Annotated in this window: 56 protein-coding genes (2 of these 56 only partly in view); 24 read left to right on the top strand and 32 right to left on the bottom strand. The window is 74.2% G+C overall.

The features are described 5' to 3' along the window. From ASG41_RS13805 to ASG41_RS13815, 3 genes are all read left to right on the top strand, one after another. Positions 1-626, top strand: the final stretch of a protein-coding gene (locus ASG41_RS13805) for an ATP-dependent DNA helicase RecQ (RefSeq protein ID WP_235564792.1). 1,108 nt of this gene lie to the left of the window's left edge; 626 of the gene's 1,734 nt are visible here — the last part of the coding sequence; its start codon lies off the left edge, out of view; the stop codon is at positions 624-626. 80 nt (positions 627-706) lie between these two features. Continuing rightward, positions 707-1,174 carry a DUF4383 domain-containing protein gene (locus tag ASG41_RS13810; RefSeq protein ID WP_056295720.1) on the top strand — a complete coding sequence of 156 codons (468 nt, stop codon included), beginning with the start codon at positions 707-709 and terminating at the stop codon, positions 1,172-1,174. A gap of 50 nt (positions 1,175-1,224) precedes the next feature. Continuing rightward, complete coding sequence (locus ASG41_RS13815) at positions 1,225-2,436, top strand: acyl-CoA dehydrogenase family protein (protein WP_056295723.1); 1,212 nt, start codon at positions 1,225-1,227, stop codon at positions 2,434-2,436. 123 nt (positions 2,437-2,559) lie between these two features. On the opposite strand, the gene ASG41_RS13820 is transcribed toward ASG41_RS13815, so the two are convergent. The 4 genes from ASG41_RS13820 to ASG41_RS13835 all read right to left on the bottom strand — a co-directional run bounded on the left by ASG41_RS13820 (position 2,560) and on the right by ASG41_RS13835 (position 5,484). After that, the gene (locus ASG41_RS13820; RefSeq protein WP_056295725.1) at positions 2,560-2,763 is read right to left on the bottom strand and encodes a hypothetical protein; all 204 of its coding nucleotides are present in this window, start codon (positions 2,761-2,763) and stop codon (positions 2,560-2,562) included. Positions 2,764-2,854: 91 nt separating this feature from the next. Beyond that, the gene (locus ASG41_RS13825) at positions 2,855-3,055 is read right to left on the bottom strand and encodes a hypothetical protein (protein WP_056295728.1); all 201 of its coding nucleotides are present in this window, start codon (positions 3,053-3,055) and stop codon (positions 2,855-2,857) included. Positions 3,056-3,157: 102 nt separating this feature from the next. Next, entirely contained in the window at positions 3,158-4,306 is a 1,149-nt protein-coding gene (xylA, locus tag ASG41_RS13830; protein ID WP_056295731.1) for a xylose isomerase, read from the bottom strand. After that, the gene (locus ASG41_RS13835; protein ID WP_082556924.1) at positions 4,303-5,484 is read right to left on the bottom strand and encodes an ROK family transcriptional regulator; all 1,182 of its coding nucleotides are present in this window, start codon (positions 5,482-5,484) and stop codon (positions 4,303-4,305) included. The genes xylA and ASG41_RS13835 overlap by 4 nt, the downstream gene beginning before the upstream one ends. Positions 5,485-5,574: 90 nt before the next feature. Here ASG41_RS13835 and xylB point away from each other — a divergent pair, with 90 nt between their 5' ends. Next, on the top strand, positions 5,575-6,960 hold the full coding sequence (xylB, locus tag ASG41_RS13840) for a xylulokinase (RefSeq protein WP_056295734.1): 1,386 nt from the start codon (positions 5,575-5,577) through the stop codon (positions 6,958-6,960). Positions 6,961-7,016: 56 nt separating this feature from the next. Here xylB and ASG41_RS13845 read toward each other — a convergent pair whose 3' ends face one another. From ASG41_RS13845 to ASG41_RS13895, 11 genes are all read right to left on the bottom strand, one after another. Then, positions 7,017-8,978, bottom strand: a complete 1,962-nt coding sequence (locus tag ASG41_RS13845) for a BNR-4 repeat-containing protein (RefSeq protein ID WP_082556925.1) — start codon at positions 8,976-8,978, stop codon at positions 7,017-7,019. 134 nt (positions 8,979-9,112) lie between these two features. Further along, entirely contained in the window at positions 9,113-9,334 is a 222-nt protein-coding gene (locus ASG41_RS25085) for a LuxR C-terminal-related transcriptional regulator (protein WP_082556926.1), read from the bottom strand. Further along, positions 9,327-10,793 (bottom strand): rhamnulokinase family protein, encoded by a 1,467-nt coding sequence (locus ASG41_RS13855; protein WP_235564793.1) that lies wholly within the window; start codon positions 10,791-10,793, stop codon positions 9,327-9,329. The genes ASG41_RS25085 and ASG41_RS13855 overlap by 8 nt, the downstream gene beginning before the upstream one ends. Continuing rightward, positions 10,790-12,241: an L-fucose/L-arabinose isomerase family protein gene (locus ASG41_RS13860; RefSeq protein WP_056295742.1), complete on the bottom strand. Its 1,452-nt coding sequence runs from the start codon at positions 12,239-12,241 to the stop codon at positions 10,790-10,792. The genes ASG41_RS13855 and ASG41_RS13860 overlap by 4 nt, the downstream gene beginning before the upstream one ends. Before the next feature lie 28 nt (positions 12,242-12,269). Next, positions 12,270-14,306 carry a bifunctional rhamnulose-1-phosphate aldolase/short-chain dehydrogenase gene (locus ASG41_RS13865; protein ID WP_056295745.1) on the bottom strand — a complete coding sequence of 679 codons (2,037 nt, stop codon included), beginning with the start codon at positions 14,304-14,306 and terminating at the stop codon, positions 12,270-12,272. A 49-nt stretch (positions 14,307-14,355) separates the two neighbouring features. Beyond that, complete coding sequence (gene rhaI, locus ASG41_RS13870) at positions 14,356-15,525, bottom strand: L-rhamnose isomerase (RefSeq protein ID WP_056295747.1); 1,170 nt, start codon at positions 15,523-15,525, stop codon at positions 14,356-14,358. Beyond that, on the bottom strand, positions 15,522-15,896 hold the full coding sequence (locus ASG41_RS13875) for an L-rhamnose mutarotase (RefSeq protein ID WP_056295750.1): 375 nt from the start codon (positions 15,894-15,896) through the stop codon (positions 15,522-15,524). The genes rhaI and ASG41_RS13875 overlap by 4 nt, the downstream gene beginning before the upstream one ends. Before the next feature lie 97 nt (positions 15,897-15,993). Further along, positions 15,994-17,049: a substrate-binding domain-containing protein gene (locus ASG41_RS13880; protein WP_200938908.1), complete on the bottom strand. Its 1,056-nt coding sequence runs from the start codon at positions 17,047-17,049 to the stop codon at positions 15,994-15,996. A gap of 190 nt (positions 17,050-17,239) precedes the next feature. Further along, positions 17,240-18,304 carry an ABC transporter permease gene (locus ASG41_RS13885; protein ID WP_082556927.1) on the bottom strand — a complete coding sequence of 355 codons (1,065 nt, stop codon included), beginning with the start codon at positions 18,302-18,304 and terminating at the stop codon, positions 17,240-17,242. After that, the gene (locus ASG41_RS13890) at positions 18,297-19,346 is read right to left on the bottom strand and encodes an ABC transporter permease (RefSeq protein WP_056295760.1); all 1,050 of its coding nucleotides are present in this window, start codon (positions 19,344-19,346) and stop codon (positions 18,297-18,299) included. Before ASG41_RS13890 ends, ASG41_RS13885 begins: the two co-directional genes overlap by 8 nt. Continuing rightward, the gene (locus ASG41_RS13895) at positions 19,343-20,863 is read right to left on the bottom strand and encodes a sugar ABC transporter ATP-binding protein (protein WP_056295763.1); all 1,521 of its coding nucleotides are present in this window, start codon (positions 20,861-20,863) and stop codon (positions 19,343-19,345) included. The genes ASG41_RS13890 and ASG41_RS13895 overlap by 4 nt, the downstream gene beginning before the upstream one ends. 227 nt (positions 20,864-21,090) lie before the next feature. Between ASG41_RS13895 and ASG41_RS13900 the strand changes: the two genes are divergently transcribed. From ASG41_RS13900 to ASG41_RS13930, 7 genes are read left to right on the top strand one after another with little or no spacing between them, the layout of a single operon-like run. After that, the gene (locus ASG41_RS13900) at positions 21,091-22,218 is read left to right on the top strand and encodes a LacI family DNA-binding transcriptional regulator (protein WP_235564794.1); all 1,128 of its coding nucleotides are present in this window, start codon (positions 21,091-21,093) and stop codon (positions 22,216-22,218) included. Continuing rightward, positions 22,215-22,988, top strand: a complete 774-nt coding sequence (locus ASG41_RS13905) for a (Fe-S)-binding protein (RefSeq protein ID WP_056295765.1) — start codon at positions 22,215-22,217, stop codon at positions 22,986-22,988. The genes ASG41_RS13900 and ASG41_RS13905 overlap by 4 nt, the downstream gene beginning before the upstream one ends. Then, a complete protein-coding gene (locus ASG41_RS13910; protein ID WP_235564795.1) occupies positions 22,985-24,460 on the top strand; it encodes a LutB/LldF family L-lactate oxidation iron-sulfur protein in 1,476 nt (491 codons plus the stop codon). The genes ASG41_RS13905 and ASG41_RS13910 overlap by 4 nt, the downstream gene beginning before the upstream one ends. Beyond that, positions 24,457-25,092 carry an LUD domain-containing protein gene (locus ASG41_RS13915; RefSeq protein ID WP_056295768.1) on the top strand — a complete coding sequence of 212 codons (636 nt, stop codon included), beginning with the start codon at positions 24,457-24,459 and terminating at the stop codon, positions 25,090-25,092. The genes ASG41_RS13910 and ASG41_RS13915 overlap by 4 nt, the downstream gene beginning before the upstream one ends. 5 nt (positions 25,093-25,097) lie before the next feature. Beyond that, on the top strand, positions 25,098-26,342 hold the full coding sequence (locus ASG41_RS13920; RefSeq protein ID WP_200938910.1) for an FAD-binding protein: 1,245 nt from the start codon (positions 25,098-25,100) through the stop codon (positions 26,340-26,342). Positions 26,343-26,393: 51 nt separating this feature from the next. Then, entirely contained in the window at positions 26,394-26,699 is a 306-nt protein-coding gene (locus ASG41_RS13925) for a PTS lactose transporter subunit IIB (RefSeq protein ID WP_056295771.1), read from the top strand. A 3-nt stretch (positions 26,700-26,702) separates the two neighbouring features. Beyond that, positions 26,703-27,176 (top strand): SRPBCC family protein, encoded by a 474-nt coding sequence (locus tag ASG41_RS13930; RefSeq protein WP_056295774.1) that lies wholly within the window; start codon positions 26,703-26,705, stop codon positions 27,174-27,176. 7 nt (positions 27,177-27,183) lie between these two features. Here the strand turns inward: ASG41_RS13930 and ASG41_RS13935 are convergent, their stop codons facing one another. After that, a complete protein-coding gene (locus tag ASG41_RS13935; RefSeq protein WP_255352988.1) occupies positions 27,184-29,139 on the bottom strand; it encodes an LCP family protein in 1,956 nt (651 codons plus the stop codon). Between the two features lie 112 nt (positions 29,140-29,251). Further along, positions 29,252-29,851: a GNAT family N-acetyltransferase gene (locus ASG41_RS13940; RefSeq protein ID WP_056295777.1), complete on the bottom strand. Its 600-nt coding sequence runs from the start codon at positions 29,849-29,851 to the stop codon at positions 29,252-29,254. 107 nt (positions 29,852-29,958) lie between these two features. Between ASG41_RS13940 and ASG41_RS13945 the strand changes: the two genes are divergently transcribed. The 3 genes from ASG41_RS13945 (at position 29,959) to ASG41_RS24290 (ending at position 32,548) form a co-directional block, all read left to right on the top strand. Further along, a complete protein-coding gene (locus ASG41_RS13945; protein WP_056295782.1) occupies positions 29,959-30,921 on the top strand; it encodes an acyl-ACP desaturase in 963 nt (320 codons plus the stop codon). Between the two features lie 122 nt (positions 30,922-31,043). Next, entirely contained in the window at positions 31,044-31,841 is a 798-nt protein-coding gene (locus tag ASG41_RS13950; protein WP_056295785.1) for an exodeoxyribonuclease III, read from the top strand. Next, positions 31,838-32,548, top strand: a complete 711-nt coding sequence (locus ASG41_RS24290; RefSeq protein ID WP_082556928.1) for an HD domain-containing protein — start codon at positions 31,838-31,840, stop codon at positions 32,546-32,548. The genes ASG41_RS13950 and ASG41_RS24290 overlap by 4 nt, the downstream gene beginning before the upstream one ends. A gap of 5 nt (positions 32,549-32,553) precedes the next feature. Here the strand turns inward: ASG41_RS24290 and ASG41_RS13960 are convergent, their stop codons facing one another. After that, entirely contained in the window at positions 32,554-32,919 is a 366-nt protein-coding gene (locus tag ASG41_RS13960; RefSeq protein WP_056295788.1) for a hypothetical protein, read from the bottom strand. 111 nt (positions 32,920-33,030) lie between these two features. Between ASG41_RS13960 and ASG41_RS13965 the strand changes: the two genes are divergently transcribed. The 3 genes from ASG41_RS13965 to yaaA all read left to right on the top strand — a co-directional run bounded on the left by ASG41_RS13965 (position 33,031) and on the right by yaaA (position 36,389). Further along, positions 33,031-34,122 (top strand): spore photoproduct lyase family protein, encoded by a 1,092-nt coding sequence (locus ASG41_RS13965; RefSeq protein ID WP_056296640.1) that lies wholly within the window; start codon positions 33,031-33,033, stop codon positions 34,120-34,122. A gap of 84 nt (positions 34,123-34,206) precedes the next feature. Beyond that, on the top strand, positions 34,207-35,610 hold the full coding sequence (locus ASG41_RS13970) for an ATP-binding protein (protein ID WP_056295791.1): 1,404 nt from the start codon (positions 34,207-34,209) through the stop codon (positions 35,608-35,610). Positions 35,611-35,645: 35 nt separating this feature from the next. Then, positions 35,646-36,389 carry a peroxide stress protein YaaA gene (gene yaaA, locus ASG41_RS13975; RefSeq protein WP_056295797.1) on the top strand — a complete coding sequence of 248 codons (744 nt, stop codon included), beginning with the start codon at positions 35,646-35,648 and terminating at the stop codon, positions 36,387-36,389. A gap of 44 nt (positions 36,390-36,433) precedes the next feature. Here the strand turns inward: yaaA and ASG41_RS13980 are convergent, their stop codons facing one another. After that, positions 36,434-37,474, bottom strand: a complete 1,041-nt coding sequence (locus ASG41_RS13980) for an NAD(P)-dependent alcohol dehydrogenase (RefSeq protein ID WP_056295801.1) — start codon at positions 37,472-37,474, stop codon at positions 36,434-36,436. A 117-nt stretch (positions 37,475-37,591) separates the two neighbouring features. Beyond that, on the bottom strand, positions 37,592-38,089 hold the full coding sequence (locus tag ASG41_RS13985; protein ID WP_056295804.1) for a GNAT family N-acetyltransferase: 498 nt from the start codon (positions 38,087-38,089) through the stop codon (positions 37,592-37,594). 74 nt (positions 38,090-38,163) lie between these two features. On the opposite strand from ASG41_RS13985, the gene ASG41_RS13990 reads away from it, so the two are divergent. The 6 genes from ASG41_RS13990 (at position 38,164) to ASG41_RS14015 (ending at position 45,308) form a co-directional block, all read left to right on the top strand. After that, positions 38,164-39,597, top strand: a complete 1,434-nt coding sequence (locus tag ASG41_RS13990) for an amidase (RefSeq protein ID WP_056295808.1) — start codon at positions 38,164-38,166, stop codon at positions 39,595-39,597. A 249-nt stretch (positions 39,598-39,846) separates the two neighbouring features. Beyond that, positions 39,847-41,556: an alpha-glucosidase gene (locus tag ASG41_RS13995; RefSeq protein ID WP_235564796.1), complete on the top strand. Its 1,710-nt coding sequence runs from the start codon at positions 39,847-39,849 to the stop codon at positions 41,554-41,556. 42 nt (positions 41,557-41,598) lie between these two features. Then, the gene (locus ASG41_RS14000; RefSeq protein WP_056295813.1) at positions 41,599-42,264 is read left to right on the top strand and encodes a hypothetical protein; all 666 of its coding nucleotides are present in this window, start codon (positions 41,599-41,601) and stop codon (positions 42,262-42,264) included. A gap of 166 nt (positions 42,265-42,430) precedes the next feature. Then, entirely contained in the window at positions 42,431-42,820 is a 390-nt protein-coding gene (locus ASG41_RS14005) for a response regulator (RefSeq protein WP_056296644.1), read from the top strand. Continuing rightward, complete coding sequence (locus tag ASG41_RS14010) at positions 42,817-44,595, top strand: cell wall metabolism sensor histidine kinase WalK (RefSeq protein WP_056295816.1); 1,779 nt, start codon at positions 42,817-42,819, stop codon at positions 44,593-44,595. The genes ASG41_RS14005 and ASG41_RS14010 overlap by 4 nt, the downstream gene beginning before the upstream one ends. After that, positions 44,592-45,308, top strand: coding sequence for a response regulator transcription factor (locus ASG41_RS14015; protein ID WP_056295820.1), 717 nt, complete (start codon positions 44,592-44,594; stop codon positions 45,306-45,308). The genes ASG41_RS14010 and ASG41_RS14015 overlap by 4 nt, the downstream gene beginning before the upstream one ends. Here ASG41_RS14015 and ASG41_RS23675 read toward each other — a convergent pair. The 5 genes from ASG41_RS23675 to ASG41_RS14040 all read right to left on the bottom strand — a co-directional run bounded on the left by ASG41_RS23675 (position 45,290) and on the right by ASG41_RS14040 (position 49,275). Beyond that, on the bottom strand, positions 45,290-45,916 hold the full coding sequence (locus tag ASG41_RS23675) for a response regulator (protein WP_056295824.1): 627 nt from the start codon (positions 45,914-45,916) through the stop codon (positions 45,290-45,292). The two genes, ASG41_RS14015 and ASG41_RS23675, sit on opposite strands and share 19 nt — an antisense overlap. Continuing rightward, entirely contained in the window at positions 45,910-46,341 is a 432-nt protein-coding gene (locus tag ASG41_RS23680) for a hypothetical protein (protein ID WP_162245566.1), read from the bottom strand. The genes ASG41_RS23675 and ASG41_RS23680 overlap by 7 nt, the downstream gene beginning before the upstream one ends. Continuing rightward, entirely contained in the window at positions 46,338-46,970 is a 633-nt protein-coding gene (locus ASG41_RS14030; RefSeq protein ID WP_056295833.1) for a S26 family signal peptidase, read from the bottom strand. Before ASG41_RS14030 ends, ASG41_RS23680 begins: the two co-directional genes overlap by 4 nt. Before the next feature lie 69 nt (positions 46,971-47,039). Next, positions 47,040-47,681, bottom strand: coding sequence for a TasA family protein (locus tag ASG41_RS14035; RefSeq protein WP_056295838.1), 642 nt, complete (start codon positions 47,679-47,681; stop codon positions 47,040-47,042). Positions 47,682-47,805: 124 nt separating this feature from the next. Continuing rightward, entirely contained in the window at positions 47,806-49,275 is a 1,470-nt protein-coding gene (locus tag ASG41_RS14040; RefSeq protein ID WP_056295841.1) for a CdaR family transcriptional regulator, read from the bottom strand. Positions 49,276-49,289: 14 nt separating this feature from the next. Between ASG41_RS14040 and ASG41_RS14045 the strand changes: the two genes are divergently transcribed. Beyond that, positions 49,290-50,285 (top strand): isopenicillin N synthase family oxygenase, encoded by a 996-nt coding sequence (locus ASG41_RS14045; protein WP_056295843.1) that lies wholly within the window; start codon positions 49,290-49,292, stop codon positions 50,283-50,285. Position 50,286: 1 nt separating this feature from the next. Here the strand turns inward: ASG41_RS14045 and ASG41_RS14050 are convergent, their stop codons facing one another. The 7 genes from ASG41_RS14050 to ASG41_RS14080 form a co-directional block, all read right to left on the bottom strand. Next, entirely contained in the window at positions 50,287-50,682 is a 396-nt protein-coding gene (locus ASG41_RS14050) for a VOC family protein (RefSeq protein ID WP_056295846.1), read from the bottom strand. Beyond that, positions 50,682-51,743, bottom strand: coding sequence for a sugar ABC transporter substrate-binding protein (locus tag ASG41_RS14055; protein ID WP_235564833.1), 1,062 nt, complete (start codon positions 51,741-51,743; stop codon positions 50,682-50,684). Before ASG41_RS14055 ends, ASG41_RS14050 begins: the two co-directional genes overlap by 1 nt. A gap of 82 nt (positions 51,744-51,825) precedes the next feature. After that, the gene (locus ASG41_RS14060; protein ID WP_056295852.1) at positions 51,826-52,953 is read right to left on the bottom strand and encodes an ABC transporter permease; all 1,128 of its coding nucleotides are present in this window, start codon (positions 52,951-52,953) and stop codon (positions 51,826-51,828) included. After that, complete coding sequence (locus ASG41_RS14065; protein WP_056295855.1) at positions 52,950-54,509, bottom strand: sugar ABC transporter ATP-binding protein; 1,560 nt, start codon at positions 54,507-54,509, stop codon at positions 52,950-52,952. Before ASG41_RS14065 ends, ASG41_RS14060 begins: the two co-directional genes overlap by 4 nt. Continuing rightward, positions 54,506-54,805 (bottom strand): 2Fe-2S iron-sulfur cluster-binding protein, encoded by a 300-nt coding sequence (locus ASG41_RS14070; RefSeq protein WP_200938912.1) that lies wholly within the window; start codon positions 54,803-54,805, stop codon positions 54,506-54,508. The genes ASG41_RS14065 and ASG41_RS14070 overlap by 4 nt, the downstream gene beginning before the upstream one ends. A 2-nt stretch (positions 54,806-54,807) precedes the next feature. Further along, positions 54,808-55,794 (bottom strand): isopenicillin N synthase family oxygenase, encoded by a 987-nt coding sequence (locus tag ASG41_RS14075; protein WP_056295859.1) that lies wholly within the window; start codon positions 55,792-55,794, stop codon positions 54,808-54,810. 197 nt (positions 55,795-55,991) lie between these two features. Then, on the bottom strand, positions 55,992-57,549 hold the final stretch of the coding sequence (locus tag ASG41_RS14080; protein WP_082556932.1) for an NAD-glutamate dehydrogenase. It continues 3,425 nt past the right edge of the window; the window shows 1,558 of its 4,983 coding nt (coding positions 3,426-4,983); the start codon falls outside the window, past its right edge; the stop codon is at positions 55,992-55,994.

Raw genomic sequence — 57,549 nt, forward strand, 5'->3', positions numbered from 1 at the left:
GCCGCTTCTTCGCCGCCGGGGTGCCCGCCGAGGAGGACCTGCAGCACGTCGCCGGGCTGGTCCGGGCCGGGGACGCCGCGGGCGCGGAGGTCGACGTCCGGGCGCTGCGGGAGGAGACGCACCGCGGCGCCACCCCGCTGACCCGTGACCTCAACCTGCTCGAGCAGGTCGGCGCCGTCACCCTCGCCGACGACGGCACCGTGCTCCCCTCCCCCGACGCCCCCGCGCCCGGCGAGGCGGCCACCGCGGCCCGGCAGCTGGCCGAGCACCACCAGCGCGTCGACGAGAGCCGGGTGGAGATGATGCGGGCCTTCGCCGACACCACCGGGTGCCGCCGGCAGTTCCTGCTCGGCTACTTCGGCGAGGAACTGGACGGCCCGTGCGGCAACTGCGACACCTGCACGGCGGGCAGCGCCCAGCAGGCCGCCGAGCAGCGCGCGCACGACCCGGCCGCCGGCACCTTCCCGGTGGACACCCCGGTCGAGCACGCCGAGTGGGGACCGGGTGTGGTCATGCGGGACGAGGGCGACCGGATCGTCGTCCTGTTCGAGCGGGCCGGGTACCGGACGCTGGCCACCCGCGCCGTCACCGAGCACCACCTGCTGCGGCCACGCTCGGCGGCCTGACCGTTTCCCGCTCCGGCCAGGACGGGTAGACCCCCGGGACGCCCAGCCCCCGGCGTCGGCACCACCCCCGGGAGAGCCCCGTGACCACACCCCGCACTACCGGCACCCGACCCACCAGCGGCTGGCCCCGCACCCTCGCGCTCGTCGTCGGCGTCGTCTACACCCTGGTCGGCATCGCCGGCTTCTTCGTCACCGGGTTCGACGACTTCTTCGGCATGAGCGGTGACACCCTGCTCGGCTTCATGGTCAACCCGTTCCACAACGTGGTGCACCTGGTCATCGGGCTGGCCGGCATCGCGTTGTCCCGCACCCTGAGCGGGGCCCGGACCTACGGCTGGTTGCTCGGCCTGGGCTACGGCGCCGTCTTCGTGTACGGCCTCTTCACCGTCGGCGAGAGCTGGGACCCGCTGAACCTGAACTGGGCCGACAACTGGCTGCACCTGGCCAGTGCCCTGATCGGCTTCGTGATCGCCCTGGGCCCGGTCCGCCGGGTCGACACGGTCGACCACGGCCGGACCGAGTCCCTCGGCCCGGACCGCCGCCGCTGAGCCCCCGACCCGGGGCGGGACACCCGCGACAGCGGGTTACCGTCCCGGGCATGGACTTCGCACTCTCCGCCGCAGCCGAGGACGTCAGTGGCCGGATGTGGGACTTCATGCGCGAGCGTGTGTTCCCCGCCGAGGCCGTCTACCACGCATGGCGACGGGAGCGTGGCCACGACGACCACTCCCTGCCGCCGGTCATCGAGGAGCTCAAGGCCGAGGCCCGCTCCCGGGGCCTGTGGAACCTGTTCCACCACGAGCTGGCCGGGCTCTCCAACCTCGAGTACGCCTCCATCGCCGAGATCACCGGCTGGTCGCCGGTCATCGCCCCCGAGGTCGTGAACTGCGGGGCGCCGGACACCGGCAACATGGAGACCCTGATGCTGTTCGGCACCCCCGAGCAGAAGCAGCAGTGGCTCGAGCCGCTGCTGGCAGGGGAGATCCGCTCCGGGTTCGCGATGACCGAGCCCGACGTCGCGTCCTCCGACGCCCGCAACATCCAGACCTCGATCGTCCGCGACGGCGACGAGTACGTCATCAACGGCCGCAAGTGGTGGATCACCGGCTCGGCCGACGAGCGCTGCGCCGTGTTCATCGTGATGGGCAAGACCGACCCCGACGGCCCCGCGCACCAGCAGCAGTCGATGGTGCTGGTCCCCCGCGACACCCCCGGCCTGGAGATCGTCCGACACCTGCCGGTCTTCGGCTACCAGGACCAGCACGGGCACTCCGAGCTGCGCTTCACCGACGTCCGGGTGCCGGTCAGCAACATCCTGGCCGGGGAGGGCGAGGGCTTCATGATCGCCCAGGCCCGCCTGGGCCCGGGCCGGATCCACCACTGCATGCGGGCCATCGGCATGGCCGAGCGCGCCCTGGGCCTGATGGTCGCCCGCGCCCAGGACCGGGTCGCCTTCGGCCGCCCGCTGGCCGAGCAGGGCACCGTCCGGGAGGACATCGCCCGCTCCCGCATCGAGATCGACCAGGCCCGGCTGCTGGTGCTCAAGACCGCCGACCTGATCGACAAGTACGGGGCCAAGGGCGCCCGCACCGAGATCGCCGCCATCAAGGTCGCCGCCCCGCGGGTGTGCCTGGACGTCATCGACCGGGCCATCCAGCTGCACGGCGGCGCCGGCGTCAGCGACGACACCCCGCTGGCCGAGTTCTACGCCCACGCCCGCACGCTGCGGATCGTGGACGGGCCGGACGCCGTCCACATCAGGTCGGTGGCCCGGGAGGAGCTGGCGCGCGAGCGCCCCTACGTCGGCTGACCCCGGCCCGCGCGCCGAGCGTGGATCAGGGGCGTTCACCGGAGTCCGTCCTCCCACACCACATCTCGTGGGGGAGGACGGACTCTGATCAGGGACCCTGATCCACGCTCAGGCGCGCGGGGGTCACATGGCCAGGTTGCCGCCGATGGCGCCGCCGGCGAGGTGGCCGAGCAGGGTCTGCTGGTCCAGGCCGACCGCGGTGAGGGCGTCGGCGTCGCGAGCTGTGTCGATCGTGTCCGGCAGGTCCGCGGCCTCGACCCGCTCGGCGGTGTCGTTGTCGCCCTGCCCGTGCAGCAGCTGGACCAGGTCCTTCTTGGCGAGCTCCACGCGTGTTCTCCCGTCGTCCCCGGGAGCGCCGTCGGCCCCCGCCCGTGCCGACGCGGTGCCCGTCACACCGCGGGGTAAACGGCGTTTCCGCTCAGGCGGTTGAGGACCGCTTCACCAGGAACCCGCCGACGCCGGCGAGCAGCAGCCCCACGACGACCTGCGCGATGCCCACCGTGCCGCGGTCGCTGGAGAACCAGGTGGGGCTGGACAGCAGCAGCACGACGGCGACGCCGAGCACGAACAGCCCGACCAGACGCTCGCGGCGGGCGTTGCGGGTGCGGGGCTCAGCCATGCCTCCCACCCTAGGGACGCCCTCCCCGCCTCGGCATGGGATCCCCCGCATACCGCCTGACGCGTTGGCAGTATGCGAGGGATCCCATGCCAGGGCGAGGGGTCAGCGGACGCCGAGGAGGTGGTCCATGGCGAGCTGGTCCAGGCGCTCGAAGGCCATGCCGCGCTCGGCCATCGCCTGGACGTCGAAGGACTGCTCCCGCACGGTCGCCAGGGTCTCGCCGGCGGCCAGGGTCGGGGTGCGCAGCTCGGCGACGCGGGAGGCGGCCAGCGCCTCCTGCACCTCGGGGTCGGCCCGGAACGCGGCGGCCTTGGCCTTCAGCGCCAGGTAGTTGGCCATGCAGCCGCGGGCGGACTCCCAGACACCGGCGGCGTCCTCGGTGCGCGGGGGCTTGAAGTCGAAGTGCAGGTAGCCGTCGTAGCCGCCCTGCTCCAGGGCGTCGACGGTCCAGAAGGCACCGCGCAGGTTGCCGGCGCCGAAGCGCAGGTCCTGGTCGTAGCGCGGGCCGTGCTGGCCGTTGAGGTCGACGTGGAAGAGCTTGCCGTGCCACATGGCCTGGCTGATGCCGGCGGCGAAGTTCAGCCCGGCCATCTCCTCGTGCCCGACCTCGGGGTTCAGGCCGACCATCTCGGAGTGCTCGAGCTCGTTGATCAGCGCCAGGGCGTGGCCGATCGTGGGGAGCAGGATGTCGCCGCGGGGCTCGTTGGGCTTGGGCTCGATCGCGAAGCGCATGTCGTAGCCCTGCTCGATCGCGTACGAGCAGAGGGTGTCCATGCCCTCCTTGTAGCGCTCCAGCGCCGCACCGATGTCCTTGGCGGCGCCGGACTCGGCGCCCTCGCGGCCACCCCAGAAGACGTAGGTGGTGGCGCCCAGCTCGGCGGCCAGGTCGATGTTGCGGGCGGCCTTGGCCAGGGCGTAGCGGCGGACGTCGCGGTCGTTGGAGGTGAACGCGCCGTCCTTGAAGACGGCGTGGCCGAAGAGGTTGGTGGTGGCCATCTCCACGCCCATGCCGGTCTCGGTCAGCGCGGTGCGGAAGCGCTCGAGGGTGGCGTCGCGGGTGGCGTCGTCGGGCACCAGGTCGTCGTCGTGGAACGTGACGGCGGCAGCACCGAGCTCGGCGAGCTGGTGGACGGCCTCGACCGGGTCCATCGGCGGGCGGACGGCGCCGCCGAACACGTCGACGCCCTGCCAGCCGACGGTCCAGAGGCCGAAGGAGAAGCGGTCGGCGGGGGTGGGCTTCAGGGTGGTCATGCGGAGGCCTCCAACGGCACGGTGGTGGGGTCGTGGAACACCGGCTGCAGCGCGACGTGCGCGCCGCCCCGGACGGCTGCGGTGAACCCGAGGGTGGACAGGACCACCCGGCGGGGGCCCTCGACCCGCGCGGCGAGCGCGCTGGTCAGGGGGTCGAGCAGGAACTCGCCGACCACGGCGAAGTACCCGCCGAGGACGACGACGGCGGGGTCCAGCAGCGACACCAGGACGGCGGCGCCGACGCCCAGGCCGGTGCCGATGTCGGTGAGCGCGGCCAGCGTGCGGGCGTCGCCGGCGCGGGCCCGGGCGACGACCTCGGCGAGCCGGTCCTCCAGGTCGCGGCCGGGGTCGCAGAGCGGGTCGCCGGGGTCGGCGGCGGCGCGCAGCAGGGCACCGAGGCCGACGACGGTCTCCCAGCAGCCCCGCCGTCCGCAGCCGCAGGGCGCGTCGCCGGGGGTGAGCGCCAGGTGGCCGACCTCGCCGCCGAGCCCGGTGCTGCCGCGCAGCAGCCGCCCGCCGCTCACGACGCCGCCGCCGACACCGACCTCGCCGGTCAGGTAGACCAGGTCGGGGGTGCGCGCGTGCGGGCCGGCCGACCACTCGGCCAGGGCGGAGAGGTCGGCGTCGTTGGCCACGGTGACCGGCAGTCCGGTGCCGGCCAGGCCGGCGGCGACGTCGAGGCCGGGCCAGCCGGGCAGGTTCGGGGCGGTGGCGACGACGGTGCCCTGCACGCTGCCGGGGACGGCGACGGTCAGGCCGACCGGGGTGGCGTCGACGTCGGCCAGCACCGCGCGGACCAGCGTCGTCACGGCGTCCAGCACCTGGCCCGCGGGGGAGCCGGCGACGTCGAGGGCCAGCCGGCGTTCGGCCCGGACCTCGCCGCGCAGGTCCAGGACGAGCACGGCCAGGTAGTCGACGTTGACCTCGACGCCGACGCCGCAGACGCCCCGGCCGCCGAGCTCGACGAGGGTGCCCGGGCGGCCGACGGAGCCGGGCCGGTGCAGGGCGCCGTCGGCGACCAGCCCACGGTCGACGAGCTCGCCGACCAGGCTGGAGACGGTGGCCTTGGTGAGCCCGGTGTCCGCGGCCAGGCGGGCCCGGCTGCGCGGGCCGTCGTCCCGGAGGCGGGCCAGGACGGCGGCCAGGTTGGCGCTGCGCACCTGTCCCTGGGTCTGCACGCGCCACCCCCCAGCCGTCTCGTCCCGCCATTCGTTTGGTCGTTGCACTATTGTCTGCGTCACGCTCGCCCGTCAACCCAGGAGGTCCCCGTGCCGCTCGTCGCCGGTGTGGACAGCTCGACCCAGGCCTGCAAGGTCGTCGTCCGGGACGCCGAGAGCGGGGAGCTGGTCCGCGAGGGCCGGGCCCCGCACCCGGCGGGCACCGAGGTCGACCCGGCCGCCTGGGAGGCCGCGCTCACCGAGGCGCTGGCCGGCGCCGGGGGTCTGGACGACGTCGCAGCGCTCGGCGTGGGCGGGCAGCAGCACGGCATGGTCTGCCTGGACGAGGCCGGGGACGTCGTCCGCCCGGCGCTGCTGTGGAACGACGTCCGCTCCGCCGGTGCCGCGGCCGACCTGGTCGCCGAGCTCGGTGGCGGACAGGCCTGGGCGGACGCTGTCGGCATCGTCCCGGTGGCGTCCTTCACCGCCTCGAAGCTGCGCTGGCTCGCCGACGCGGAGCCCGCCAACGCCGACCGGACGGCGGCCGTCTGCCTGCCGCACGACTGGCTGACCTGGCGACTGTCGGGCGCAGCCGGGCTGGACACCCTCGTGACGGACCGGTCCGACGCGAGCGGCACCGCCTACTGGTCGGCGGCCACGGGGGAGTACCGGCCCGACCTGCTGACCCTGGCGCTGCGCGGGCGCACGCCGGTGCTGCCGCGGGTCGCCGGGCCGCACGAGCTGGTCGGCGCGCACGGCTCGGTGCAACTGTCCGCCGGCGCCGGGGACAACGCGGCCGCCGCGCTCGGGCTGGGCGCCCGGCCGGGGGACGTGGTGGTCTCGATCGGCACGTCCGGGGTGGTGTCGGCGGTGTCCGAGGTGGCCGCGGTCGACCCGACCGGCACCGTCGCCGGGTTCGCCGACGCCACCGGCCGGCACCTGCCGCTGGTCTGCACGCTCAACGCCGCCCGGGTGCTGGACTCGGCCGCGGCGATGCTGCGGGTGTCCCTGGACGAGCTGGCCGAGCTGGCGCTGCAGGTCCCGGCGGGGGCCGACGGCCTGGTGCTGGTGCCCTACCTGGAGGGCGAGCGGACCCCGGACCTGCCGCACGCCACCGGCTCGGTGCACGGGCTGACCCTGCGCACCTCGACGGCGGCGCACTGGGCCCGGGCCGCGGTGGAGGGCCTGCTGTGCGGGCTCGCCGACGGCATCGAGGCCCTGGTCGCCCAGGGCGCGGCGGTGGAGCGGGTGCTGCTGGTCGGTGGGGGAGCCCGCTCCCGGGCCGTCCAGGAGATCGCCCCGGCGGTCTTCGGCCGGCCGGTGCTGGTGCCCGAGCCCGGCGAGGCGGTCGCCGACGGTGCTGCCCGGCAGGCCGCCTGGGCGCTGACCGGGAGCCTCCCCGAGTGGGCCGCCGCCGGCACCCGGCTGGTGGAGGCCGACCCGACGCCGTCGGTGCGCGAGCGTTACGCCGAGGTCCGGGACCGCACCGACCGCTGACAGCAGGAGCCCGGTGGTCCTGGGGACCACCGGGCTCCTGTCGTGCTGCCGAGGGCCTAGACGGGGGCCCTGACCGAGACCTCCGCGACCTGCACGTTGCGGGCGGCCGCGGGAGCCCGGCCGTTGTCGTAGGCAGCCGTGACGACCAACCGGAGCTGCCGGGCCAGGACGTCGGGGGTGTCGAAGGTGGCTGCGGCGTTAGGCATCTCATAGGTGCCCAGCGTGGTCCAGGCCCCGTTGACCAGGGCCTCGATCCGCAGGCTCCGGGGGCCGTACCCGACCCGCGGGGTCACCGTCACCGAACCGATCGCCTGGGCGGTGCTGGCGCTCTGGCCGTACGTCACGGTGAGCGTCTCCGGGCGGGTCGGCTGGGGACCCTGACCCTCGGTGGTCCCGCTGCTCACCCAGAAGGTCGACGCCCTGCCGTCGACGGCCAGGGACGCCGGGTAGGCCGGCTGGCTGGTCGATGCGGTGGCAGTGGGGGCCGGGACCAGGCTTCCGGTGTAGTCCACCGGGGCCGGCTGTGGTGTCGTGTCGCGCTGAGCATCGGCACCCGTGGCGCCAGGACCGGTGCGCAGGTCAGTCACCCGGAAACCGCCTCGGATGCCATCGCCGACCTGCAGGTAGGCCATGCTCAGGACGCCGTCGCGCTGCAGCCGGGTCCGGTCGACGACCAGCTCGGCCAGCGGGTCCGCGGCGGGGTCGCTGAAGGCCAGCTGCCAGTCCGACCAGGTGCTGGCGGCCGTCGCGGTGACGACCCGCCCGTCGGGCAGGACCACCCACGCCGTGTCCTGGGCGTCGAAGAGCAGCTTCGTCCGACCGGCGCTGTTGCTGTAGAAGGGCAGCTCCATCGACCGCCACGTTCCCTGGGCGTCCCGCCAGTGGTGGAAGGGCTTCGCGTACTGCGCCCGCTGGGAGTAGGTGGAGGTGTGACAGCCGCCGATGGCGGCCAGGTCGGCGTCGTTGAACTGGGAGGTCATCACGTGGACCCGACCCTGACTGTCGAAGGTCTGCGCCTCCTGGTTGATCAGCCCGCGGTTGATCGAGATCGGGACGACGACGTGTGGGTCACGCACGGAGATCCGGTCGCTGGTCCCGGTCCGGCCGGTGACCCGACCGCTGTCGTCCGTCCAGGTGAGGCCGCCGTCCGAGCTGCGGGCGTACCCCAGGTCGTGGTTGCCCAGGCCGCCGCTGTTGCACCAACCGGCGCGCTCGCGCCACGAGAAGCTGATCTCGAGGTCCCCGGTCACCGGGTTGGTGCCGAAGCCGTGCAGGTAGCTGTACCGGGACGAGCTGCTCCCGTAGGGACCGGTCCACGTCCCGGTGGAGTCGGTGAAGCGTCCCAGGTAGGTCCAGGTCCCGGCCGCGTCGCCGTTGTAGCGGACCAGCGTCTGCTCGCCGGCGTGGGTGATGCCCTCGCGGTAGGTCAGCAACAGCTGCCCGCGGTTGACCTCGAACTGCGGGTAGGTCCACAGGCCGGTGTTGCCCGTCCCACCCGGGTTGGTGAACGGCAGGACCCGGACGACCGCCTCGAACGATCGGGACGTCCAGGCGGCCGTGGCGATGTCCGGCACGGACTTGACGTAGAGCTGGGCGCCCGTGTGGGTGCCCAGGGCGAGGTGGAGTCGCCCGTCGGACGGGGAGACGGCCATCGAGATCGTGTTGTGCGAGTCGTTGGCGGCGAGCCGGCCGTCGAGCTCGAGGCTCTGCCAGGTCCCCCCGGGCAGGGTCCGCCGGGACACCACGACGGTGCCGTCCTCGCGGTACCACGACGTGTACTGCAGGTTGTCGACGGTGAGCAGGACGTCCTGCTGGAAGCTCCCGATGTTGACCGAGCCCTCGTAGGTGACACGGGCGTGCGCCGCAGGGTCCAGCAGGTGGTCCGAGAGGCGCTGAGCTGGTGCCGCCTCGGCGGCGAACGCGCGGGACGGGGCGAGAGCTGTCTGACCACCGGCGAGCAGAGCCGCCAGGGTGACGAGGAGGACCACGGCGCGGGAGCGCCTCAGGGGGATCGTCATCGTTCCTCCGGTGTGTTGATACGTTTCAGTGCCAATGTGTCCCGGCACACAGCCACCTGACAAGGCGATGGCCGGAAGCGGTCAGTCCTCGCTGCCCGCTGCGCGGGGTGCAGCGCGTCGGGCCCGCACGGGCCTCAGACCAGGTCGTTCCGAACCGCCCAGACCACGGCCTCCACCGGGGTGCGCACCCCGAGGGCGCTGCACACGGACGCCGTCCGGCGCCGCACCGTCCGCGGCGAGGTCACCAGCTCCCGCGCGATCTGCTCCACCAGCAGACCCCGAGCGAGCAGGCTCAGCAGCAAAACGTCCTCGCCCGAGATCGGCCCGGCCCGACCCGGTACGGCTGCCTCAGGCACGACCGGTACGGCGCTCGGCGGCGTCCCAGGGGCCGGGGTCGCCGACGGGCTCGTACCGGACGACGTCCTGGGTCACCCGCAGCAGCGCCCGCATCTCGGCGAGACCGCCGGACACCGCGCCGCCGGCTCTGGCCTGGACCAGGACGTTGCCCAGTGCGGCTGCCTCCACCGGACCGGCCACCACCGGCAACCCGCAGGCGTCCGCCGTCAGCTGCATCAGCAGCGCGTTGCGGGCACCACCGCCCACCACGTGGACGACGTCCACGTCGCGGCCGGACAGCTCCACCGCAGCCCGGACGGTGCGCCGGTAGGCCAGCGCCAGGCTGTCCAGGATGCAGCGGACCGTCTCGGCCTGGGACTGCGGCGGCGTCTGGCCGGTCTCCCGGCACAGGTCCGCGATCCGGGACGGCACGTCGCCCGGCGGCAGGAAGCGGGGGTCGTCGCAGTCGACGACCGCGGTGAAAGCCGGCACCCGGGCTGCGGCGTGCAGCAGTTCACCCAGGTCCGCCGGCAGCCCGGCCGCCGCCCACGTGCGCAGTGACTCCGACAGCAGCCACAGGCCCATGACGTTGCGCAGGTAGCGGACCGTGCCGTCCACGCCCAACTCGTTGGTGAACCCGGCGGACCGGCTGGGCTCGGTGAGCACCGGGTCGGGCAGCTCGAGGCCGACCAGCGACCACGTCCCGCAGGAGACGTAGGCGAAGCGCTCGGACTCGGCCGGTACCCCCACCACGGCCGAGGCAGTGTCGTGGGACCCGACGGCGGTCAGCGGCACGGGACCCACCAACCCGGTCTCACCGAGCACCTGGTCGGTGAGCAGGCCGAGCCGGTCGCCCGGCGTGGTCAGCGGCGGGAGGAGGGTCCGGGGCAGGCCGAGCGAGTCGACGACGGTCCAGGACCACTGGCGACTGCGGGCGTCGAGCAGCCCCGTGGTGGAGGCGTTGGTCACCTCCGCGCCCACGGCCCCGGTGAGCCAGTGGCCCAGCAGGTCGGGGACCAGCAACGCCGTGCGGGCGGCCTCCAGCTGAGCACTGCCGCGGAGCGCGGCGAGTTGGAAGACCGTCGTGAAGGGCAGGTGCTGCAGTCCGTTGACCCGGTACAGCTCCGCCACACCGAGCGCAGCGTGCACGGCGGGCACCGCCGTCTCGTGGCGGGCGTCGCGGTAGTGCACCGGGTTGCCCAGCAGCACGCCGTCGGCATCCAGCAGGCCCACGTCGACCGCCCAGCTGTCGATGCCCACACCGTCGACCGGTCCGGTGCGCCCGGCGGCCCGGAGGCCGTCGAGCACCCCGGCGTACAGCGCCAGCACGTCCCAGTACAAGCGCTCGCCGACCGGGACGGGCCGGTTGGCGAAGCGGTTGACCTCGGTGAGCTCGAGCCGCCCGTCCCCGACCAACCCGGTCATCACCCGCCCGCTGGAGGCCCCCAGGTCGACGGCGGCCAGTCTGAGGAGGCTCACCCCAGCCGCACGTGCAGGAAGTCCAGCTCGCACAGCTGGGCCACCCGCTCGAGCTCGGCTGCGCGGTGGCCGACCCCCAGCGCCCAGTGGTGCCCGACGCCCGATGCACTCCACTCGTCGGTCCACTCGCCGGGGTCGACCCCGAAGTCGACGCGCGAGGTCGTGTTGCCGATGGCCAGCAACGGCCCGTCCACGACGGTCCCCTCGGCTGCGATCAGCCGGAACGAGCCGTCCCGCAGCTGCCCCAGCCCGCAGAGCGTCACCGGTCCGTGCTGCACGTCGAACTCGACAGAGACGCCGTAGCCGCGCTTGCCGTGGAAGACGCCCAGGCCGCGCAGCAGCGGGCGGCGGGCGCTGATCGCCAGGTGCGCCGGCCCGTCGTGGCCCATCTCGACCACGCCGGCCCGGAAGTCCAGCGCCTGCAGCTCGGTGAACGACCCACCGCCGCCGAGACGGTCCATGACCAGCATCGCGATGGAGGTGCGCAGCTCGTACTCCCCGACGAGGGGGATGCCGCGGGCGGTGAGGAGGGAGGCGCCCAGGATCATCCCGGCGGCGACCCGCTCGTGGGCCTCACCGTCCAGGCCACGGTGGTAGTAGGCCATCGAGTCCAACGCGAAGTCCTCGACGAGTCGGTCCAGGGCCACCGACACCTGCGCACCCCACCGCAGCTCGGGTTCGGCGACGGACTCGTCCAGGGTGAACACGTCCCGGGCCAGCTGCACGCGGGCGTCGACCTCGGCCTCGGTGACCTTCTCCACCCGCACCCGCAGGTCGTCGATCTCGAGCACCTCGACGTGCCCGCCGAGCTGGGTGGAGATGCTGGTCAGGTCGGTGGAGACGTCCAGCATGCCCGGGTAGAGGTGTCCCATCAGCCCGTGCCTGCCGTGGCGCAGCATCCCGCGGACCCCGGCGGCCTTCACCCAGTGGGCGATACGCCCCCAGGCCCGCTCGTCTTCCACGTAGCCCGACACGGAGCGGAACGGGATGCCGGCGCGACGGAAGGAGTTGGCCATCTCCGGCAGCGGGCAGGCCCCGCAGTAGGCGAGCCACTCCCCGGTGCCGAAGGTCGCGTGGTCCATGACCTCGGTGGGCTGCAGGTTCAGCAGCAGCACCGGCGCGCCCGCCCGCTGGGCGACCGGGACCAGCATCGACGCCGTCATGTAGGTGGTCAGGAACCCCACGATCAGGTCGCAGCCGGCGGCCCGCAGCCGCTCGGCGGCCACGGCCGCCTCCTGGGCATCGGACACGAAGCCGACGTCGACCACCTCGCAGTCCAGGTCCTGCATGCGCTCGGACACCCGGCGCGCACTCGCCTGCAGCTGAGGGAGCAGCTGCGGGAACTGCGGCCAGTAGGCGCCGAGCCCGCCGGCCACCAGGCCGACCTTGACGGGGCGGGTGCGCACCCGGGCGAGGCCGGCGTGCACCTGGTCGAGAGGGCTGCTCATCGTGGGGGCTCCAGGGGGTTCGGGACGGTCAGCGGAGGAAGGCGGCGGCGACGCCGGAGTCGACCGGGACGTGCAGGCCGGTGGTCCGGGTCAGCTCGCCCCCGGTCAGGGCGAAGACGGCGTCGGCGACGTGCTCCGGGAGCACCTCGCGCTTGAGCAGGGTGCGCTGGGCGTAGTAGGCGCCCAGCTCCTCCTCGGGGACGCCGTAGACGGCGGCTCGCTTGGCGCCCCAGCCGCCGGCGAAGATGCCCGATCCGCGGACGACGCCGTCGGGGTTGATGCCGTTGACCCGGATGCCGTGCTCGCCGAGCTCGGCAGCCAGCAGCCGGACCTGGTGGGCCTGGTCGGCCTTGACCGCGGAGTAGGCGATGTTGTTCGGCCCGGCGAAGACGGAGTTCTTGGAGGAGATGTAGACGACGTCCCCACCCAGGCCCTGCTCGATCATGACCCGGGCGGCCTCGCGGGAGACCAGGAAGCTGCCCTTGGCCATCACGTCGTGCTGCAGGTCCCAGTCCCGCTCGGTGGTCTCCAGCAGCGGCTTGGAGATCGAGAGCCCGGCGTTGTTGACCACCAGGTCGACCCCGCCGAAAGCCAGGGCCGCGGCAGCGAACGCGGCGGCCACGGCCTCACCGTCGGACACGTCCGCGGCCACCCCGACGGCGACGTCGGTCGAGCCGATCCCGGCTGCGGCCTCCTGGGCCTTGGCCAGGTCGAGGTCGGCGACGACGACGCAGGCGCCCTCGGCGGCGAGCCGCTCCGCGATGGCCTTGCCGATGCCCGACGCGGCACCGGTGACCAGGGCGACCCGGGAGGCCAGCGGCTTGGGCTCGGGCATCCGGGCGAGCTTGGCCTCCTCGAGGGACCAGTACTCGATCCGGAACTTCTCGACCTCGTCGATGGGGGCGTAGGTCGAGACGGACTCGGCGCCCCGCATCACGTTGATCGCGTTGACGTAGAACTCCCCGGCCACGCGGGCGGTCTGCTTGTTCGCACCGAAGCTGAACATGCCGACCCCGGGCACCAGCACGACTGCCGGGTCGGCTCCGCGCATGGCCGGGCTGTCGGCCGAGGCGTTGCGCTCGTAGTAGGCGGCGTAGTCGGCGCGGTAGGCCTCGTGCAGCTCCCGCAGCCTGGTGGTGACCTGCTCCAACGGCGCGGTCGGCGGCAGGTCGAGCACCATCGGGGCGACCTTGGTGCGCAGGAAGTGGTCGGGGCAGCTCGTGCCCAGCGAGGCCAGCCGGGGGTGCTCGGCCGAGGCCAGGAAGTCCAGGACGACATCGCTGTCGGTCAGGTGGCCGACCTGCGGCTTGTCGGTGGAGGCCAGCCCGCGCAGCAGCGGGAACACAGCGGCGGCCCGGGCACGGCGCTCGGGCTCGGGCAGCGGCTCGAACTCCGGCAGCCGGGCTCCGAACGGCTCGGGTCGGCCGTGCTCGGCGAGGAACTCCTCGGCGGTGCGGATGATCTCCAGGCTGTTGGCCTGGCACTGCGCGGAGGTGTCGGCCCAGGCGGTGATCCCGTGCCCACCCAGGACCGCGCCGATGGCCTGCGGGTTGGCCTCCGCCAGCGCGGCGATGTCCAGCCCCAGCTGGAAGCCCGGCCGGCGCCACGGCACCCAGACCACGCGATCGCCGAAGCACCGACGGGTCAGCTCCTCACCGTCCGCGGCGGTGGCCAGCGCGATGCCGGAGTCGGGGTGCAGGTGGTCCACGTGCGCGGCCCGCACCAGCCCGTGCATGGCGGTGTCGATGGACGGCGCCGCCCCGCCCCGGCCGTGCAGGCAGTAGTCGAACGCGGCGACCATCTCGTCCTCGCGGTCGACACCGGGGTAGACGTCGACCAGTGCCCGGAGCCGGTCCAGCCGCAGGACGGCCAGTCCGGGCTCGGTCAGGGTGCCCAGGTCACCGCCGGAGCCCTTCACCCAGAGCAGCTCGACCGGCTGGCCGGTGACCGGGTCGGTCTCGCTGCCGGCTGCGGAGGTGTTGCCACCGGCGTAGTTGGTGTTGCGGGGGTCGGCCCCCAGCGCGTTGGAGCGCTGGAGCAGCTCGCTGACCACGGGGTTCGTCACGTCGTCGTCCTCAGGTCGGTGGGGTGTGCGGGGCGGTGCCGGACGGCGCTCACGCGCCCCAGGAGGCCTGGGTGCCGCCGACGCGGTCGGCGGCGAGACGGTCCTGGTGGCCAGAGGCTGCGTAGGCGGCGTTGGGGTCGGGGTGCAGGCCGGCGGACTCGCGCAGCTCGGCGAGCAGCGGACGTACGTCGGTGGCGAAGGCGTCGGTGAGCGCGGCGTGCGCCCCGAGGACGTCACCGGCCTGCTGGGCGGCGTGCAGCGCATCCCGGTCGACCAACAGCGCCTTGGCGGTGGCCTCCTGCACGTTGGTCACCGAACGGATCTGGCCCGGGATCTTGGGCTCGATGTTGTGGCACTGGTCCAACATGAAGTTGACGCCGGACTCCGGGCGCAGCGCGTCGGCCTCGACGATCTCGTTCATGATCCGGAACAGCTGGAAGGGGTCAGCCGCTCCGACGATCAGGTCGTCGTCGCCGTAGTTGCGGCTGTTGAAGTCGAAGGCGCCCAGCCGGCCCACCCGCAGCAGCTGCATGACGATGAACTCGATGTTCGTGCTGGGCGCGTGGTGGCCGGTGTCCAGCACGACCTGGGCCTGGTCCCCCAGGGCCAGGCAGTGCACCAGCGAGGTCCCCCAGTCGGGGATGTCCATCGCGTAGAAGTACGGCTCGTAGATCTTGTACTCCACGAGCAGCCGGTGCTCGGGGTCCAGCAGCGCGTAGATCTGCTGCAGGGAGTCGGCGAGGCGGTCCTGGCGCGCGCGCAGGTCGTCCTGGCCGGCGTAATTGGTGCCGTCGGGCAACCAGAGCTTGAGGTCGGTGGAGCCGGTGGCCCGCATGACCTCGACGCACTCGGCGTGGTGGGCGATCGCCCGGTCCCGGACCGCCTTGTCGGCATGGGTCAGCGAGCCCAGGCGGTACTCGTCGTCCTGGAAGAGGTTGGAGTTGATCGCGCCGATCGTGACGCCCTCATCGGCGGCGTGGGCACCCAGCTTCGCGTAGTCCTCGACCCGGTCCCACGGGATGTGCAGCGAGACGCGCGGCGCGGCGCCGGTCAACCGGTGGACGACGGCGGCGTCGGAGATCTTCTCCCACGGGTCGCGGGCGACCCCGGGGGCACCGAAGACCTTGAACCGGGTGCCGGAGTTGCCGAACGCCCACGACGGCAGCTCGATGGTCTGGGCGCGCAGCGCCTCGAGGGCTGCAGTGCGGAGGTCGCTCATCGGTGGTCCTGCTCTCGTACGTGGGATGGGGTGTCAGTGGGTGTGAGCTGGTCCTCCAGGTGGAAGACCTCGGTCAGCAGCAGCAGCCCCTCGTCGGGGCGCCGGCCGGCCAGACCGGTGAAGAAGGGGGCCATCTCCGCCTGCCACCGGGCGTTGACCTCGGTGGCCTCCATGGCGGCCTGCGCGGCATCGAGGTCGTGCGCCTCGACGTAACCGACCAGCAGGCCGTCGGGCCGGGCGAAGAGGGAGTAGTTGTGCCACCCGGACTCGGCCAGGGCGGTCGTCATCTCCGGCCAGACGCTGGCGTGCCGGCGGGTGTACTCCTCCAGCATCTCCGGACGGACCTGGAGGAGGAAGCAGTAGCGGGGCACCGGAGGTCTCCTCGGGCAGTCGGGGCGGGGAGCGGGTGCTGCCCGGGGGTGTACGGGTCGTCGTGGTGACGGCCCGCACACCCCCGGGGCGCGCGACTCAGAAGTCGAAGTCGGCGATGTTGCTGGCGTCGAACACGGTCGGCGGGCCGAGCACGATCGAGGGGCCGGTCTCACCGGTGGGGGCCAGGACGGTGTACTCGCCCAGCCGGCCGGCCTCGAAGGTCGCGCCCTCGTCCAGGTTCGTGGTGCCCGAGGCGAGCGCAGCCGCGGCGTAGCCGGCCAGGTAGCCCAGGTCGTTCGGGTTCCACAGCTCGAAGCCCTGGACGGTGCCGTTGTCGACGTACTCGCGCATCTGCGAGGGCAGGCCCAGACCGGTCAGGGTGACCCGCGAGGCGACATCGGGGTTGTTCGACAGGTACTGGGCGGCCGTCGAGATGCCCACGGTGGTCGGCGAGATGATGCCCTGCAGGTCCGGGTAGGCCGAGAGCAGGCCCTGCAGGACGGTGAGCGAGGTGGCCGGGTCGTCGTTGCCGTAGACGGTGTCGACCAGCTCGAGGCCGGGGTAGTTCTCGGCGATGTAGGGCTCCATGGCCGCGATCCAGGAGTTCTGGTTCGTGGCCGAGGCGGCCGCCGACAGGATGGCGATCTGGCCGGTGTCGGTGCCCATGTAGTCCACCAGCAGGTCGACCTGGGAGGTGCCGATCTCGGTGGTCTCCGCCTGGTTGATGAACAGGTGGTCGAAGGCGTCGCAGGCGATGTCGGAGTCGAACGCGAGGACGGCGATGCCCGCAGCGTCAGCCTGCTGCAGGGTCGGGCAGAGCGCCTGCGGGTCGTTGGCTGCGATCACGATCGCGTCGGCCTGGGCCTGGATCGCGGCCTGGATCGAGGGGATCTGGGCCGCGGCGGTCGCCTCCGTGCCGCTGCTCACCGTCACCGTGCCACCGAGCTCCTCCAAGGCGGTCTCGCCACCGTCGAGGGCCAGGAGGGTGTAGGGGTTCTGGGTGTCCTTCGGGATGAAGTAGACGCTCAGGCCCTCCTCGACGGCGGTGGCCGTGGCCTCGCCACCGGCGGAGGCGCTGCCTCCGCCGTCGTCGCTGGAGCCGCAGGCGGCGAGGGTCAGGCCCACGACAGCCGTGCTGACGACGGCGGTCATCCGCCGTCGGTGGGATCGGATCTGCGTCATTGCTGGATTCCTTCCGGGTGGTGCTGGGGAGGGCTCGGCGGCGGGGGACCCGCCGGACGAGGGCCTGACCGGGCCAGGGTCGGTCCGGCGCGCGATGCGGACCGGTTCCGGAGTCGAGGTGGTGCGAGGGGGAGATCGGCGAGACGGACCCGTGGGGCGCTCAGGTCCGGGTGGGTGGGGTACGCACCCGGTCACGCAGCCGTCGCCAGACGGCCGGGGTGTTGGGGACCAGGACGCTGATCAGCAGCAAGAACCCGGTGACGATGTTCTGCACCTCGGCCTGGACCTGCTGCTGGGTGAGTGCCTGCTGCAGGACTGCCACGATCGCCACCGAGAGCACCACGCCCAGGACCGTGCCGCGCCCACCGAAGATGGACACGCCACCGAACAGGACCACGGCGACCACGGTCAGCTCGAGCCCGAACCCGGCGCTGTAGCTCGCCGAGGAGTTCTTCAGCGCGAACAGGACACCGGCCAGCGAGCACAGCAGACCCGACAGGACGAAGAGACCGAACCGCACCCTGGTCACCCGGATGCCGGCGAACTCGGCGGCCTCGGGCTGCAGGCCGATCGCGTAGAGCGACCGCCCCGACGGCGTGGCGTGCACGAAGGCCGCGGTCGCGACGGCCAGGACGGTGAAGACCGCCAGGGAGTAGGGCACCTGGGTGCCGGGGATCGGGAGCACCCCCAGTGTCGCCACCTCCGACGGGAAGGGCGTGGTGGTCGGGTTGGGCAGGATGATCTGGGCGATGCCCCGGAAGAGGGTCAGCGACCCGATCGTCACGGCGATCGACGGCAGCCCGAGGTAGGCGACGAGGTAGCCGTTCAGCGCCCCGCCCACGAGGCCGGTCAGCAGCGCGGCTGCCACCGCGACACCGAAGGGCGTGCCCGCTTGCCACAGGACGCCCATGACCGCCCCGGACAGGGCCAGCATCGCCGCGACGGACAGGTCGATCTCACCGATCAGCACGATCATCAGCAGCGGCAAGGCCATGATCGCGATCTCGCCGATGTTGAGCCCGGCGAAGAAGAACGTGGTGCCGGTGAAGAAGTTCTCCGAGCCGGTGGACCCCACCACGAGGGTGAGCAGCAGGAGCACCACCAGGGCGCTCTCCCAGCGGATGCCGGCCTTCCACCAGGCCTTCGAGGTGGTGTCCACGCCGGTGTAGCTGGGTGTCGGCTCCTGGGCCCGGGCGGGCTCGGGGCGGACAACGGTCTCAGACATCGCGGTGGGCTCCTTCCTGGGAGCGCAGTCGCCGAGCGATGCGCAGGGACAGCGAGCGGTCGAAGGCGATGGCGCCCAGCAGCAGCGCCCCGGCGATGGCGTCGGTCCAGAAGCCGGAGACCCGGCTGGCGACGAGCGCCTGGTCGATGGTGTTCAGCAGGAGGGCCGCCAGGGCCGCGCCCACGACCGTGCCGCTGCCCCCGAAGATCGCGACGCCACCGACGACCACCGCAGCGACCACGAGGAACTCGTAACCGCGCCCGGCCGTCACGTCCACCTGTGCGTAGAGGGCGACGAAGAGGGCCCCGGTGAGTCCGGCGAGCGCGCCGCTCACCAGGAACGCGGTGAACACCCGCTTCTCCGACGGGATGCCCGCCAGCTCGGCCGCGGCGGGGTTGGACCCGATGGCGTAGAGGTCACGCGCCGAGCGGAAGGAACGCATGACGTAGGCGGCGATCACCACGACGGCCAGCACCAGGAGGAAGAGGACCGGGATCCCGAGGACCGTCTCGTAGCCGATCCGCTGGAACTCCCGCGGGATGGACTGCGGGTTGATGATGACGCCGTCGACGAGCAACCCGTCCAGGCCGCGGATGAGGTAGAGCCCGGCCAGGGTGACCACGAGGCTGGGCACCCGGAAGACGGTGACGACCATCCCGGTGATCGCACCGAAGACGGCGCCGAGCCCGATGCCGATGAGGAAGCCGAGGAACACCGGCATGTCCGGGTTGTCCCGGAAGCTCATGCCCACCACGTAGGCGGTGATGCCGACGACCGAACCCACCGAGAGGTCGACGTTGCGGGTGACGATGACCATCGTCTGACCGACGGCCAGCAGGGCGATCAGCGAGGCACCCAGGAGCAGCTGTTGGACGCTGTTGGCACTGGCGAAGGCCTCGTTCTTGGCGGTCGCGGCCACGAAGACGACCACGATGAGGACGGCGATGCCCGTCTCCCTGGCCCGCAGCACCCCGCCCACGCGCTGCTTCAGCGGGGTGCGGGACGACGCAGCCGACCTGGGCGCCGAGGTGGAGGTGGTCATGCAGCAGCTCCAGAGGTCAAGCCCGACGCCGCGCGCATGATCGAGTCCTCGGTGGCCTCGGCCCGGGACAGCTCCGCGGTGATCCGGCCCTCGTGCAGGACCAACACCCGGTCGGCCATGCCCAGGACCTCGGGGAGCTCGGAGGAGATCATCAGGACGGCCATGCCGTCGGCGACGAGAGAGTCGATGATGCGGTGGACTTCGGCCTTGGTGCCGACGTCGATGCCGCGGGTGGGTTCGTCGATGATCAGCAGTTGCGGGTCACGGCTGAGCCACTTGCCCAGCACCACCTTCTGCTGGTTCCCGCCGGACAGCGTGGACGCGGCGTTGCCGAGGCGACCGAACTTCAGCTGCAGCCTGCGGGCCCACTCGACAGCCAACGAGCGCTCGCTGGAGCGTCGCAGCAGACCGCCCGTGGCCAGCCGGTCCAGAGAGGCCAGGGCCATGTTCTGGTCGATGGGCATGTCCATGACCAGACCCTGCTGACGGCGGTCCTCGGGGACCAGGGCGACGCCCGCTGCCATCGCCGCGCGCGGTCGGTGACCGGGCAGCTCCCGACCGAGCACGGTGACCCGCCCCCGCGAGCGCGGGTCGATGCCGAAGACCGCTCGGGCGACTTCGCTGCGACCGGCCCCCACCAGACCGGCCAGGGCCACGATCTCGCCGCGCCTGACCTGGAAGGAGATGTCGGAGAAGACGCCGTCCTCGCCGATCCCGTCGACGTCGAGCACGACCTCACCCGGGGCGGTCTCGCTCTTGGGGAACAGGGCGTCCAGGTCCCGGCCCACCATCGACCGGATGATCTCGTCGACCGAGACCTCCTCGATCGGGGCGGTCCGCACGAACCGACCGTCCCGCATGATCGTGACCCGCTGGCAGCTGGCGTAGACCTCTTCCAGGCGGTGGCTGATGAACATGACCGCCGCCCCGTCGGCGCGCAGTGTCTCCATGACGCTGAACAGGCGCTGGACCTCGACCCCGGTCAGGGCTGCGGTGGGCTCGTCCATCACCAGCACGCGGGCGTTGAGCGAGAGGGCCTTCGCGATCTCGACGATCTGCTGGTCGGCCACCGACAGACCGCGAGCCGGACGGGCGGGGTCCAGCACGACCCCCAGCCGGGCGAACACCTCACGGGCGGCGGCGTTCATGGCCCTGCGGTCGATCCGGCGACCGGCGACCGTGGGTTGCCGGCCCATGTAGATGTTCTCGGCGACCGTGAGGTCCGGGAAGAGGGTCGGCTCCTGGTAGATGATCGACACGCCGGCGTCGCGGGCGTCGGAGGCGCCGTTGAAGACCAACGGCACCCCGCCCACACGCAGCTCACCGGCATCGGCCCGGTGCACCCCGGCCAGGATCTTCACCAAGGTGGACTTGCCGGCGCCGTTCTCGCCCAGGAGGGCGTGGGCCTCGCCGGGGAACAACTCGATCGACCCGTCGACGAGTGCCCGGACCGGGCCGAAGCTCTTCTCGGCGCGCTCCAGGACGAGCAGTGGATCGGCCGTCGCTCGTGGCTCCACGTGTCGCCTCCTCCAGCGGTTGTGAAACGGTTCATCCGTTCTGTGGCGCAGACCATAAGAGTGGCGTGGATCGCGTGTCAAGCACCACGTTGAGCTCGTTTAAGCACCGACTAGCCACGACCTGCCGGGCGGTTGACACGTTTCATCCCCATGGCACCATGGCCGTGGTCCACGTCACCGCCCGTCCGGCGACCGGCCCCCCGCCCCGTGTCGACCGAGGAGCCACCGTGACCGCCAGCATCCGTGACGTCGCCCGCCGGGCCGGGGTCTCGCTGGGCACGGTCAGCAACGTGCTCAACCGGCCCGACCAGGTCGGCGCCGCCAGCCGCGAACGGGTGCTCGCGGCGATCGCCGAGCTCGGGTTCGTGCGCAACGAGTCCGCCCGTCAGTTGCGCGCGGGCACCAGCCGGACGATCGGCCTGGTGGTGCTGGACATCGCCAACCCGTTCTTCACCGACGTCGCCCGCGGGGTCGAGGACGTGGCGAACGAGGCCGGCCTGGCGGTCATCCTGTGCAACTCCGACGACCTCCCCGCCAAGGAGGGCGCCTACCTGGACCTGCTGGCCGAGCAGCGGGTGCAGGGCGTGCTCATCACCCCGACCGCCGAGCTGTCCCCACACCTGGCCGCCCTGCGGCGACGGGGGGTGCCGGTGGTGCTGCTGGACCGGCGGGCGCCGGGCCCGGGCCAGTGCGCGGTCACCGTCGACGACGTCCTCGGCGGACGCCTTGCAGCCGACCACCTGCTCGAGCGCGGGCACCGGCGGATCGCCTTCGTCGGCGGCTCGTCGGGTCTGCCGCAGGTCGAGGAGCGGCACGCCGGCGTGGTCGCCGCCGTCCGCGAGGAACTCGGCGGGGAGGACGCGCTGACCGTCTTCTCCCCGGAGAAGCTCACCGTGGCCGCCGGCCGCGAGGCCGCCGCGGAGATCATCGGCATGCCGGCCGCGCGGCGACCCACCGCGGTCGTCTGCGCCAACGACCTGCTGGCACTGGGCATGCTGCAGGAGATGGTCCGGCACGGAGTCCGGGTCCCCGAGGAGTTCGCCATCGTCGGCTACGACGACATCGACTTCGCCGCGGCTGCCGCCGTCCCGCTGACCTCGGTGCGCAAGCCGCGCCAGGAGCTGGGCCGCCGGGCCGCCCTGCTGTTGCTCGACGAGGCCACGCGCGGCCCCGACCACGTGCACGAGCAGCTGGTGTTCGAGCCGGTGCTGGTCGTCCGGGAGTCCTCGATGGTGCGTCGCACGGGGCGCTCGAGCGCTGGTGGCACCACCACCCCCGACACCCGTCGTACTGTGGTCGGACCACACACCACCACCCCGGCCGGCGAGAGCCCGGTCACCGAGGAGAGCGCGTGAAGGTCGCCGTCTTCGCCACCTGCCTGGTCGACACCCTGACCCCGCAGGTCGGCATCGCCACCGTGCGGCTGCTCCAGCGGCTGGGGCACGAGGTCGTCGTCCCGCCGGGCCAGAGCTGCTGCGGGCAGATGCACGTCAACACCGGGTACCGCCGGGACGCCGTCTCCATCGTGGCCAACCACGTGCGGGCCTTCGCGGGCAGCGACGTGATCGTGTCGCCGTCCGGGTCGTGCGTGGCCTCGATCCACCACCAGCAGGCCCAGGTCGCCCGCCGGGCCGGGGACACCGCGCTGGCCGAGGCCGCGCAGGAACTGGCCGGCCGCACGTACGAGCTGTCCCAGTTCCTGGTCGACGTCCTGGGGGTCACCGACGTGGGCGCCAGCTACCCGCACCGGGTCACCTACCACCCGACCTGCCACTCGCTGCGGCTGCTGCGGGTCGGTGACCGGCCGCTGCAGCTGCTGCGCGCCGTCCGCGGCCTCGACCTGGTCGAGCTGCCCGGTGCCGAGCAGTGCTGCGGCTTCGGCGGCACCTTCGCGGTCAAGAACGCCGAGACGTCGACGGCGATGCTCACGGACAAGATGGCCGCGGTGCTCTCCACGCACGCCGAGGTGTGCACCGCCGGGGACGCGTCCTGCCTGCTGCACATCGGCGGCGGCCTGACCCGGCTGACCTCGGGCACCCGCACGGTCCACCTGGCCGAGATCCTGGCCTCGACCGACGGCGCCCGCACCGCCACGCAGGTCACCCAGCCGGCGGTGCTCGCGTGACCGCCGTCCACCTGGGCATGCCCACCCTGCCCACGGCCCCCCGGGGCGTGGGCCACCTGCGCGGCACCCGCTCGTTCCCCGACGAGGCCCGCGACTCCCTGCGCAACGGCCAGCTGCGCGCCAACCTGGGCCACGCCACGACGACGATCCGCGGCAAGCGGGCCGGCGTCGTGGCCGAGCTGCCCGACTGGGAGCAGCTGCGGCAGGCCGGGGCCGCGCTCAAGCGCGCCACCATGGCCCGCCTGGACGACCACCTCGAGGAGCTGGAGCGCCAGGTCACCGCCCGCGGCGGCACCGTGCACTGGGCCCGGGACGCGAACGAGGCCAACGAGATCGTCGTGCGGCTGGCCCGGGAGGCCGGCGCCCGCGAGGTGGTCAAGGTCAAGTCGATGGCCACCCAGGAGATCGGCCTGAACGAGGCCCTGGAGGCCGCCGGGATCGACGCCTTCGAGACCGACCTGGCCGAGCTGATCGTCCAGCTGGGGGAGGACAAGCCCAGCCACATCCTGGTGCCGGCGATCCACAAGAACCGGTCCGAGGTGCGCGAGATCTTCGCCCGCACCATGCCCGACGTCGACCCCGACCTGACCGACGACCCGCGCCAGCTGGCGATGGCCGCCCGCGCGCACCTGCGCGAGCGGTTCCTGCGGGCGACGTTCGCGGTCAGCGGGGCCAACTTCGCCGTCGCCGAGACCGGCACCCTGTCGGTCGTCGAGAGCGAGGGCAACGGCCGGATGTGCCTGACCCTGCCCGACACCCTGGTGACCGTCATGGGCATCGAGAAGCTGGTGCCCACCTGGCGCGACCTCGAGGTGTTCCTGCAGCTGCTGCCCCGCTCGAGCACCGGTGAGCGGATGAACCCCTACACCTCGACCTGGGCCGGGGTCACCCCCGGCGACGGCCCGCAGGACTTCCACCTGGTCCTGCTGGACAACGGCCGGACCGCGGTGCTGGCCGACGAGGTGGGCCGCGAGGCGCTCAACTGCATCCGCTGCTCGGCCTGCCTGAACGTCTGCCCGGTCTACGAGCGCGCCGGTGGGCACGCCTACGGCTCGGTCTACCCGGGCCCGATCGGGGCGATCCTGTCCCCGCAGCTCACCGGGGTCGAGGACAACGCCTCGCTGCCGTACGCCTCCTCGCTGTGCGGGGCCTGCTACGACGTCTGCCCGGTGGCCATCGACATCCCCTCGATCCTGGTGCACCTGCGCGCCGAGCACGTCGAGGCCCAGACCCACCCGACCGCGGAGTCCACCGCGTTCGCCGCGCTGGCCCGGGTGATGTCCCGGCCGCGGCTGTGGCGCGCCGCCCAGCGCGCCGCCGGCCTGGGCCGCTTCCTGTCCCGCGGGAAGCCGGTGCTGCCCCGGCTGCCCGGCCCGGCCGCCGGCTGGACCCGGTCCCGGGACCTGCCGACCCCCCCGGCCGAGACCTTCCAGCAGTGGTGGGCCAAGGAGAACGGCGGTGGCCGCTCGTGAGCGCCCGCGACGACGTGCTGTCCCGCATCCGCAGCGCCCTGGGTCCGGACCGGTCCGTCCCACCCGAGGCGGTCCGGGACTACCGGCTCACCGACGACCGCCCCCTCGACGTGCTGCTCGACGTGCTCGTCGACCGGGTCGAGGACTACCGCGCCACGGTGGCCCGCTGCGGCCAGGACCAGGTGCGGACGACGGTGCAGCGCCTGCTCACCGAGACCCTCGGCGAGCACGACCCGGCCGACGTCGTCGTCGCCCCCGGGCTGCCGGCCCCCTGGCGGCCCGAGGGCAGCACCGAGGACGACGACCGGCCCGCCGTCGAGCTGGCCGCCCGCGCCGCCGCCGTCACCGGGGTGGCCGTGGCGATCGCCGAGACCGGGACGCTGGTGCTGGACGGCTCCCCGACGTCGGGACGGCGCGCGCTGTCCCTGCTGCCGGACTGCCTGGTCTGCGTGGTCACCGCCGACCAGGTGGTCGGCAACGTGCCCGAGGCACTGGCCCGGCTGGACCCGCTGCGGCCGCTGACCATGGTCAGCGGGCCCTCCGCGACCAGCGACATCGAGCTGGAACGGGTCGAGGGTGTCCACGGCCCGCGCACCCTGCTCGTGGTGCTCGTGGCACCGGCGACAGACTGAGCAGCGTGGAGACCGACTGGGCAGGGACGCACACCTTCGAAGCACCCGTGCAGCGGCCGGGGTCGGTCGCCGAGCTGCAGGAGCTGGTCGCCGGCGCCCCGGCCGTACGGGCGCTGGGGACCCGGCACACGTTCAACGGCCTGGCCGACGGACCCGGCGTGCTGGTCGACCTGACCGCGCTGCCCGACGAGGTCGCCGTGCACGACGACGGCACGGTCACCGTCAGCGCCGGCACCACCTACGGCGCTCTGGGCCGCGAGCTGCACCGGCAGGGCCGGGGGCTGCACAACACCGGGTCGCTGCCGCACATCTCCGTCGGGGGAGCGGTGTCCACGGGCACGCACGGGTCCGGCGACGGGGCCGGCTGCCTGGCCACCGCGGTCCGCGGTCTGGACGTCGTCGCGGCCGACGGCACCCTGAGCCGGGTGGCGGGGGAGGACCTGGAGGCCCGCGCGGTGGCCCTGGGCGCGGGCGGCGTCGTCGTCCGGGTGGTGCTGCAGACCGAGCCGACCTACCTGGTGCGGCAGGACGTGTACCGCGGGCTGTCGCTGACCGCGCTGGTCGAGGACCCGGCCGCGGTGACCGGCGCGGGCACCAGCGTCAGCGTCTTCACCCGCTGGGACGGCGTCGGCGACGTGTGGGTGAAGACCCGGCTGGCCGGCAGCGACCCCGGCACCGTGCCCGGCACCGTGCTGGACGCCGTCCTGGACCCGGAGAGCCGGGACCGGATCACCGACGAGATCGTGGGCAACGTGACCGCCCAGGGAGGGCAGCCCGGCCCGTGGCACGAGCGGCTGCCGCACTTCCGGCACGACGCGACGCCCAGCAACGGCGACGAGGTGCAGAGCGAGTTCTTCGTGGACCGGGCCGACGCCGGGGCCGCGATCGCCGCGGTGGCGGCGGTGGGGGAGCAGCTGCGGCCGCACCTGGTGGTCAGCGAGCTGCGCACGATCGCCGCGGACCGGCTGTGGCTGTCCCCCGCGTACGGGCGGGACTCCCTCGCGCTGCACTTCACCTGGCGCAAGACGCCCGAGGTGGGCAGCGTCGCCGTCCCGCTGGTGGAGCAGGTGCTCGCCCCCTTCGGCGCCCGACCGCACTGGGGCAAGGCCCACGGCGTGCGCGACCTGTCCGGGCTGGTCCCGCGGCTGGCCGACGCACGGGCGCTGCTGGACGGTCTGGACCCCTCCGGCGTCTTCTCCTCGACGCGACTCACCCGCCTGGGGGTCCGGGGGTCGCGGTACTCGTCATGACGACTGGTATTGTGAGCGTTAACACTCTTCTGATCTTGGAGCACCATTCTCATGCCGAGCATCGACGGCTCCGCCGTCCGCAAGCTGGTCATCGCCTGTGACGCGGGGATGGCCAGCAGCGTGCTGATGAGCACCCAGCTCCGCAAGCACCTGGCCCCCCGGGTGCTGGTCACCCACAGCCCGGTCGACGCCCTCCCGGCCGACGCCGACGTCGTGCTCACCCACGACAAGCTGGCCGCCCGCGCCCGGCTGGCCGCCGGCGACCGGCCGGTCGTCGCCTACGACAAGCTCATCGGCGACCCCGCCGTCGCCGACCTGGTCCGCGCCATCCGCGAGGGCGAGCTCATCCAGGCCTGAGCCGTGGCCCAGGTGCAGGCCGAGACCGTCGTCGCCGTCCCCCCGGACGTCGCGTTCGCGGTCTCCCAGACGACCGGGGGCACCCGCTACCGCTGGGACCCGTTCGTCCGCGAGCAGCACTTCCTGGACGGTGCGACGCTGCCGGCGAAGGGCGTCCGCACCGCGACGGTGTCCCGGCACCGGCTGCGGATGGTCAGCCGGTACGTCAGCTGGGCACCGGGCTCGCACGTGGGCATGACGATGACCGAGGGCCCGTGGTTCTTCGAGGTCTTCGCCGGCAGCTGGCGGTTCACCCCCACCGGGGACGGCGGCACCCGGGCCGTGTGGCGCTACGTCTTCCGCTGCCGGCCCCGGTGGGCGGCCGGTCCGATGGAGGCCGTCGGCCAGCTGGTGCTGGGCCGGGACGTCCGCCGCCGGATCGCGGGCTTCGCCCGCGGCTGCGCCGACCCGGTCGTGCTCGCCGCCGTCCGCGGCTGACCGGGTCTCAGCCGCGGGTGGGCGGCTCGCCGGCGTCCAGCGCGGCCTGGGCGGCCGCCGGGTCGTAGGCGCAGGCGTTGCTGACCTCGTCGACCGGGCCCGCGTCGGTGGCCGGCGCCGGTGCGGCCGACGTCGTCGGCGCCGCGCTCGAGCTCGGCGCGGGTGCCGGGGCGGGCGCCGGCGCGGCGCCCAGCGCCTGCTGGACGAGCAGGCGCATCGCGTCGTAGTCCGGGTAGGCCGGGGTGATGACGGTGTCGTCGAAGACCACGCTGCGGATGCCGGCGTCCTTCACCAGGAACGCCAGGTCGACGAACTCCCCGAGCACCGCCTGCGGGACGTCGGTGCTGACGATGTCCGACGTGGTCGCGGCCAGCTGCTGGTACCGGGTCAGCAGGGTGACCGGGTCGGCCGCCGCCACGATCGCGTCCAGCACGCAGCGCTGGCGGTCCATCCGCTGGTAGTCCGAGAGGCCGAAGCGCCCGCGGGCGAAGTCCAGCGCCCGGGGCCCGTCCATCTCCTGGCCGGGGCCGGGGGCGATGTAGGCGTCGGGCAGCACGCCCAGCGAGGGCTCGCCGCCGATCGGCACGTAGTAGTTGACGTTGACCGTGATGCCCCCCAGCGCGTCGACCAGCTGGCTGAAGCCGTCCAGGTTGACCAGCACGTAGTAGTCGATCGTCAGCCCCAGGGCCGCCCCGACCCCGAGCTTGAGCCAGTCGGCGCCCGGGTCGGCGCTGGGCACGCCCAGGGCGTCGGGGTAGAGCGCCGGGCCGTTGCGGTAGACCGCGTTGAGCAGGCTCTCGCTCTCGCTGCCGGCGTCGAACCCGTCGGGGAACAGCTCGGCCAGCGGACTGCCCTCGGGGAAGGGCAGGTCCTCCAGGTTGCGCGGCAGGCTGAACAGCGTCGTCGCACCGGTGGCGGTCTCGATGCTGGCCACGATCACGCTGTCGGTGCGGACGCCCTCCCGGCCGTCGCCGCCGTCACCGCCCAGCAGCAGCACGTTGACCCGCTCCTTGTCCCCGAAGGGGTCCACCGGGTCCGCGGGCGGGACGACCGTCGCGCTCTCCCGGTCGGCGAAGACGGTGTCCACCAGCTCGCGCTGCGCGGTGGCAAGCTGCACCACCGTCACGGCCGGGACGACGACGGCCGCCGACAGCGCCAGCACCAGCACCGCGCCCAGGCCCTTCTGCAGCCGGCTGGTCCGCCGGGGCACCAACAGGCCGTAGCCCGCCCCGACGACCGCGACCCACCCCAGCGCGAGCACACCCACGCCCACGGCGGCGCCCAGCAGCAGGTCCGGGTCGACCGCGGCCCGGACGGCCGTGCGCCGGCCGGCCGTCGCCAGCCAGAGCAGCCCGGCCAGCAGGACGACGAACACGGCCAGGACGACGGCGCCGACCCGCTTGCGCCCGGCGGCCAGCAGTGCGGTCCCCGGCACCAGGGCGCCCAGGGCGGTGAGGCCGGCGGCCCGGCCGAAGGTGGAGGCGCGGCGGGTGCGCTGCCCGGTGCGGTGTGAGGCGACTCCGTCGTCGTCGTGGTCGCTGGACCCGTCGGCGTCGGGGTCGTCGGTGTCGGGGTCGTCGGTGTCGGGGTCGTCGTCCCGGTCGACCGGCGCCTCGGGCCGGGACCCGGCGGGCTCGACGACACTGGGCACCCGGGCGGTCTCGTCGTCGGCACCGGGGACGTCGGCGCGGCCGCGCTCGCCGCCCCCGCCGGGGGCGCCGTGGGGAGGCTCGGCCGGCTCCGGGTCGTGCGCGGGCAGGCCGGCGGCGGCCCGGGCGCGGGCGGCGGCCTCGGGGTCCAGGGCGCGGCCGCGACGGCCGGCGCGGCCCCCGGTGTCGGGACCGCCGACCGGCGGTGGGGGGCCGGCAGCCGGGGACGGCGGGACGGGCGGCAGCCTGTTCGGGAGGGCGCCGGGGTCGATCCGCGCGGTGCGGTCGTCGGGCACGTCGGGGCGCTCGCTCACGCCCGCACCGCCTCGATCAGCCCGTCGTCCACCCCGCCATGGTCCCACCGGCGGGCCCGCCGAGGGGACCGGCCGGTGCCGGGCGACCCGGACGGGTGGGGTGTCCCCGCGGTCAGTCGCGGACCGTCGCCAGGCCCTCGCTCCGTGCAGCCGACACGGCGGTCGAGCGCAGGGCCTCGACGTCCAACTCGAAGTGCACGGTCTGCAGCTCGGCGCCCGGGACCCGCTCGTCGAGCACCTCGCGGACCGGCAGCGAGCGCCAGAACGCCTCCGCCCCGGCGACCGCGGTGTCGGTGTGCAGGTACACGGTGCGGTGCCCGCCCTCGTCGACGGCCCAGCGCGCGGCGGTCTCGACCAGGGCCCGGGCGGCGCCGCGGCGACGGTGCTCGGCGAGCACCCACACCCGGGCCAGCTGGGCCACCGAGCGGCCCCGGTAGTGGTCGACGAGCACCTGCGGGCTGCGCGGGCCGCCGACCTTGACCGCCGTCGTCCCCAACAGGGTGCCGTCGGCGTCCTCGGCGAGGAACAGCGCCTGACCGGGCGTCTGCAGGTAGGCCGCCGCCGGGTCGGCCAGGTCGGCGTGCCACTCCGGGCGGAAGCCGTAGCCCAGGTCCTCGGCCAGCACCCGCAGCATGAGCGTGCGGGCGGCCTCGACGTCGGTGGTGCCCGCGTGGCGGACCCGGACCCTGGTGGCGGTGCTTGTTGCGAACATCAGGCAACAGGGTGGCACAGGCGTGGGAACGCCCGCCACGGGGAACCACCCGGGAGCCGCGGCCGCGTAGGTTCACCGGTAGCCGCAAGTCCTCCCGGAGGTGCACCGTGCCCGAGACACCCGCCACGACCGCCCTGCTCACCGAGCTCGAGCCCGTCGTCGAGGAGAACCTCAACCGGCACGAGAAGATGGCCCAGGAGTGGCACCCGCACGACTACGTGCCGTGGTCCCAGGGCCGGGACTTCGCCTTCCTCGGCGGCGAGGACTGGGCACCCGAGCAGTCCAAGCTCGACGAGACGGCCAAGGCCGCGATGATCACCAACCTGCTCACCGAGGACAACCTCCCCAGCTACCACCGGGAGATCGCCACCCGGTTCAGCCGGGACGGCGCCTGGGGCACCTGGGTCGGCCGCTGGACCGCCGAGGAGAACCGGCACGGCATCGCCATCCGCGACTACCTCGTCGTCACCCGCGGCGTCGACCCGGTCGAGCTCGAGCGGGCCCGGATGGACTACATGACCTCGGGCTACGACTCCGGGGACAAGACCCCGCTGGAGGCCGTGGCCTACGTGTCCTTCCAGGAGCTGGCCACCCGGGTGAGCCACCGCAACACCGGCAAGGCCACCGGCGACCCGATCGCCGACCAGATGCTCGCCCGGATCGCCAAGGACGAGAACCTGCACATGGTCTTCTACCGGAACATCGTCGGGGCGGCCCTGGACATCTCCCCGGACGAGACGATGCGGGCCATCGCCGACGAGGTCATCAACTTCGAGATGCCCGGCGCCACCATGGCCGGGTTCCGGAAGAACTCCACGATCATCGCCAAGGCCGGGATCTACGACCTGCGCCTGCACCACGACGACGTCGTCGCACCGATCCTGCGGCACTGGAAGGTCTTCGAGCGCTCCGGCTTCGGCCCCGAGGGCGAGAAGGCCCGCGAGGAGCTGGCCCAGTTCATGGTCGGCCTGGACGCCCAGGCCACCAAGTTCGTGGAGTCCCGGGACCGGATGCGGGCCCGCCTGCAGGCCCGCGCCGACGCCCAGATCGCCCCGCTCGCCCAGGCCTGACCCCGCCCGCCCCGGCAGCGCCCGCCCCGCGCCGCCCCGGCATGGGATCCCCCGCATACCGCTGAGCAGCTCCGCCGTATGCGAGGGATCCCATGCCCAGGAGGGCCCGTACCGTCGACGTCGTGCGCCTGGCGACCTGGAACGTGAACTCGATCCGCACCCGCGTCGACCGGGTGGTGGGCTTCCTCGAGCGCAGTGACGTCGACGTCCTGGCGCTGCAGGAGACCAAGTGCCGGGACGCCCAGTTCCCCACCGAGCGGTTCACCGCGTTGGGCTACGAGGTCGCGCACGTGGGCCTGGACCAGTGGAACGGCGTGGCCCTGCTGTCCCGGGTCGGCCTGGAGGACGTGCAGGTCGGGTTCGAGGGCGTGCCGACCTGGTCGTCGAAGGAGGGCGTCGAGCCGGTGCGCGAGGCCCGGGCGATCGGCGCCACCTGCGGCGGGGTGCGGGTGCTCTCGCTCTACGTGCCCAACGGCCGGCAGCTCGGCGACCCGCACCTGGCCTACAAGCTGGAGTGGCTGGAGGCGTTGCGCGCGGACGCCGCCGGCTGGCTGGCCGCCGACCCGCAGGCCCAGGTCGCCCTGGTCGGTGACTGGAACATCGCCCCGCAGGACGACGACGTGTGGGACATCGGCGTCTTCGCCCACTCCACGCACGTCAGCCCGCCCGAGCGCGCGGCGTTCGCCGCCGTCGTGGACGCCGGGTACGCCGACGTCGTCCGGCCGTACACGCCGGGGGAGTTCACCTACTGGGACTACACGCAGCTGCGGTTCCCGCGCCGCGAGGGCATGCGCATCGACTTCGTGCTCGCCTCGCCGGCGCTGGCCGCCCGGGTGACCGGTGCCGAGATCGACCGCCAGGAGCGCAAGGGCAAGGGCGCCAGCGACCACGCCCCGGTCGTCGTCGAGCTCGCCGGGTGAGCGTCACCGCCGCGTTCGAGCTGGCCCGCACCGCGCACACCGGGCAGGTCGACAAGGTCGGGGAGCCCTACGTCGGGCACCCGTTGCGGGTCGCGCTGTCGGTGGTGGGCGACGAACTGCGCCAGGTCGGCGCGCTGCACGACGTCGTCGAGGACACCACGCTGACCCTGGCCGACCTCAGCGCCCGCGGGTTCTCCGACGCCGTGGTCGCCGGGGTCGACGCGATGACCAAGCGGCCGGGGGAGACCCTGCGGGCCTCGATGGCCCGGGTGTCGGCCGACCCGCTGGCCCGGGTGGTCAAGCTGGCCGACGTCGCCGACAACGCGAGCCCGGTCCGGCTGGCCCGACTCCCCACCGAGGAGCAGCGCAAGGAGCTCGCGCTGAAGTACACGGCCACCTGCACGCTGCTGGGCGCCGACGTCATGGCGGTCATCGGCACGGTCCCCGCCGAGCCGGCCGTCGCCCTGTCCCGCGAGCTGCCCGAGCGGTTGCTGGGGACCGGGTTCCGGGTCGTCGACCACCTGCGCGGGGAGTGGGTGCGCGTGGTCGGCGACGACGCCGTGCTGGCCGTCGTCGGCACCACGGAGGACGCCCGGCTGTTCGTCGACGACACCCCCACCCCGTGGACGTCGCTGGCGGGGGCGTTCCGCGGCCTGTGGGCGGCCGTCCGGCCCGACGAGCCGCTCCCCGAGCACCTGCGGGGCTGACCGCCTCAGGCCGGCGGGACCACCCTCAGGTGGTGCGGTGGGAGGACGGGCGGCGGCGCGGTCCGGCGGGACGCGACCCGGGACAGCGCCCGTCGCCACGCGGGTGTCCGGGCGTGCGCCTCCAGCCGGGCCAGCCGCGCCTCCAGCTCCTCGACCCGCCCGGCCGGGCGGACCGACGGCGGCGGTGCCTGCGCCAGCTGGCCCAGCTGCTCGGACAGCGCCCCGACCAGCTGGGCGGCCTCCTGCGGCGCGAGCTGGACCGTGCCCACGCAGACGCCGGCCCGCCAGACGCTGAGGTTGATCGCGCCGAGCTCGGGGTGCCGGGTGACCCGGACCCCGCGGCCCTCGCCGCGCCGGTCCAGCACCCACACGCCCAGCCGTCCGAGGAGGGGGGGCGGCCGTCATGCGACGACGGTCCTCTGGTCCGGGACCGGGCGTCAACCGGGGAAGCGGACCCCCTGGTGCCGGTGTTGTCACCGGTGATGCCTGCTGCGCTCACCACCCCCGCCCCCACCCGCGTCTGGACCCCGAAGCGCATCCTGGTCACCCGTTCCGCCGCCGCCCTGCCGTACGGCCGGCAGGTGCTCGAGCGGGTCCGCGCCGCCGGCGTCCCCGACGTCGAGGTGCTGACCGGGGACCGGCTGCCCAACCTGCGCGGGGACGGCGACCGGGCCGCGTTCATGGCCGCCAAGGACACGATGGCCGTGGTGGTGGGCGCACCGTCCAAGCGCCGGCTGCAGCCGATCCCGCCGTCGGCGGACTGGCGGTTCGACCTGGCCGAGGGCTGCCCCGCGCACTGCCAGTACTGCTACCTGGCCGGCTCGCTCACCGGCCCGCCCATCACCCGGGTCTTCGCCGACCTGCCCGACGTGCTGGCCTCGCTGGAGGGGTACGTGGGCCGCGGCGGGGTCACCTCGGGCACCCTCGAGCGCGGCCACGAGGGGACCACCTTCGAGGCGTCCTGCTACACCGACCCGCTGGCGATCGAGCACCTGACCGGCGGCCTGGCCACGGCGGTGGAGTTCTTCGGCACCCACGACTGGCCCGGCCCCGTGCAGCTGCGCGCCACCACCAAGTTCGACGACGTCGAGCCCCTGCTGGACCTGCCGCACCGCGGCCGCACCCGGCTGCGCTTCTCGGTCAACGCGGCCTCGGTCGCCCGCCGCTTCGAGGGCGCCACCTCCCCCGTGCCGGCCCGGGTCGCGGCGCTGGGCCGGGTCGCCGAGGCCGGCTACCCGGTCGGGCTGACGATCGCCCCGATCATGCCCACCGAGGACTGGCGCACCGAGTACGGCCAGCTGCTGGACAGCGTGGCCGCCGTCCTCCCGGACGGGGCCGACCTGACCGTCGAGTGCATCACCCACCGGTTCACCCCGAACTCCAAGGCGACGCTGACCGACTGGTACCCGCGCACCAAGCTGGAGATGGACGAGGACCTGCGCACCCTCAAGCGCGGCAAGTTCGGCGCGGTCAAGCACGTCTACCCGAAGGACGTGATGGCCGAGCTGCGGGGCTGGTTCACCGATGCCGTCGACGCCCGGTTGCCCGGGGCGCGCTTCCTCTACTGGACCTGAGCCCGGATACGGCCCCGGAGCACTCCCGTCCTGAGCTGCAGAAACCGGCAGACGGGAGCTGGCGACGTCGCCAGCCTGGCGCCGGTGACCGACGCACCGCTGCCCGACCGCCCCTTCGACGTCCCCGCCTTCGCGCGACAGTTCCAGGAGTTCCTGACCTGGGTGCACAGCCCGGACAACGGCGTCCGGGGCGACTCGGTGACCGGCCGCCTGCTCGCCCACCTCGGACTGACCGGGGGCGACCAGGAGCGGCCCCCGGTCGTGACCCGGGAGCTGCCGCCCTTCGAGCAGGTGAACCTGCAGATCGCACTGGAGGCCTGGGCCGGCGACCGCACCGCCGAGGTGCTGGGCTGGTCGGTGCCCCTGCACCACCAGAGTCCCGACCTCGGCCAGCTGCTGAGCGGTGAGGGCCTGCCACACCTGCGGCCCACGGCACCCGAGCTCGCCGACCTGCCCTCGGGCCCGGGTCGCACGACCGCCGTCTGGCGGACCGTGGCGCTGCTCGTCGAGGACGACCGCGGCCGCTACGTGCTGACCGCCCGCGGCCCCGAGAGGCACCACGAGCCGACGCTGACCGTCGAGGTGGCCGGGCTGCCCACCGGGTCGGCCCAGCAGGTGCTCGCCGAGCTGGACGCGCTGCGCTCGGCGCACAACGTCTACCGGGGCCAGGTCCTCGAGCTCCAGCAGGGGATGACCGGCATGACGGTCGCCTTCCCCGTGCTGCCGCCCACCCGGCGCTCCGACGTCGTCCTGCCCGAGGCGGTGCTGGCCCGGGTCGAGCGGCACAGCATCGGGATCGCCCAGCAGCGGGAAGCACTGCGCGCCGCCGGACAGCACCTCAAGCGCGGCCTGCTGCTGTACGGACCGCCCGGGACCGGCAAGACGCACACCACCCGCTACGTCCTCCAGAACGTCCCCGGTGCGACGGTCCTGCTGCTGTCGGGCCGGTCGCTGCACCTGGTGGGGGCGGTGACCGCGCTGGCCCGGGAGCTGGAGCCCGCCGTCGTCGTCCTGGAGGACGTCGACCTGGTGGCCGAGGACCGCGACCACGGGCACGGGTCGCAGCCGGTGCTCTTCGAGCTCCTGGACGCCATGGACGGGGCGGCCGGCGACGCCGACCTGCTCTTCCTGCTCACCACCAACCGGGCCGAGGCTCTCGAGCACGCGCTGGCCGCCCGTCCGGGCCGGGTGGACGTCGCCGTGGAGATCGGCCTGCCCGACGCCGACGCCCGTCGGCGCCTGCTGGAGGTCTACAGCGCCGGGACCGGGCTGCAGGTGGAGCCCGCCGACGTGGAGGCCGTGGTCGCGGCGACCGCCGGTGTGACGGCGTCCTTCATCAAGGAGCTGGTCCGCCGCACCGTCCTGGAGTCGCTGCTGGAGCACGCCGACGTCGTCGGCGGGGTGCACCTGCGTCGGGCACTCGCGGACCTGCTCGACAGCACGCAGGGGGTCACCCGGGCGCTGCTGGGAGCGCCGTCCGCCGGGTGACCGGGGCCGGGGACCGGCACCTAGGCTGGCTCCCCGTGCTCGTCCTGCTGCCCCCCTCGGAGACCAAGCACGCCGGCGGGGACGGCGCCCCGCTCGACCTGGGCGCGCTCAGCCACCCAGAGCTGGACCCGGTCCGGGAGGAGCTGCTCACCCGGGTCGAGTCGCTGGCCGGGGACGTCGAGGCGTCCCGGGCAGCACTGGGCGTGAGCGCCAGGCAGGACGCCGAGATCGCCCGCAACGCCGCAGTCCGGACGTCGCCGACGATGCCCGCGCTGGACCGGTACACCGGCGTCCTCTACGACGCCCTCGACGTCTCGTCGCTCACCCGCGGGCAGCGCGCGAGGGCCGACCGCCGGCTGGCGGTCGGCTCGGCGCTCCTGGGCCTGGTGCACGGCGGTGAGCCGATCCCGGCCTACCGGCTGTCGGCGGGCTCCCAGCTGCCCGGCTCGCCCACGCTGCGGGCGCTGTGGAAGCCGGTGCTCGGGCCGGTGCTGGCCGGCGTCGACGAACTGGTCGTGGACCTGCGCTCGGGCGGCTACGCCGACCTGGCCCCGGTGGACGGGGCGGTGACCGTGACGGTGCTCAGCGAGCGGGCCGACGGGAAGCGCTCGGTGGTCAGCCACTTCAACAAGGCGCACAAGGGCCGGATCGCCCGGCTGCTGGCGCTGACCAGCGCGGAGCCGGACTCCGTCGTCCGGCTGCGGGCACTGCTGCGCCGGGCGGGGTTGCACGTGGAACACGACGGCGGGGACGACCTGGTGCTCGTCGTCCCCGCCTGAGGTGGAGTGCGAGGGCGCAGGATCGCTGCGCCCTCACACTCCGATCAGAGCCGCGCGGTGTCGATGACGAAGCGGTAGCGGACGTCGGAGCCGACGACGCGCTCGTAGGCCTCGTCGATCTGGTCGCCACCGATGACCTCGACCTCGGCGCCCAGGTGGTGCTCGGCGCAGAAGTCCAGCATCTCCTGGGTCTCCCGGATGCCACCGATCTTCGAACCGGCCAGCGATCGGCGGTTCTGGATCAGCGAGAAGGCGGCCTCGGTCATCGGCTGCTCGGGGGCGCCGACCTCGACCAGGGTGCCGTTGACCCGGAGCATGCCCAGGTAGGCGTCCAGGTCCAGGGTGGCCGAGACGGTGTTGATGATCAGGTCGAACTCGCCTGCGAGCGTCTCGAAGGTGCTCTCGTCGCTGGTGGCGTAGTAGTGCTGCGCGCCGAAGCGGAGGCCGTCCTCCTGCTTCTTCAGCGACTGGGACAGCACGGTGACCTCGGCGCCCAGGGCGGCGGCGATCTTGACGCCCATGTGGCCGAGCCCGCCGAGGCCGACGATGGCGACCTTCTTGCCCGGGCCGGCACCCCAGTGCTTGAGCGGGGAGTACAGGGTGATGCCGGCGCACAGCAGCGGGGCGGCCTGCTCCAGCGAGATGCCCTCGGGGATGCCCAGCACGTAGTCCGCGTCCACGACGATCTGCTCGGAGTAGCCGCCGTCGGTGGGCTTGCCGTCCTGCATGCCGCCGTAGGTGCCGGTCTCGCCCTCGAGGCAGTACTGCTCCTCGCCGGCCTTGCAGTTCTCGCACTCACGGCACGAGTCGATGAAGCAGCCGACGCCGACCCGGTCGCCGACGGAGTACTTGGTGACGGCGGAGCCGACCTCGGCGACGGTCCCGGCGATCTCGTGGCCGGGGACCAGCGGGTAGTTGGCGGCACCCCACTCGTCGCGCGCGGTGTGGATGTCGGAGTGGCAGATGCCGGCGTAGGCGATCTCGATGCGGACGTCGTTCGGGCGGACGTCGCGGCGCTCGATGGTGGTGCGCTCGAAGGAGCCGCCGGCGGAGGCGGTGGACCGGGCGGTCACGGTGGTGGGCACGTGGATCTCCTCGGTTCGGAGTACGGGGGAGCGCCGGGGTCCGTGCGGGACCCGGCAGCGCACTCCTCACCTACCCGGGATGCGATCCATTGCACGCGACACATGTGGAGAGCTGCGTCACCGACCGCCGAGGGGCTTCTCGAACCAGGCGATGTCGACGAACCGGCCGAACTTCCGCCCCGCCTCGGTGAACAGCCCGACCCGGTCGAAGCCGAAGGACCGGTGCAGCGCCTCCGACGCGGGGTTCGGCTGGGCCACCACCGCCAGCACCCGGTGCACGTCCTCGTCGGCCAGCAGGGCGAAGAGCTCGGTGTACAGCGCCCGCCCCAGCCCCCGACCGACGGCGTCGGGCGCCAGGTAGACGCTGCTCTCCACGGTCGTCTCGTACGCCGCACGCGGGCGGAACGGGCTGCTGGAGGCGAAGCCGACGACGACGCCGTCCCGTTCGACGACCAGAGCCCGGTGCCGGCCGCCGGCGTGCTCGGCCAGCCACTGCAGGCGGTCACCGGCAGTGGGCGGCACCAGGTCGAAGGTGGCCGTGGAGTGCAGCACGTGGTGGTCGTAGACGGCGCTGATCGCTGGGGCGTCTGCCTCGGTGGCGGGTCGGACGGTCACCGGGGGAGTCTGCCGGACCGGTGTTCCCCGAATGTGTCTCACCACTGAGGTACTTCCCGCGCTACGGTCGCCCGGTGACCGACGAGCTGTGCACCCGTCCCGCCACCGAGCTGGCCGCGCTGGTCCGTGACCGGGAGGTCAGCGCGCGCGAGCTGCTGGAGGCGCACCTGGCCCGGATCGACCGCTTCGACGGCCCGGACGGCGTCAACGCGATCATCACCCGCGACGACGACGCCGCCCGCGCCGCCGCTGACGAGGCCGACGCGCAGACCGCCCGCGGCGAGGTGCTCGGCCCGCTGCACGGCGTCCCGGTGGCGCACAAGGACACCCACCAGACCGGCGGCATGCGCACCACGTGGGGCTCCCCGCTGCACCGGGACACCGTGCCGGCGCGCGACGAGCTGGTGGTCGCCCGACTGCGGGCCGCCGGGGCGATCCGGGTCGGCAAGACCAACGTGCCGGAGTTCGCGGCCGGCTCGCACACCTTCAACACCCTCTTCGGCGCGACCCACAACCCCTACCGGCGCGGGTTGTCGGCGGGCGGCTCCTCCGGCGGTGCGGCCGCGGCGCTGGCCTCGGGCTTCGTGCCGCTGGCCGAGGGCAGCGACATGGGCGGCTCGCTGCGCAACCCGGCCGCCTTCTGCAACGTCGTCGGGCTGCGGCCCACGCCCGGCCGGGTGCCCTCGCACCCCACCGCGATCGGCTGGTCCCAGCTCTCGGTGCAGGGCCCGATGGCCCGCACCGTCGGCGACGTCGCGCTGGGCCTGTCCGTGCTCGCCGGCGCCGACCCCCGGGTGCCGATCTCGCTGACCGACCCGGCCGCGGCCTTCGCCGCCCCGCTGCCCACCGAGCTGCGCGGCCTGCGGATCGCCTGGACGCCGGACCTGGGCGGCCGGGTCCCGGTGGACCCGGCCATCACCGAGGTGCTCATGGCCCAGCTGCAGGTGTTCCGCGACCTCGGCGCCACCGTGGACGAGGACTGCCCCGACCTCACCGGCGCCGACGAGGCCTTCGGGGTGCTCCGCGCCTGGCTGTTCGAGGCCAGCTTCGGCGACGCCGTCCGCCGCGCGCCCGACCAGGTCAAGGACACCATCAAGTGGAACGCCGCGAAGGGCGCCGAGCTCACCGGTGCCGACGTCGGCCGCGCCGAGGTCGCCCACACGGAGCTGTACCAGCGGGTGGTCGAGTTCTTCACCCGCTACGACGTGCTGCTCGCCCCGGTCACCCAGGTGCTGCCCTTCCCCGTCGAGCAGGAGTACCCGACCTCGGTCGCCGGGGTGCAGTTCGAGGACTACCTGGGCTGGATGCGCTCCTGCACGCTCATCAGCGCCACCGGCTGCCCCGCGCTCAGCGTGCCCGGCGGGTTCACCCCCGACGGGCTGCCGGTGGGCCTGCAGGTCATCGCCGCACCGCGGGCCGACCGGCGGGTGCTCGAGGTGGGGCACGCCTTCGAGCAGGCCACCGGCCACGGGCTCCGTCGTCCCGACCTGGCGGTCGTCGGCGGCTGACCGGCGGGGGCGCGCACCCACGGCGGGTCTGCGCGCCCAGGCCGCTGGACGCCCCCCTCGACCGGCGTGGGCGCGCACGCCCGACGAGACTGCGCGTCCACTCCGCTCCGCGCCCCCATCGACCGGCGTGGGCGCGCACCCGCGCCCGGGGGCGCGCCCAGGGCAACCGGGGGCGGCACCGGGCCGCGGCACGCGCGCTCGCCGTGGCACCCGCTGCGGGGTCGGCGGGGGGTCGGCAGGATGGGGGCGGTGACCTCCGCGAACCCGCCCTGGTGGACCTCGGCCGTCGTCTACCAGGTCTACCCCCGCTCCTTCGCCGACTCGAACGGCGACGGCATCGGCGACCTCGAGGGCGTGCGGGGGAAGCTGGACCACCTGGCCGACCTGGGCGTCGACGTCGTCTGGCTGTCGCCGGTCTACCGGTCCCCGCAGGACGACAACGGCTACGACATCAGCGACTACCGGGACATCGACCCCTCGTTCGGCACGCTGGCCGACTTCGACGCGCTGCTGGCCGACGCGCACGCCCGGGGCATCAAGATCGTGATGGACCTGGTGGTCAACCACACCAGCGACGAGCACCCCTGGTTCGCGGAGTCCCGGTCGAGCACGACCAACCCCAAGCGGGACTGGTACTGGTGGCGCGACGCCCGGGAGGGCATGGCCGCCGGCGCCCCGGGCGCGGAGCCGACCAACTGGCAGTCCTTCTTCTCCGGGCCCACCTGGGAGCTCGACGAGACCACCGGGCAGTACTACCTGCACCTGTTCAGCCGCAAGCAGCCCGACCTGAACTGGGAGAACCCGCAGGTCAGGGAGGCCGTCTACGAGATGATGCGGTGGTGGCTGGACCGCGGGGTCGACGGCTTCCGGATGGACGTCATCAACATGATCAGCAAGCAGCCGGGGCTGCCCGATGGCCCGCCGATCCCCGGCACCCCCTACGGCGACGGCACGGTCGCCACCTTCTTCGGGCCCCGGCTGCACGAGTTCCTGGCCGAGATGCACCAGGAGGTCTTCGCCGGCCGGGACGCCGAGCTGATCACCGTGGGGGAGACCCCCGGCGCCACCGTCGAGCAGGCCCGGCTGATCACCGACCCGGCACGGCGCGAGCTGGACATGGTGTTCCAGTTCGAGCACGTGCAGCTGGACCAGGGCGCCACCAAGTGGGAGCACCGGCCGCTGCGGCTCACCGACCTCAAGGCCTCACTGGGCCGCTGGCAGGCCGGGCTGGCCGACGTCGGCTGGAACTCCCTGTACTGGGACAACCACGACCAGCCGCGCGCGGTCTCCCGGTTCGGCGACGACTCCCCGGCGCACCGCCGGGACTCGGCGACCTGCCTGGCCACCCTGCTGCACGGCCACCGCGGGACGCCGTACGTCTACCAGGGCGAGGAGCTGGGGATGGCGAACGCCCCGTGGGCCTCGATCCGGGACTTCCGGGACATCGAGTCGCTCAACCACTTCGCCGAGGCCACCGCGGCCGGCGCCGACCCGGAGGAGGTGCTCGCGACGCTGCGCCCGGCCAGCCGGGACAACGCCCGCACCCCGGTGCAGTGGGACGCCTCCGAGCACGCCGGGTTCACCACCGGCACGCCGTGGATCGCGGTCAACCCCGACCACGTCGAGTGGAACGCCGCCGCCCAGCGGGAGGACCCGCACTCGGTGCTGGCCCACCACCGGGCGCTGATCACCCTGCGCCACGACAGCCGCACCGTCCAGCTCGGCGACTTCACGATGCTGCTGCCCGACCACGAGGACGTGTACGCCTACACCCGCAGCCTGGACGGCGAGACCCTGCTCGTCGTCTGCAACGTCAGCGGCACCCCGCACCCGCTGGCCGACCTGCTGCCGCAGGCGGCCGGCGCCGAGCTGGTGCTGGGCAACCGGGACCACCTGCCCGACCACGACGACGCCGTCCTGGCCCCCTGGGACGCCCGGGTGCTGCGCCTGCCCGACTGACCCGGGCTGCGCGGCCGGCCCGGTTCCGCCACGATGGCCCGCGTGAGCGACCCGGACCGGCCCAGCGCCCCGCAGCAGCCCGCCCAGCCCCACCGGCCGGGACCCCCGCAGCCGTGGACCCAGGCGCCCGGGCAGGCACCGGGACACCAGCCGGGTCAGCAGCCGGGCGGGCAGCCCTGGGGTGGGCCGCCTGGACAGCAGTCGTGGGGCGGGCCTCCGGCGGGCCAGCAGCACTGGGGGGCAGCCCCGGCCCGGCCCGCCACCGGGGGGCTGCCGCTGCTGGTGCTGGCCCTGGTCACCGGGGTCCTGGTGCTGGCCGCGTCGGTGCTGCCGACCTACGACTACGGCACCGACATCGGCTCGTTCAGCCCGCTGCTGCAGCGCTTCGGTGACGAGACGGTCTTCCAGGCGCCCGGACTGGTCTTCCTGCTCGCCGCCGGCGTGCTGGTCACCGGCGGCCTGCTGAGCCGGGTCCGCAGCGCACTGGGCGCCGGGCTGGTGCTGCTGGGTGCCGGGGCGATCCTGCAGCAGGGGCTCGGGCTGCTGCTGGCCCTGGTGCAGAGCCTGGTCTCCTCCGACTCCTCGTTGCAGCTGCGCATCGGGGGCGTCGTGCTGCTGCTGGCCACCGCGTGCGCCGGTGCCGCCGCGGTGCTCGCGCTGGTCGCCCTCGCCCGGGGTCGCCGCACGACGGGTCCCGGCAGCTGGTGACGGGGGGTCACCCCCACCCCTGGTCGGTCACCGAACGGAACAGTTCCGGACTCAAATGGGTGGAACACCCCGGAGGGGTGTGACCCGACTGCGGACGGCCCGTTGAGGTGGGAGTACCCGTCCCCGGGTGACCCGGGACGGGACCACCGACCCCGGAGCGTGTGCCGTGCCCAGCTCGCCCCTCACCGTCCTCGTCGTCGACGACGAGCACGACCAGGCCACGCTGCTGTGCCACCACCTGCACCGCGCCGGCTGCCGGACCGAGCGGGCCGCCAGCGCCGAAGTGGCCCTCGCCCGCACGGCGTCGCCCGCGCCGGACCTGGTCGTCGTCGACCTGCTGCTGCCCGGCCTGGACGGCTGGGGCCTGGTCCGCGCGCTGCACGACCGCTGGCCCGGGACCCCGGTCGCCGTCTGCTCCGTGCTGGACCGCCGGGACTACCCCGCCTCGGCCCTCGCCCTCCCCAAGCCCTTCACCGGGGGCGACGTCCGGGCGCTGCTGGCCGGGCTGGCCGCGCCACCCCGGCCGGACCGGCACGCCCGGGCGGTGACCCCGTGAGGCCCGCCGCCGAGTGCGGCTTCCGCCGTCCCGACCTGGCCGGCGTCGCCGAGCGCAGCACCCCGTTCCTCGTGCTGTACGCCCTGAGCCTGCTGCTCCTGCTCACCCCCGAGGTGCAGGTCGGGTCCGGCGCCCTCGTCGTGCTGTCCGTCGGCACCGCGGTAGCCGCCCAGCTGGCGGCCTGGCTGGCCCCCTGGGACCGGTTGCCGACGGTCGTGCAGCTCGCCGTCCCGGTGCTGCAGCTGGCCGCCGTCGGCCCGCTGCGGCAGACCACCGGGGGCGCCGCCTCGCTGTTCACCGCCCTGGTCATCCCGCCGGTCATCGCGATCGCCAGCGACCGGCGCCGGTTGTCGGTGCTCGTCGCGGTGGTCGGGACGGCGGGGGTGCTGCTGCTGCCGGCCGTGCTCACCGGCGCGGTCACCACCGTCGTCGACCTGGTCCGCGCCGTGGTCACCCCGGTCGCGCTCGGCGTGGCCGCGCTGACGGTCAACGAGCTGTCCCGGCGGCTGCGGGCCCGGCTGCAGACCGTCACCGAGCTGCAGGCCGAGCAGACCGCCCTGCTGGCCCAGGCCGAGGCCCGCACCGCCGAGCTGGAACTCCTCAGCCGCCGCCTCGCGGCCACCACCGAGACCATCACCAGCGTCATCGACGCCGTCACCCAGCACGCCGTCATCGGCACCGACCCCGACGGGCTCGTCCGGGTGTGGAACCCCGGCGCCGAGCGGATGCTCGGCCTGCCACGGGCCGACGTCGTCCGGACGCGGTCGGTGCTGGACTTCCTGGAGCCGGCCGAGCTCGACCCCGCCGACCCGGTGGCGACCCTGGTCGCCCGCGCCGGTGACGAGCGGGCCCGGGACGCGACGCTGGTCCGTGCCGACGGGACCCGGCTGACCGCGACCCTGGCCGTCACCCCGCGACACGACAGCGCCGGGGCGCCGGCCGGGTGGAACGTGGTCGCCACCGACGTCAGCGCCGAGCGGTCCGAGGCGCGGCTCAAGGACGAGTTCGTGGGGCTGGTCTCGCACGAGCTGCGCACCCCGCTGAGCTCGATCCTGGGCTACCTGGAGCTGGTCGTGGACGACGAGGACACCCCGCTGGACCCCGGGCACCGGGCGCACCTGCTGATCGTGGAGCGCAACGCCCAGCGCCTGCTGCGGCTGGTCGGGGACCTGCTCCTCACCGCCCAGGTGGAGGCCGGCCGGTTCTCCCTCGACGTGCGCGAGGTCGACCTGCGGACGGTGGTGACCGCGGCCCGCGACACGGCCTGCCCCGCGGCGCTGACCGCCGGTGTGGAGCTGCTCGTCGAGCTGCCCGACGAGCCGCTGGTCGTCGCCGGCGACCCGGACCGGCTCGGCCAGGCCGTGGACAACCTGCTGGGCAACGCCGTCAAGTACACCCCCCGCGGTGGCCGGGTGACGGTCGGGCTGCACCGCGGGTGGGCCGACCCGGACGGGCTGGCCGGTGCCCCCGACGACACGTGGCGCCGCGTGCCGGTCGAGGTCGCCCGGATCACCGTGCGGGACACCGGTCTGGGCATCCCCGCCGACGAGCAGGGCGAGCTGTTCAGCCGGTTCTTCCGCTCCTCGAACGCCCGCCGGCAGGGCATCGCCGGGGTCGGCCTCGGGCTCACCGTGACGCAGGCGATCGTCACCGCCCACGCCGGGCGGACCGACCTGCGCAGCAGCTGCGGGGAGGGCACCACCGCCACCGTCAGCCTGCCGCTGGCCGTGCCGGTGCCGGCCGCCCCGGGGACCGTCGGGGCAGGTGCCCGGTGAGCCGGGGTTCGGTCCTCGTCGTGGAGGACACCGAGGAGATCCGGGTGCTGGTGACGACGGTGCTCGAGCGCGCCGGTCTCGGCGTGCGGGCGGTCGGCACGGCCCGGGAGTGCCTGGCCGAGGTGGCCGCCGAGCCGCCGGACGTGATCGTGCTGGACCTGGGGCTGCCCGACGCCGACGGCACCGAGCTGTGCCGGGAGCTGCGCACGCTGACCCAGGCCTACGTGCTGATGCTCACCGCCCGTGCCGACGAGGTCGACGTGCTGGTCGGGCTGGCGGTGGGCGCCGACGGGTACATGGCCAAGCCGTTCTCCCCGCGGGAGCTCACCGCCCGGGTGCAGACCTTCCTGCGCCGTCCGCACGTGGTGGCCGCGGCGGCCCCGGCCCCCGAGCAGGTGACCGCCCGGGTGCCCGCGGCGACCGTGCTGGGCGACCTGGAGGTCGACGAGGGCACCCGCGAGGTGCGGGTCCACGGCGCCGACGTGCCGCTGACCCGCACCGAGTTCGACCTGCTGCACGCCCTGGCCAGCCGGCCCGGGCGGGTGCTGCAGCGCGAGACGCTGCTGCGGGAGGTGTGGCAGAGCGAGTGGGAGGGCAACCTGCGGCTGGTCGAGGCGCACATGTCCAACCTGCGCCGCAAGCTGGTGGCCGCCGGGATGCACCGGCCGGAGATCCGCACCGTGCGCGGGGTCGGCTACCGGCTGGTCAGCTGAGCCAGCGCCGTCCCGTCGACCCGCCCGGCGCGCGCCTCCCGCTCCACCGTCCGGCACAGCACCGCGGTCTCCAGCCGGCCCAGCTGCGCGCTGGCCCCGGCCAGCGCGTGCGCGGCCGCGGCGAGCGCGGCGGTGTCCACCGCCCGGGCCGCCTGCCGCAGCGCACCCAACCGCTGGGGCAGCGCCCGGGCGTAGAGCGCGTCGAGCACGGCGCGGAGCTCGTCGTCGAGACCGTCGTCGGGCTGGTCGGCCCGCGGCACGTGCCCGCCGGCGATCCTCTGCAGGGCCGCGGCGTCCACCGGCTTGGCCAGCACCGCACGGGCGTCGAGGGCCACCGCCCGCTCGCGGACGGCGGCCGACGGGTCGCTGGTGACCACCAGGGCCGGGGTGTCCCGACCGTCCGCGCGCAGCTGGGCGAGCATCGTCAGCCCGTCCCCGTCGGCCATCCACACGTCGGTGACCACCAGGTCGGGGGTGTGCAGGTCGTGCAGCACCCGGGCCTGGACCGGCCCGTCGGCGACGAGCACGTGCCACCCGGCTGCCTCCAACGCCGCACGGACGGCGTGCCGGCAGCCGGCGTCGTCGTCCACGACCAGGGCGGTCAGCACCGGAACGTCACCGTCGCCGGCACAGCGGTCCAGCCGTAGTCGGTGCGGGCCACGATGCTGAACGCGTGGGTGGCGGTCTGCAGGGCCGGCTTCGTCGCCGCCCGCTGGGCCGAGGTCCCGGCGAGCGTCACCGGCGCCCGGGCCACGCCGTTGACCGTCTCGGTGACCACGTAGCCGGTGACCCGGGCGGTCGTGCTGGCCGTCCAGCTGATCCGGACCGTGTAGCTGGTGGTCAGGCTCAGCACGCACGCCGTCGACCCGGCGGTCGTGGGTGCGGTCGCCGGGGCGACCGTGGCGGTGCCGACCGTGAGCGGGGCCGCCGCCCGGGCGGCGAACGCGGCCGAGGCGGCGCTGGGCGAGGTCACCAGCACGGCACAGGCCAGCGCGGGGACCACCAGGGCGCGGCGCACCCAGCCCGTCCTCACGCGTCCTGCTCGGCCCGGGTGGGGCGCCAGACCGTGAGCAGCACCCAGGCGGCCGCCAGGGCGGGGGCGCCCCACACCAGCACCTCGGTGAGCACCGGGGTGCGCAGCAGCTGGACGACGTGGCCGACCTCCGGGACCGTCGCCCGGACCTGCCAGGCGGTGTCGCCGGCGGCGAAGGTCGCCGTCCAGGGGTCGGCCGCGTCGTTGGCGTCGCCCCTGGTCTGGACCGTGACGGACCCGTCCGGTCCGACGTCGGCGCTGACCACCCGGTGGGTGACGACGCGGCGGTCGCCGACCGGGATGTGGTACGTGAGCACCATGCCGGGCTCGATGTCGGCGACCGGCAGCGCGGTGTCCACGACGACGTCCCCGGGGGCGATGCCCGGCGCCATGCTGGTGGTCAGCATCGTGACCGTGCGGTAGCCGAACACGTGCGGGCCGACGGCCAGCGCGGCGAAGGCGAGCACCGCGACGACCAGCGCCAGGTCGACCAGTCGGCGGGCCACCAGGCGGGCCATCCGGAGCGCCAGGGGCAGCGGGCGGGTCCCGACCCGGCCGCCGGCGCGGTGCGCCCCGGCGTCCACCGGGTGGAGGACACGGGACGGGCGGTGCGGCAGGACGGCGGTCACGGGGTCTCCTCCCTGTGGACGGCGGGGTGGGGGGCGGTGCAGCGGGCGCGGGCGGTGCGCCCGCCCCGGTCAGCGGGCGGTGCCGTTGCGCTGCGTGCCGACGAACTCGAAGGCGATGACCGAGGACTTGGTCTGGAAGGTGTTGTCCGCCGTCTGGGGCAGGGTCAGGGTCACGACCAGGTTCGACGTGCCACCGACCGGCAGCGTGGCGGGCACGGCGACCGCGGTGGCGGCGCCGATGACCGGGCGGGAGGCCAGCACCGCGGTGGTCGTGCCGGTGCAGGTGTAGGTGTAGGCGGGGGCGACGCCGGCCTCGGTCCAGGGCACCGAGCAGGCGTTGACCGACAGCTGCAGGCCGTTGGTCGCATCGGTGTTGAGCAGGCTCGAGGTCGTCGCGGTCGTGTTCAGCACGACCCCGGCCAGCGCCTGGTCACCGGTGTTGGACAGCGTGACCGCGCGGCTGATCGTGTCGCCGGGGACGATGTTCGCCGCAGTGGCCGAGAGCCGGTTGGCGGCCGTGCCGGTGGCGCCCAGCGCGATGGTGACGGTGCCGCTGTTCACCGTCTCGCTGGCGCTCGTGCTGCTGGTGAACGTGCCGAAGGTGCCCATGCCGGCGACGGCGGCCGCGACGCCGACGACGCCGAGGGAGACGACGACCTTGCGGCCGGTCGAGTGGACGGTGCGGGCGGCGCGGCGGTGGGTGGTGCTCATGGCGGGTGCTCCAGGGTCTGCTCCGGGGGCCGGTGGTCTCCGGCGTCAGGGAGGACACTGACGAGCGACCCACAAGACGGACCGCTGCGTTCCGCAAGGTCTCCACAAGACACTGGCGCCGCGGTCAGGCCTCCCGGTCGTTGTCCAGCCGGTGCAGGTCCAGGGCGACGAAGACGGCCATCCGCAGCTCGGCGTCCCCGACGAAGTCCCCGATCGAGGCCTGCAGCTTGGCCAGCCGCTGCCGGAACGTGTTGTGGTGCAGGAAGAGCTGCCGGGCGGCCTCCATCGCGTTGCCGTGGGTGGCCCGGAAGGCCCGCAGCACCCGCCGGGCCTCTGCGGCCGCGGGGTCGTCCCCGGCGACGCTGCCCAGCACGTCCCGGGTGAAGGCGCTGCGCTCGTGCGCGGGCAGCTGGACCAGCAGGCGGTGCACCCCGAGCGTGTCGTAGCGGTTCACCCGGTTGACCGCGCCCAGCTGGCGGCCGATCGCGGCGGCCCGCTGGGCCTGCCGGTGAGCACCGGGAAAGCCGCGCACGTCGTCCACGGCGCGGCTGGCGCCGATCACCAGGGGCACGGTGACCCGGCGGTACATCGAGCGCTGCAGGCGCTCGAGGCCGACGTCGTCCCCGACGACGAGGACGACCGCACCCTCGTGGACGACGGTGAGCGCGCGCTCGTCCACCATCCGGACGGCCGGTTCCAGCAGCCGGGCCAGCCGGGTCAGCCCGGCGGTCGCCACGTCCACCCCGAAGGGCGTGACGACGAGGAAGACCGCTGACCGGGCCGGGAAGGCGGCCAGCCGCTTGCTGCGGCGCACCGCCCGCTCCCGGGCCGCCAGGTCCTCCCCGAGCACCGCGCCCAGCAGCTCCTGCACCGGGGTGGCAGCCCGCTCCTCGGCCACCGTCACGCGCATGCCGAGCACCAGCACCGGGGTGACCTGGTCGACCAGCGCGAGCTCGTCGGCGGCCAGCGGGGTGGCCCGCTCGACCCGCCACAGGCCCAGCTGCCGACCGCCGTGCACCAGCGGCACCGGGACGACGTCCAGCCCGTCGTCGGGCTGCCCGTCCTCTGACGTCGGGTGCTGGGCGACCTCCCGGCCCCCGCTGTCGACCAGGGTCACGCGGGCGTCGAGCAGCTCGGCCACCCGACGCACCACCCGGTGGACGTCGACCTCGCCCTCCAGCACCCGGGCGAGGGCGTCGGTGAGGCGGGCGGGCCCCTCCCCGGTCCCCGCCGTCCGCAGCCGGTCCAGGACCACGGCGGGGCTCACGTCCTCGTCCACCCACAGCAGGGCGACGCCGGCCTCCCGCACGAGGTCCACGGCGTCCGCCGGGGGGCGGACCACCCGGCCACCGCCGGGCAGCACGAGGACGCCCGCGGGCGAGCCGCCCAGCAGCGGGGCCAGCAGCGAGCGCAACGGCGGCAGGGCCGACCCGCGCCGGGGCGGGGCCCAGACGGCGAGCAGCAGCTCCCCGTCCCGGGCCGGCCCGGTGCGTCCGTCCAGCAGCCGCACCGAGGTCACCACCCGGTCGGCGCCCTCGGGCACCAGCAGCTCGGCGCCGAGGGCGGCGGCGTGGTCCGCGACCGTCAGCGGCACGGCACACTCGCCCCGTGCGCACGATCCCGGTCATCGACCTCGCCCCCGGCCGCGCCGATGCGGCCGACCGGGCCCGCACCGCGGAGCTGCTGGGGCACGCCTGCGACGAGGTCGGCTTCTTCCAGGTCACCGGTCACGGGGTGCCCGCCGAGCTGGTCACCGAGGTCTTCACCGTCACCCGCCAGTTCTTCGCGCTCGCTCCCGATGTGAAGGCCAGGGTCGCGCAGCCGGCCGCCGACCAGGTGCGCGGGTGGTCGGGGGTGGGCAGCGAGGGGATCACGTACTCGCTGGACGAGGAGTCCCCGGCCGACCTCAAGGAGAAGTTCGACATCGGCCCCTGGGGCCTGGACCCCGCCGACCCCTACGTCACCGACCAGGCGGCCGGACCGCACCTGGCACCGAACCTGTGGCCCCGGGAGCTGCCGGGGCTGCGGCCGCTGTGGGAGGACTGGTACGCCGAGCTGGCCCGGGTGGCCGGTGAGCTGATGGTGCTGCTGACCGATGCCCTGGGGCTGCCCCAGGACACCGTGACGTCCCGGACCGACCGTGCGGTGAGCATGCTGCGGGCGCTGTTCTACCCCGATCAGCCCGAGCCGCCGCTGCCCGGTCAGATGCGGGCCGGCATCCACTCCGACTACGGCACGCTGACCGTGGTCAGCGCCGAGGACCGGCCCGGCGGCCTGCAGGTGCTCGACCGCGGCGGGGAGTGGGTGGACGTCCCGGTCATCCCGGGGGCGCTGATGGTGATGGTCGGGGACCTGCTCACCGAGTGGACCGGGGACCGGTGGCCGGCGACCCTGCACCGGGTGGTGAACCCCCGCCGGGACCGGGCGATGGACTCCTCCCGACTGGCCTTCGCGTTCTACCACCACCCGGCCTACGACTCCCTGGTCGACGTGCTGCCCGGGCTCCCCGGGGGCGGCGACCCGCCCCCGGGGACCCCGACCGCCGGGGAGCACCTGCGGGAGAAGTACCTCCGGCAGACCTCCTTCGGCGCGGGCCACCACTGACCTACAGGGGCAGGAAGTTCACCCGCAGCACGTGCCCGTCCGGGTCCCGGACGACGGACTGCCAGGCCCCGTAGTAGGTCTCCGCCGGGCCGGCGAGCACCGTCCCGCCGTGCGCGACCGCCCGCTCGGTGAGCGCGTCGACCGCCGCCCGGTCCTCGGCCTCGAAGGTGAGGAAGGTGTCGACGCCGGTCTCACCGTCCGGGGGCACCGGCAGGGCCAGCAGCTCGTAGGCGTGCGGCCCGCTGAAGCCCAGCACCGTGCCCTCCACCCACAGCCCCCGGAAGTGCGGGGAGGCCAGGTCGGTGACCTCGTCGAGGTCGAAGACGTCCCGGTAGAACTCCACCGAGGCGTCCGGGTCGGCCACCAGCAGGCTGGCGAAGGAGAGCCGGACGCCCATCAGATCGACGCCTGGTCGGCGAACTGCTCGTACCGGTAGGGGTTGGCCTCGATCGCTGCGGCGGCGTCCTCGGCGGTGACCATCGACTGCTCGACCACGTTGTCGAAGGTGACCTCGCCGCCCTCCAGCGCAGCGCGGACCGCCTGGGCGGCGAGCAGACCGGTCTGGGCGGCCGAGTAGTAGCGGGTGGCCGACAGGTACGGCGTCTCCAGCCAGGTGAACATCTCGTCGTCGGCGTCGCTGGACACGTGGGCGATGCCGGTGAGGCCGTTGGCCTCCAGGTAGGCGGAGATGCCGTTGGACATCGAGGCGGAGTAGGCCACGATCGCCGTCACCCCCGGGTTGGCCTGCAGCCCGGACTCCACGATCGAGGTGGCGGTGTCCCGGGCGAAGAAGCCCTGCTCGCGGATGACGACCTCGAACCCGCTGCCCTCCAGTGCCGCGTCCAGGCCCTCGTCGATGCGCTCGGAGAACCCCTGGCCGACGATGCCCTGGACCACGATGACCGGGCCGGGCGTGGCGTTGGCGATGAGCCACTCGCCGATCATGGTGCCGCCCTCGACGGAGTCCAGGTCGGCGACCCCGGCGTAGTACTCGTCGGCGTCGGACTCCCCGGGCCACAGCGCGTTGCCCACGGGCACGTCCTGCTGGGCGGCCAGCTGGGCCGCGCGGGCGATCGTGGTGGCGTCGGCCGGCAGCACGACCAGCCCGGCGATGCCCTGGCTGAGCAGGTTCTGCACGTTGCCCAGCTCGGTGGAGGAGTCGAAGTCGTTCTGCACGCCGGCGAAGGAGTACTCGGTGCCCTCCAGGGCCTTGAGCACTCCCTCGGCCACGTAGCTGGAGTAGGCGTTGTTGCCGTTCAGGGAGAGCCCGATGGTCTTCCCCGTGCCGACCGCGCCGCCGCCCCCGGACGCGGCCGAGGACCCGGGGTCCCCGCCGCAGGCGGAGACCAGACCGCCGACGGCGAGACCGCCGCCGATCAGCCCGGTCAGGCGGAGGAAGTCGCGGCGGGCAAGCGGGGAGCGGGACAGCAGCGAGGCAGGGGTCGCGGCAGGGGTCATCGTCACGAGGGGGCTCCAGGGAGGACGCAGGGGAGGGGCGGCGAGCGGCCGGGCGACGTCGACCGGGTGGTGTGCGGGCCGGTCAGTCCGGCGGGTCGGCGTCCCGGCGCGAGGGGCGGCGCAGCAGCGGGTCGGTCGAGGCACGGACCGCGGAGCGGACGGCCGAGGCGCGCCCTGCCCCCCGGCCGCGGGCCACCCGGGCGTCGGCCGCGGCGGTGACCGTGACGGCGAGGATGAGGATGCCGCCGGAGACCAGCTCCTGGTAGGCGCCGGGGACCTGGAGGAAGGTCAGCGAGGCGCTGATGACGCCGAAGACCAGGACACCCAGGACGGTGCCGACCATCGTGCCGCGCCCGCCGGACAGCGCTGCTCCGCCGAGCACCGTCACCGCGATGACCGCGAGCTCCAGGCCGGACCCGGCACGCGGGTCGCCCGAGGCGAGCCGGGCCATCAGCACCAGCCCGGCGAACGCGGCCAGCGTGCTGTTGCCGACGAAGAGCAGCACGACGTGCCGGCGCACCGGGATCCCGGCCAGGAACGTGGTCTGCCGGCTGGATCCCAACGCGAACGTCGTCCGGCCGAAGCGGGTCAGGTGCAGCACGACCCCGGCCAGCAGCACGACGACCACCAGGAAGACCACCGGTGCCCGGACGCCGGCCCACTCGCCGAAGCCCCAGCTGTCCAGGCCCGAGGCGACCGGGACCGGGGTGTTGTCGCTGAGCACCAGGGCCAGCGAGGCGAAGACGCTGAGCCCACCCAGGGTCAGGATGAACGGCGGGACGTCGAGGAAGGCGACCACCAGGCCCCAGACCAGACCCACGGTGGCGCCCAGGGCCAGGCCGAACGCGATGACCGCGACGTCGGACCAGCCGGCCGCGAACTGGCGGGCGGCGACGACCCCGACCAGGGAGGCCAGGCTGCCGACGGACAGGTCCATCTGGCCACCGATGAGCAGGAAGGTCTGCCCGGCGGCCAGGATGCCGAGCACGGCCACCTGGGAGAGCACGTTCTGCAGGTTCGCCTCGGACAGGAAGGCCGCGTTCTGGCTGTTCGTGTACAGCGACAGCGCGACCACCACGACCAGCAGCGGGACGACGGTGCGCAGCGCGGCCGTCGTCGTGTGCTGCAGGCGGGGGCGGCCGGCCGGTGCCGGCGGCGGGTCGGCGGCGGGGGACTGCGGGGTGGCCCGGGGCGGGGCGGTCGACGTCATCGGGGGTCCTCCTGGGGGGCGCTGGTGTGCTGGTCGAGGGTCTCCAGCGCGTAGAGGCGTTCGGGGGTGGCGTCGGCGCCGTCGACGGTGGCGGTGACCCGGCCGCCGCGCAGCACCACGACCCGGTCGGCCAGCGCGGCGATCTCCTCGTAGTCGCTGGACACCACGACGACGGCGACGCCCTCGGCGGTGAGGTCCAGCAGCTGGGCGTAGATGTCGAACTTGGCGACCACGTCGACGCCGGCGGTGGGCTGGTCGAGCACCAGCACGCGGCAGCCGCCGGCCAGCCAGCGGGAGAACACGACCCGCTGCTGGTTGCCGCCGGACAGCACCCGGACCGGACGGCCGGGGTCGTCGGCCCGCACCCGACCCACCCGCAGCGCCTCGACGGCGGCCCGCCGGGCCCGGCCGGGCAGGTGCACCAGCGGTGCGGTCGGGCCCAGCGCCAGGTTCTCGGTGATCGAGCGCTCCAGCAGCAGGGCGGACCGCTTGCGGTCGGCCGGCACGAACCCGATGCCGGCCGCCGCGGCGGCCGGGCGTCCGGTCAGCGCGCCGTGGCCCTCGAGCTCCACCGACCCGGTGTCGGGACGGCGGACCCCGGCGAGCAGCTCGGCCAGCACCGAGGTGCCCGAGCCGGCCGGGCCGGACAGCGCCAGCACCTCACCGGGCCGGACGTCCAGGTCGACCGGCTCGAGCGACCCGGCGACCGACACCCCGACGGCGCGCACTGCGGGTGCCGGTCCCGCGCCGGGCGCCGGCCGCGGCGTGCGCGGCAGCCGCTGGTGGACGACGTCCCGGTCGAACATGGCCCGCAGCAGGCTGTCGGTGTCGGTCTCGGCGACCGGGACGTCCAGCACGTGCCGGCCGTTGCGCAGCACCGTGGCGGTGTCGGCGACCTCGAAGACCTCGTGCAGGTGGTGGGAGATGTAGAGCAGCGAGGTGCCCCCGGCGCGCAGCTGGGCGATGACGCCGAACAGCGTCTCCACCTCGTCCCCGGCCAGCGATGCGGTCGGCTCGTCGAGCACCACGACCGCCGCCGGGCGGGCGACCGTGCGGGCCAGCTCCACCAGCTGCTGCTGCGCCGGCGACAGGTCCCCGGCGCGGGCGCGGGAGTCGATGGCCAGACCGAGCCGGTCCAGGTGCTCCTGCGCGCGGCGGTGCACGGCGCGGGCGCTCACCAGGCCCAGGGCACCCCGGGGCAGGGAGTCCAGCAGCACGTTGTGCCCGACGCTGAGCTCGCCGGCCACGTGCCGCTCCTGCGGCAGCACCCGGATGCCCAGCCGGCGGGCGGCGACCGGGGTGTGCGCCCGCATGGGCACCCCACCCACGACGACCCGGCCGGCGTCGGGCCGCTCGGCGCCGGTGAGCACCTTGATCAGGGTGGACTTGCCGGCACCGTTCTCGCCGAGCAGGGCGTGCACGCTGCCCCGGCGCAGACCCAGCGAGACGCCGTCCAGCGCCCGGACGCCCGGGTAGGTCTTGACCACGTCCTCACAGGCCAGCGCGTACCCGGGGTCGGTGACGTCGACCGGGTCCACCGGCAGGGTGGCGGTCACAGGTCCAGCACCAGCACCGGGTCGACCGACCGGTCCACGCACAGCGCCATCCGCCGACCCGCCGCCCGGGCTCGGGGCGAGAGCACCGTGCAGCGGTGGTCCACCCGGCCCTCCAGGACCGAGCTGACGCAGGCCCCGCAGTCCCCGGCCCGACAGGTGGAGTCCACCGGGACCACCTCCTCGACGACCTCCAGGACCGAGCGGTCGGCCGGCACGGCCAGCGTCACGCCGCTGCGGCGCAGTTCCACGTGGAACGCAGCGACCGGGGACCCCGCTCCGGCCGGCACCCCGGGCACGCTCAGACCCGCTGGTGGGTCTTGACGAACTTCGAGGTCAGGTGGTCACCCGAGGTCGTAGGCGCGTAGCGCGGCTCCTCGCCGGGGGCCACCGTGGTGGGCAGCGCCTCGATGACGGCGTCGTAGTTGGGCTGGTGGAAGAAGACGATCGACATCCGCTCGGTGTCCGCGACGACGTCCCGCGGCGGGTTGGCGACCCGGTGCCGGGTGGAGATCCACTGGTCGTTGGTCCACTGGGCCATCAGGTCGCCGATGTTGACCACCAGGGCGCCGGGGATGACCGGGACGTCGAACCAGTCGCCGTCCTGGGTGAAGACCTGCAGGCCACCGGGGGCCTCCTCGGGCCGCACGATGGTCAGGCTGCCGTAGTCGGTGTGCGCCCCGGCCCGCATCTGGCCCCGCAGCGGGGGCTCGTCGCGGTGCGGGTAGTGGATCGCCCGCAGCATCGAGATGTCCTTGTCCACGTACGGGGCGAAGAACTGCTCGTCGAGGTCCAGCCCGAGCGCGAAGCCGCGCATGATCGTGCGGCACAGGTCGTTGGCGGCGTGGAAGTAGGCGGTCCAGGCCTCCTCCATGCCGGCGGGCTCGGCCGGCCACTGGTTGGGGATGAAGTGCGGGCCGGCGTTCTCCACCGAGAAGTACGGGTCGTCCGGGACGCCGACCGGGCCGATGTCGAACTTCTGGTGCAGGTCACCGGGGGCACTGGTGTCGTCGTTGTAGGCGAAGGCCTGCTCACCGACGGCGGTGTAGCCGCGCACGGTCTTGGGGTCGGGCTGGGCGACGGCGCGCTTGGCCTCCAGCGGCTGGGCGAAGAACGCCTTGGCCGAGTCGTAGACCCCGGTCACCAGCTCGGGGTCCAGCCCGTGCCCGGTGATCTGGAAGAACCCGATCTCCCGGCACGCGGCGTCGATCTCCTTGCCGACCGCGCGGCGACGGGCCTCGTCGTCGCTGGACAGGTCGCTGATGTCGATGACCGGGACCACGCTCACGGTGTTCGCTCCTCGCCGGGGGGATGGGGTGCGCGACCAGTCTGGCCAGCGGCGCCCTCCGGGCGACATGTGCAGCGTTCACCGTGCGGATGTCTCGCCGATGGGTGGTCTTCACACCCGAAACACGTGCGAGACCCGCTCGATCCCGGGCCGCCACACCGCCCGGGGCGACCCCGCCCCGGGCGGTGTGCGGCGGGTCAGCTGCGGGCGCGCAGCCCCCGCAGCGTGCGGACGGCGACGACCAACTCGGCCAGCTCGTGCGCCTCGCCGGCGGCGAGCTCGGCCAGCTGGGCGGCGGCCCGCCGCTGGGCGGTGTCCCAGCGGGTGGCCCAGCGCTCGACCAGGGCGTCGGCGGGGTCGTCGTCCCCGGTGCGGGCGCGGAGCACCTCGGCGGTGAGCACGGCCTGCTCCGCGGCGAGGTCGTCGCGCAGCGAGGCGCGGGCCATCGCCGGCCAGCGGCGGTCCCGGGGCAGGCCGATGACCAGCTCGCGCAGCGGGACCAGGTCCAGCCGCTCGGCCAGGCACTGCCAGACCCGACCGGCCAGCCCGATCGGCGCCCCGGTGTCCTCGGCGACGACGGCCAGGTCCAGCGCCGCCGGCAGCAGCGCGGCGACGGCGGTGTCGGCGGCCAGCTCCGGGGGCACCCCGGCCGAGCGCAGCGACGCGGCCCGGTCGGCGTAGGCACCGGCGTCGGCGCCCAACAGCCACTCGGGCAGCTCGCGGGCGACGACGGCGACCGGGCCGGCGAACCGGGCGGTCACCGTGGCCACCGAGACGGCGGGCTCGGCGGCGAGCTCGGGCACCCGCAGCAGCCAGCGGGCGGCCCGCTCGGCCAGCCGGGTGGCCTCGGTGCGCAGCTGCACCTGGACGGCGGCGGGCACCCGGTTGTCCAGCGCGCGGGCGGCGTCCCACAGCCGGTCGACGTCGAACACGGCGCGGGCCACGGTGTGCGCCCGCACGACCGCGACCAGCGGCGCCCCGGTCTCCTCGGCCAGCCGGAACAGCCCGGTGACGCCGGCGGTGTTGACCGCCCGGTTGGTCAGCGCGGTGGCCACGATCTCCCGGCGCAGCGGGTGCGCCTCCACCGCAGCCGGGAACCGGGTGCGCAGCTCGGTGGGCACGTACTCGGTGAGCAGCCGGCCCAGGGCGGGGTCGTCGGGCAGCGTGGAGTGCAGCACCGCGTCGTCGACCTCGAGCTTGGCGTAGGCCAGCAGCACCGAGAGCTCGGGGGAGGTGAGCGCCTGGCCGTCCCGGCGCCGCTCGGACAGCGCCCGGCCGTCGGGCAGCGCCTCGACCGCCCGGTCCAGCCGTCCCGAGCGCTCCAGGGCGCGGATGAACCGGCCGTGGGCGTCCAGCAGGCTGCGGGCGGCGGTGGACTCGGCGGCCAGCGTCGCGTTCTGCGCGTAGTTGTCGGTGAGCACCTGGGCGGCGACCTCGTCGGTCATCGAGGCCAGCAGCGCGGCGCGGCCCTCGGCGTCCAGCTGGCCGTCGTCGACGACCCGGTTGATCGCGATCTTGATGTTGACCTCGTGGTCGGAGGTGTCCACGCCCGCGGAGTTGTCGATCGCGTCGGTGTTGACCCTGCCCCCGGACAGCGCGAACTCGATCCGGCCGCGCTGGGTCAGGCCCAGGTTGCCGCCCTCGCCGACGACCCGGACCCGCAGCTCCCGGCCGTCGACCCGCACCGCGTCGTTGGCCTTGTCCCCGACGTCCAGCGCGCTCTCGGTCTCGGCCTTCACGTAGGTGCCGATGCCG

This window comes from Modestobacter sp. Leaf380 (assembly GCF_001424485.1).
Lineage (GTDB): Bacteria > Actinomycetota > Actinomycetes > Mycobacteriales > Geodermatophilaceae > Klenkia.

Excerpts from the sequence above, each read along its gene's own strand:
- ASG41_RS14035 (WP_056295838.1), bottom strand. The coding sequence starts at position 47,681 with ATGAGCACCACCCACCGCCGCGCCGCCCGCACCGTCCACTCGACCGGC.
- ASG41_RS13940 (WP_056295777.1), bottom strand. The coding sequence starts at position 29,851 with ATGTTCGCAACAAGCACCGCCACCAGGGTCCGGGTCCGCCACGCGGGC.
- ASG41_RS13860 (WP_056295742.1), bottom strand. The coding sequence starts at position 12,241 with ATGAGCAGCCCTCTCGACCAGGTGCACGCCGGCCTCGCCCGGGTGCGC.
- ASG41_RS13880 (WP_200938908.1), bottom strand. The coding sequence starts at position 17,049 with ATGACCGCCGTCGTCAGCACGGCTGTCGTGGGCCTGACCCTCGCCGCC.
- ASG41_RS13845 (WP_082556925.1), bottom strand. The coding sequence starts at position 8,978 with ATGACGATCCCCCTGAGGCGCTCCCGCGCCGTGGTCCTCCTCGTCACC.
- ASG41_RS14050 (WP_056295846.1), bottom strand. The coding sequence starts at position 50,682 with ATGGGCGTCCGGCTCTCCTTCGCCAGCCTGCTGGTGGCCGACCCGGAC.
- ASG41_RS13815 (WP_056295723.1), top strand. The coding sequence starts at position 1,225 with ATGGACTTCGCACTCTCCGCCGCAGCCGAGGACGTCAGTGGCCGGATG.
- ASG41_RS13965 (WP_056296640.1), top strand. The coding sequence starts at position 33,031 with ATGCCTGCTGCGCTCACCACCCCCGCCCCCACCCGCGTCTGGACCCCG.
- ASG41_RS13925 (WP_056295771.1), top strand. The coding sequence starts at position 26,394 with ATGCCGAGCATCGACGGCTCCGCCGTCCGCAAGCTGGTCATCGCCTGT.
- ASG41_RS14060 (WP_056295852.1), bottom strand. The coding sequence starts at position 52,953 with ATGACGTCGACCGCCCCGCCCCGGGCCACCCCGCAGTCCCCCGCCGCC.
- ASG41_RS14055 (WP_235564833.1), bottom strand. The coding sequence starts at position 51,743 with ATGACCCCTGCCGCGACCCCTGCCTCGCTGCTGTCCCGCTCCCCGCTT.
- ASG41_RS13885 (WP_082556927.1), bottom strand. The coding sequence starts at position 18,304 with ATGTCTGAGACCGTTGTCCGCCCCGAGCCCGCCCGGGCCCAGGAGCCG.
- xylA (WP_056295731.1), bottom strand. The coding sequence starts at position 4,306 with ATGACCACCCTGAAGCCCACCCCCGCCGACCGCTTCTCCTTCGGCCTC.
- ASG41_RS13825 (WP_056295728.1), bottom strand. The coding sequence starts at position 3,055 with ATGGCTGAGCCCCGCACCCGCAACGCCCGCCGCGAGCGTCTGGTCGGG.
- rhaI (WP_056295747.1), bottom strand. The coding sequence starts at position 15,525 with ATGAGCGACCTCCGCACTGCAGCCCTCGAGGCGCTGCGCGCCCAGACC.
- ASG41_RS13890 (WP_056295760.1), bottom strand. The coding sequence starts at position 19,346 with ATGACCACCTCCACCTCGGCGCCCAGGTCGGCTGCGTCGTCCCGCACC.